General features: G+C 59.8%; 43 protein-coding genes and 1 pseudogene (1 of these 44 running past the window's edge). 22 read left to right on the forward strand and 22 right to left on the reverse strand.

The genetic code is table 11. From position 1 onward, the window contains the following. Positions 1–123 precede the first annotated feature (123 nt). The 3 genes from QRN33_RS22565 to QRN33_RS22575 all read right to left on the reverse strand — a co-directional run bounded on the left by QRN33_RS22565 (position 124) and on the right by QRN33_RS22575 (position 1,708). Positions 124–366: a hypothetical protein gene (locus QRN33_RS22565; protein WP_065617475.1), complete on the reverse strand. Its 243-nt coding sequence runs from the start codon at positions 364–366 to the stop codon at positions 124–126. Positions 367–481: 115 nt separating this feature from the next. Then, positions 482–706, reverse strand: coding sequence for a DUF2188 domain-containing protein (locus QRN33_RS22570; protein WP_285410180.1), 225 nt, complete (start codon positions 704–706; stop codon positions 482–484). 84 nt (positions 707–790) lie between these two features. Beyond that, a complete protein-coding gene (locus tag QRN33_RS22575; protein ID WP_285410181.1) occupies positions 791–1,708 on the reverse strand; it encodes a LysR substrate-binding domain-containing protein in 918 nt (305 codons plus the stop codon). A gap of 194 nt (positions 1,709–1,902) precedes the next feature. Here QRN33_RS22575 and QRN33_RS22580 point away from each other — a divergent pair, with 194 nt between their 5' ends. The 9 genes from QRN33_RS22580 (at position 1,903) to QRN33_RS22620 (ending at position 23,930) form a co-directional block, all read left to right on the forward strand. Beyond that, positions 1,903–2,652 carry an SDR family NAD(P)-dependent oxidoreductase gene (locus QRN33_RS22580; protein WP_064361838.1) on the forward strand — a complete coding sequence of 250 codons (750 nt, stop codon included), beginning with the start codon at positions 1,903–1,905 and terminating at the stop codon, positions 2,650–2,652. A gap of 100 nt (positions 2,653–2,752) precedes the next feature. Then, positions 2,753–4,051 (forward strand): MFS transporter, encoded by a 1,299-nt coding sequence (locus tag QRN33_RS22585; RefSeq protein ID WP_042610267.1) that lies wholly within the window; start codon positions 2,753–2,755, stop codon positions 4,049–4,051. A gap of 17 nt (positions 4,052–4,068) precedes the next feature. After that, on the forward strand, positions 4,069–4,917 hold the full coding sequence (locus QRN33_RS22590) for a transketolase (protein ID WP_285410182.1): 849 nt from the start codon (positions 4,069–4,071) through the stop codon (positions 4,915–4,917). Continuing rightward, a complete protein-coding gene (locus tag QRN33_RS22595) occupies positions 4,914–5,942 on the forward strand; it encodes a transketolase family protein (protein WP_285410184.1) in 1,029 nt (342 codons plus the stop codon). The genes QRN33_RS22590 and QRN33_RS22595 overlap by 4 nt, the downstream gene beginning before the upstream one ends. A 208-nt stretch (positions 5,943–6,150) precedes the next feature. Beyond that, positions 6,151–6,948 (forward strand): alpha/beta hydrolase, encoded by a 798-nt coding sequence (locus QRN33_RS22600; RefSeq protein WP_285410186.1) that lies wholly within the window; start codon positions 6,151–6,153, stop codon positions 6,946–6,948. 420 nt (positions 6,949–7,368) lie between these two features. After that, entirely contained in the window at positions 7,369–19,095 is an 11,727-nt protein-coding gene (locus tag QRN33_RS22605; protein WP_285410188.1) for a BapA/Bap/LapF family large adhesin, read from the forward strand. A gap of 46 nt (positions 19,096–19,141) precedes the next feature. Further along, entirely contained in the window at positions 19,142–20,578 is a 1,437-nt protein-coding gene (locus QRN33_RS22610; protein ID WP_285410190.1) for a TolC family outer membrane protein, read from the forward strand. Further along, the gene (locus QRN33_RS22615) at positions 20,575–22,737 is read left to right on the forward strand and encodes a type I secretion system permease/ATPase (RefSeq protein WP_285410192.1); all 2,163 of its coding nucleotides are present in this window, start codon (positions 20,575–20,577) and stop codon (positions 22,735–22,737) included. The genes QRN33_RS22610 and QRN33_RS22615 overlap by 4 nt, the downstream gene beginning before the upstream one ends. Before the next feature lie 5 nt (positions 22,738–22,742). Continuing rightward, on the forward strand, positions 22,743–23,930 hold the full coding sequence (locus tag QRN33_RS22620) for an HlyD family type I secretion periplasmic adaptor subunit (RefSeq protein WP_502945019.1): 1,188 nt from the start codon (positions 22,743–22,745) through the stop codon (positions 23,928–23,930). On the opposite strand, the gene QRN33_RS22625 is transcribed toward QRN33_RS22620, so the two are convergent. Both QRN33_RS22625 and QRN33_RS22630 read right to left on the reverse strand, forming a co-directional pair. Beyond that, positions 23,931–24,527, reverse strand: coding sequence for a trypsin-like peptidase domain-containing protein (locus tag QRN33_RS22625; protein WP_141681074.1), 597 nt, complete (start codon positions 24,525–24,527; stop codon positions 23,931–23,933). It lies immediately after the preceding gene. A 219-nt stretch (positions 24,528–24,746) separates the two neighbouring features. After that, positions 24,747–25,499 carry an SDR family NAD(P)-dependent oxidoreductase gene (locus QRN33_RS22630; protein ID WP_285410194.1) on the reverse strand — a complete coding sequence of 251 codons (753 nt, stop codon included), beginning with the start codon at positions 25,497–25,499 and terminating at the stop codon, positions 24,747–24,749. Positions 25,500–25,619: 120 nt separating this feature from the next. Here QRN33_RS22630 and QRN33_RS22635 point away from each other — a divergent pair, with 120 nt between their 5' ends. Together QRN33_RS22635 and QRN33_RS22640 are read left to right on the forward strand one after the other, a co-directional pair. Then, on the forward strand, positions 25,620–26,561 hold the full coding sequence (locus tag QRN33_RS22635; RefSeq protein WP_042610259.1) for a LysR family transcriptional regulator: 942 nt from the start codon (positions 25,620–25,622) through the stop codon (positions 26,559–26,561). A gap of 103 nt (positions 26,562–26,664) precedes the next feature. Next, positions 26,665–27,681, forward strand: a complete 1,017-nt coding sequence (locus QRN33_RS22640) for a Rossmann-fold NAD(P)-binding domain-containing protein (RefSeq protein ID WP_285410195.1) — start codon at positions 26,665–26,667, stop codon at positions 27,679–27,681. Positions 27,682–27,848: 167 nt separating this feature from the next. Here QRN33_RS22640 and QRN33_RS22645 read toward each other — a convergent pair whose 3' ends face one another. From QRN33_RS22645 to QRN33_RS22675, 7 genes and pseudogenes are all read right to left on the reverse strand, one after another. Beyond that, complete coding sequence (locus tag QRN33_RS22645) at positions 27,849–28,118, reverse strand: hypothetical protein (RefSeq protein WP_042610406.1); 270 nt, start codon at positions 28,116–28,118, stop codon at positions 27,849–27,851. A 261-nt stretch (positions 28,119–28,379) separates the two neighbouring features. Then, positions 28,380–28,952, reverse strand: coding sequence for a hypothetical protein (locus tag QRN33_RS22650; RefSeq protein ID WP_252876062.1), 573 nt, complete (start codon positions 28,950–28,952; stop codon positions 28,380–28,382). A 168-nt stretch (positions 28,953–29,120) separates the two neighbouring features. Further along, the gene (locus QRN33_RS22655; protein ID WP_285410198.1) at positions 29,121–32,210 is read right to left on the reverse strand and encodes an efflux RND transporter permease subunit; all 3,090 of its coding nucleotides are present in this window, start codon (positions 32,208–32,210) and stop codon (positions 29,121–29,123) included. Then, positions 32,207–33,316: an efflux RND transporter periplasmic adaptor subunit gene (locus QRN33_RS22660; RefSeq protein ID WP_285410200.1), complete on the reverse strand. Its 1,110-nt coding sequence runs from the start codon at positions 33,314–33,316 to the stop codon at positions 32,207–32,209. The genes QRN33_RS22655 and QRN33_RS22660 overlap by 4 nt, the downstream gene beginning before the upstream one ends. Positions 33,317–33,415: 99 nt before the next feature. Continuing rightward, a pseudogene (locus QRN33_RS22665) lies at positions 33,416–33,569 on the reverse strand (transporter); the annotation flags it as partial. Positions 33,570–33,694: 125 nt separating this feature from the next. Then, positions 33,695–34,321 carry a TetR/AcrR family transcriptional regulator gene (locus tag QRN33_RS22670; RefSeq protein ID WP_285410202.1) on the reverse strand — a complete coding sequence of 209 codons (627 nt, stop codon included), beginning with the start codon at positions 34,319–34,321 and terminating at the stop codon, positions 33,695–33,697. A gap of 134 nt (positions 34,322–34,455) precedes the next feature. Continuing rightward, a complete protein-coding gene (locus tag QRN33_RS22675; RefSeq protein ID WP_285410204.1) occupies positions 34,456–35,778 on the reverse strand; it encodes an APC family permease in 1,323 nt (440 codons plus the stop codon). 550 nt (positions 35,779–36,328) lie between these two features. Here QRN33_RS22675 and QRN33_RS22680 point away from each other — a divergent pair. Together QRN33_RS22680 and QRN33_RS22685 are read left to right on the forward strand one after the other, a co-directional pair. Next, entirely contained in the window at positions 36,329–36,688 is a 360-nt protein-coding gene (locus tag QRN33_RS22680) for a DUF6124 family protein (RefSeq protein WP_285410206.1), read from the forward strand. A gap of 70 nt (positions 36,689–36,758) precedes the next feature. Then, positions 36,759–37,445 carry a hypothetical protein gene (locus QRN33_RS22685; protein WP_285410207.1) on the forward strand — a complete coding sequence of 229 codons (687 nt, stop codon included), beginning with the start codon at positions 36,759–36,761 and terminating at the stop codon, positions 37,443–37,445. Between the two features lie 82 nt (positions 37,446–37,527). Here QRN33_RS22685 and QRN33_RS22690 read toward each other — a convergent pair whose 3' ends face one another. Then, positions 37,528–38,508, reverse strand: a complete 981-nt coding sequence (locus tag QRN33_RS22690; protein ID WP_285410209.1) for an AraC family transcriptional regulator — start codon at positions 38,506–38,508, stop codon at positions 37,528–37,530. A 187-nt stretch (positions 38,509–38,695) separates the two neighbouring features. On the opposite strand from QRN33_RS22690, the gene QRN33_RS22695 reads away from it, so the two are divergent. From QRN33_RS22695 to QRN33_RS22705, 3 genes are all read left to right on the forward strand, one after another. Beyond that, on the forward strand, positions 38,696–39,208 hold the full coding sequence (locus QRN33_RS22695; RefSeq protein ID WP_285410211.1) for a nuclear transport factor 2 family protein: 513 nt from the start codon (positions 38,696–38,698) through the stop codon (positions 39,206–39,208). A 281-nt stretch (positions 39,209–39,489) separates the two neighbouring features. Next, on the forward strand, positions 39,490–39,933 hold the full coding sequence (locus QRN33_RS22700) for an AAA family ATPase (protein WP_285410287.1): 444 nt from the start codon (positions 39,490–39,492) through the stop codon (positions 39,931–39,933). An 87-nt stretch (positions 39,934–40,020) separates the two neighbouring features. Then, positions 40,021–40,680 (forward strand): hypothetical protein, encoded by a 660-nt coding sequence (locus QRN33_RS22705; protein WP_285410213.1) that lies wholly within the window; start codon positions 40,021–40,023, stop codon positions 40,678–40,680. A 565-nt stretch (positions 40,681–41,245) separates the two neighbouring features. Here QRN33_RS22705 and QRN33_RS22710 read toward each other — a convergent pair. From QRN33_RS22710 to QRN33_RS22720, 3 genes are all read right to left on the reverse strand, one after another. After that, positions 41,246–43,507, reverse strand: coding sequence for an nSTAND3 domain-containing NTPase (locus QRN33_RS22710; protein WP_285410214.1), 2,262 nt, complete (start codon positions 43,505–43,507; stop codon positions 41,246–41,248). Between the two features lie 254 nt (positions 43,508–43,761). Beyond that, complete coding sequence (locus QRN33_RS22715) at positions 43,762–44,367, reverse strand: hypothetical protein (RefSeq protein WP_285410216.1); 606 nt, start codon at positions 44,365–44,367, stop codon at positions 43,762–43,764. 105 nt (positions 44,368–44,472) lie between these two features. After that, the gene (locus QRN33_RS22720; RefSeq protein WP_285410217.1) at positions 44,473–45,405 is read right to left on the reverse strand and encodes a LysR family transcriptional regulator; all 933 of its coding nucleotides are present in this window, start codon (positions 45,403–45,405) and stop codon (positions 44,473–44,475) included. A gap of 144 nt (positions 45,406–45,549) precedes the next feature. Here QRN33_RS22720 and QRN33_RS22725 point away from each other — a divergent pair, with 144 nt between their 5' ends. The 3 genes from QRN33_RS22725 (at position 45,550) to QRN33_RS22735 (ending at position 49,033) form a co-directional block, all read left to right on the forward strand. Then, the gene (locus tag QRN33_RS22725; protein ID WP_285410218.1) at positions 45,550–46,596 is read left to right on the forward strand and encodes an SDR family oxidoreductase; all 1,047 of its coding nucleotides are present in this window, start codon (positions 45,550–45,552) and stop codon (positions 46,594–46,596) included. Between the two features lie 58 nt (positions 46,597–46,654). Continuing rightward, positions 46,655–47,965 (forward strand): NTP/NDP exchange transporter, encoded by a 1,311-nt coding sequence (locus QRN33_RS22730; protein WP_285410219.1) that lies wholly within the window; start codon positions 46,655–46,657, stop codon positions 47,963–47,965. Between the two features lie 165 nt (positions 47,966–48,130). Next, positions 48,131–49,033: a bestrophin family protein gene (locus QRN33_RS22735; RefSeq protein ID WP_285410221.1), complete on the forward strand. Its 903-nt coding sequence runs from the start codon at positions 48,131–48,133 to the stop codon at positions 49,031–49,033. 43 nt (positions 49,034–49,076) lie between these two features. On the opposite strand, the gene QRN33_RS22740 is transcribed toward QRN33_RS22735, so the two are convergent. Next, a complete protein-coding gene (locus tag QRN33_RS22740; protein WP_042610244.1) occupies positions 49,077–49,376 on the reverse strand; it encodes a hypothetical protein in 300 nt (99 codons plus the stop codon). A 136-nt stretch (positions 49,377–49,512) separates the two neighbouring features. Between QRN33_RS22740 and QRN33_RS22745 the strand changes: the two genes are divergently transcribed. Further along, positions 49,513–50,124, forward strand: a complete 612-nt coding sequence (locus QRN33_RS22745) for an LbetaH domain-containing protein (RefSeq protein WP_285410223.1) — start codon at positions 49,513–49,515, stop codon at positions 50,122–50,124. Positions 50,125–50,314: 190 nt separating this feature from the next. Here the strand turns inward: QRN33_RS22745 and QRN33_RS22750 are convergent, their stop codons facing one another. Beyond that, positions 50,315–51,055 (reverse strand): class I SAM-dependent methyltransferase, encoded by a 741-nt coding sequence (locus QRN33_RS22750; protein WP_285410224.1) that lies wholly within the window; start codon positions 51,053–51,055, stop codon positions 50,315–50,317. Between the two features lie 46 nt (positions 51,056–51,101). Beyond that, a complete protein-coding gene (locus QRN33_RS22755; RefSeq protein WP_285410225.1) occupies positions 51,102–51,776 on the reverse strand; it encodes a glutathione S-transferase family protein in 675 nt (224 codons plus the stop codon). A 153-nt stretch (positions 51,777–51,929) separates the two neighbouring features. Between QRN33_RS22755 and QRN33_RS22760 the strand changes: the two genes are divergently transcribed. Beyond that, on the forward strand, positions 51,930–52,946 hold the full coding sequence (locus QRN33_RS22760; protein WP_281921429.1) for an AraC family transcriptional regulator: 1,017 nt from the start codon (positions 51,930–51,932) through the stop codon (positions 52,944–52,946). Positions 52,947–53,025: 79 nt separating this feature from the next. Here QRN33_RS22760 and QRN33_RS22765 read toward each other — a convergent pair whose 3' ends face one another. From QRN33_RS22765 to QRN33_RS22775, 3 genes are all read right to left on the reverse strand, one after another. Then, a complete protein-coding gene (locus tag QRN33_RS22765; RefSeq protein ID WP_285410226.1) occupies positions 53,026–55,416 on the reverse strand; it encodes a TonB-dependent siderophore receptor in 2,391 nt (796 codons plus the stop codon). Between the two features lie 119 nt (positions 55,417–55,535). Further along, positions 55,536–56,516, reverse strand: a complete 981-nt coding sequence (locus QRN33_RS22770; protein WP_285410228.1) for a FecR domain-containing protein — start codon at positions 56,514–56,516, stop codon at positions 55,536–55,538. After that, positions 56,503–57,018: a sigma-70 family RNA polymerase sigma factor gene (locus tag QRN33_RS22775; protein WP_064362049.1), complete on the reverse strand. Its 516-nt coding sequence runs from the start codon at positions 57,016–57,018 to the stop codon at positions 56,503–56,505. Before QRN33_RS22775 ends, QRN33_RS22770 begins: the two co-directional genes overlap by 14 nt. A gap of 179 nt (positions 57,019–57,197) precedes the next feature. On the opposite strand from QRN33_RS22775, the gene QRN33_RS22780 reads away from it, so the two are divergent. After that, positions 57,198–57,671, forward strand: partial view of an AraC family transcriptional regulator gene (locus QRN33_RS22780; protein WP_285410230.1) — the start only. 510 nt of this gene lie beyond the right edge of the window; only the first 474 of its 984 coding nucleotides appear in the window; the start codon lies at positions 57,198–57,200; its stop codon lies beyond the right edge, outside the window.

Raw genomic sequence — 57,671 nt, forward strand, 5'->3', positions numbered from 1 at the left:
TCCCACATTGGGTTCGTGGTGGGTCAGCAATCAGGCGGTGTATGAAAAACCCTGTGGAGTGAGCTTGCTCGCGAAGGCGTCAGATCAGGCACCTCGTCTTTGCATGGCAACCCCGCGAAACCCTCACAACTTCGACACATCGCCGGTAGCCTCGGCAATAGTCGCCAACGTTTCCTCCATGCTGGCGATGTCCTCATGCAGCTTTTGAAACACCAGATCCAGCGATTCGGGGGCATCCACGGTCTGATGGCCACGAAGCGACCCGACGCTACCGTTCTCCACATGCTGAAGAATGTCCACGCTTTCTCGCAGTGCCAACAACTGATCGAAGATCGCGACAATCTGCGCCTGGCGCCGAGCGTTCATCATTACCACCCCAACCTGGCGCTGCCATCAGCAAACCATTCGCTCGCCAGCGGCAAACCCTGCGGTTTCCAGATCAGCGACCCCCATCCCAGACATGCAATGACCATACGCAGACTCAGCCTTTGGTTCTTCGCGGATCGGCAGCGCGCGGAAAGGTGCGTTCTTCCTGGATCGTGCCGTCCTCTTTGTGGATTTTCAGAGAGGCAGTTTTACCCTGCAGATAGTCACTGGCGATCTGCGTGATCTCGGCTTTGGTCTCAGCCGTTTTGGACGCACGCTGCGCGCCCTCTTTGACCAGTTCCCAATGCTGCTGGTTTTTGTTGATGTGGTAGTTATCCATTCCTTCACCTCTGATGTGAATGATCAAGACCGGTAATGGATTGACCTTGGCCGCGTCAGAGAGTTTGAAAGAATTGACTCCGACTCAATAGGCGAATTCATGGCCCAATTCGCTCTCCATCCACGCCAGAAAACGCCGGACACGCGGAAAGCTCGAATGCGCCTTTGGAAACACCAGGTGGTGCGCTGCCACCGCAGCACTTAGTGACTCAGGCGCCACTTCAACCAACGTGCCCGCCGCCAGATACTTCTGCGCAAGCAATGTGCTTTCCAGCGCGAAACCCAAGCCATGACTCGCCGCTTCCAGCGACATGTACGAACGATCGAAGCTCAATGCGTAAGGGCGTTCCGGACGCGCCAAACCATGCTGGGCAAACCATTGCGGCCATTTGAGCAGGGTCGCTTCCGACAAAATCAGGTCACATTCGAGCAGGTCGGCCGCGCCGCGCACCGGTCGTTGCGCGAGCAGTTTCGGTGAGGTCAGCACCGCAAACGTTTCGTTCCTGACCGTACGCACCTCATAGCTTGGCCAGTTCGGCAGACCATGGCGGATATCGACGTCGATCTTGTCGCGACTGAAGTGCAGCGATTCATAGGAACACGACAGATTGATCTGAATGTCCGGATGACTGGCGCGGAACGCTTCCAGGCGCGGCATCAGCCAGAGCAGGCCAAAGCTTGGTGACGAATGCAGACGCAGGCAATCCAGGCTGACGTCGCTGGCCGCGCGTTCAGTGGCTACAGCGAGGCTGTGCAGAATGCCGGAGACTTCCTTGAGGTACTGCTCGCCCACCGGCGTCAGCGAGACACCCCGAGCAGCACGGACGAATAATTGCCGGCCGATCATCCCTTCAAGTTTCGCTAGTTGATGGCTCACCGCCGAGGGGGTCAGGTCCAATACTTCTGCCGCTCTGGCGACATTGCCGAAGCGCGCGGTTTGCTCGAAGGCCTGAATTGCTTTCAGCGGTGGCAGGACGATAGGTGCCGCAGTCTCAGGACGCATGGGGACTCCGTGGTGATTTCTTGTGATGTACGGACCGGTTTCATTCAACCATCTGCGAGCCGGCCTGACGAGTGCTGAATTTTTTTCAGCATTGAGTGACTTTCGCGTTATTGCTCACCCTCCCCTCGAAGGACAAGCTGAGTCATCGGTTTTTCACAGACCGACCCAATAAAAACAATTCGAGGGCCTCCTCCATGCTTCTTCAAGACAAAGTCGCAATCATTACCGGTGCCGCTTCTGCCCGTGGCATTGGCCGCGCCACCGCGACCACGTTTGCGCAACACGGCGCTCGCGTGGTGATTCTCGATCTCGATGCCGCCGCCGCGCGGGACGCCGCCGCATCACTGGGCGAAGGTCATCTCGGCCTGGCGGCCAACGTGGCCGACGAAGCGCAGGTTCAGCAAGCTGTCGCCGCCATCATCGAGCACTTCGGGCGCATTGATATTCTGGTCAACAACGCCGGCATCACCCAACCGCTGAAGACCCTTGATATCCGCCCTTCGGACTACGACAAGGTGCTGGACGTCAGCCTGCGCGGCACGCTGCTGATGTCGCAGGCGGTGATTCCGCTGATGCGGCAACAGTCTTGCGGCAGCATCGTCTGCATGTCGTCGGTGTCTGCCCAGCGCGGCGGCGGCATCTTCGGCGGCCCGCATTACAGCGCGGCCAAGGCCGGCGTGCTGGGTCTGGGCAAAGCCATGGCGCGGGAACTGGGGCCGGACAACATCCGGGTGAACTCCATCGCACCGGGGCTGATTCACACCGACATCACCGGCGGCCTGATGCAGGACGAACGCCGACACGCCATCATCGAAGGCATCCCGCTGGGTCGCCTGGGTCAAGCGCAGGATGTCGCCAACGCCGCGCTGTTTCTGGCCAGCGACCTGTCCGCTTATCTGACCGGCATCACCCTCGATGTGAACGGCGGCATGCTGATTCACTGAGTACCTCTGGGCGGGCCCGCGTGGCCCGTGCGGTTCTGGATCGATGACGCAGCCGGGCCTGATGGCCTGGCGGTCAATAAAAACAAGAGATCAGACCATCATGACTACCCTGTCGCTCGAAGCGGTTTCGACCGTGCGTTCTTCTGCCTATCGCAAAACGGCCTGGCGCCTGATGCCATTCCTGATGCTGTGCTACCTGTGCGCGTATCTGGACCGGGTCAACGTCGGTTTCGCCAAACTGCAAATGATGAATGATCTGGCCCTGAGCGAAACGGTCTACGGACTGGGCGCCGGCGTGTTCTTCATTGGCTATTTCCTCTGCGAAGTGCCCAGCAACATCATCCTGCACAAGGTCGGCGCGCGAGTCTGGATTGCGCGGATCATGATCACCTGGGGCATCGTTTCGGCGCTGTTCGCCTTCGTCGAAACCGCGTGGCAGTTCTATGCCCTGCGCTTTCTGCTGGGGATTGCCGAAGCCGGGCTAGCGCCGGGCCTGTTGCTCTACCTGACGTATTGGTTTCCGTCTTATCGGCGGGCGCGCATGACGGTGTTGTGGTTCATCGCCATTCCGCTGTCAGGCATGGTCGGTGGCCCGCTCTCGGGCTGGATCATGAACCATTTTGCCGGCGTGCATGGCTGGGCCGGCTGGCAATGGATGTTCGTCCTTGAGGCGGTGCCCACCGTGGTCGTCGGCCTGCTGGTGCTGAGCTATCTGAAGGACGGCGTGCATCAGGCGACCTGGCTCAATGACGAAGAAAAAGCCTTGATCACTCGCGAATTGGCCGAAGACGACCAGCAAAAAGTCACCCACGCCTCGGTCGGCGAGTTCATCCGCGACCGACGCTTGTGGCTGCTGGCGGCCATCTACTTCTGTGTGGTGATGGGCCAATACGCAATCACCTTCTGGCTGCCGACACTGGTGCGCAATGCGGGGGTTTCCGATCCGCTGCACATCGGTTTTCTGACCAGCCTGCCTTACCTGTGCGCCATCGCCGCCATGCTCCTGGTCGGGCGCAGTGGTGACAAACATCGCGAGCGCCGCTGGCACCTGATCGTGCCAATGATCGCCGGGGCCATCGGCTTGAGCCTGGCAGCGATGATGGGCGGCAATTCGACCTTGTCGATCCTCAGTCTGTGCTTGGCCGCCTCCGGCATTCTGTCCGCCACCTCGTTGTTCTGGATGCTGCCGACCACGCTCCTCGGCGGGGTGTCGGCGGCTGCCGGCATTGCGGCGGTCAACAGCTTCGCCAACCTCGCCGGCTTCTGTTCGCCATATCTGATCGGCTGGATCACCACCCTGACCGGCTCCAGTGCCATCGGCATGTACCTGATCACCGGTGTGCTGTTCCTCGGCGCCAGTCTGGTCCTGCGCATTCCCGCCGCTTTGGTCAATCGTTGAGTTAACGGAGTTTCATCATGACAACTAATCTTTCACACGCTGTATCGCCGAGCCTGACCGAACGCGCGCACAACATTCGCCGCCACGCGCTGCGCATGGGCCAGGTTCAGGGTCAAGGCTACGTCGGTCAGGCCCTCGGCGCGGCTGATCTGCTGGCGGTCTCTTACTTTCATGCGATGAACCATCGCCCGGCAGATCCGCAATGGGAGCAGCGCGATCGCTTCTATCTCTCCATCGGCCACTACGCCATCGCTCTCTACGCAGCGCTGATCGAGGCCGAAATCATCCCTCTCGATGAGCTGGAAACCTACGGCTCGGATGACAGCCGCCTGCCGATGTCGGGCATGGCCGCCTACACGCCCGGGATGGAAATCACCGGCGGCTCGCTGGGTCAGGGCCTGGGCATCGCGGTCGGCGCTTGCCTTGGACTCAAGCGCAAAGGTTCGCCCTCGTTCGTCTACAACTTGCTGTCCGATGGCGAACTGAATGAAGGCTCGACCTGGGAAGCAGTGATGTCGGCTTCGCACTGGAAGCTCGACAACCTGATCGCCATCGTCGACGTGAACAACCAGCAGGCCGACGGCTACTCCAGCGAGATTCTTTCGTTCGAACCCATCGTCGATCGCTGGCAAGCCTTCGGCTGGTTCACCCAGCGCGTCGATGGCAATGACCTTGACGCACTGGTGACTGCTTTCGATGCCGCACGCCAGCATTCGGGCAATCAACCGCGGGTGATCATCTGCGACACGAAAATGGGCAAAGGCGTGCCGTTTCTGGAGAACCGGGAAAAGACCCACTTCATTCGCGTTGAAGAACACGAATGGGACCTGGCACTGAGCAACCTTGCAGAAGGAAAAGACCAATGAGCAACGCCGCCAACACTTCGACTTCGACTTCTACTGGCGAGCCGGTGAAAAAGCGCCTGACCACCTCGGCGATGATTGCCTCGATTGCTTCCGAGGGTCAGGCGACCCGCTCGGCGCCGTTCGGCCACGCCCTCGCCGCACTGGCAGACCAGCGCGCGGACATCGTCGGGCTCTCTGCTGACCTGTCCAAGTACACCGACCTGCACATCTTCGCCAAGGCGCACCCGGAGCGTTTCTACCAGATGGGCATGGCTGAACAATTGCTGATGAGCGCTGCTGCCGGCATAGCGCGCGAAGGTTTCGTGCCCTTCGCCACCACCTACGCGGTATTCGCCTCGCGCCGCGCTTACGATTTCATCTGCATGGCCATCGCCGAGGAAAATCTCAACGTCAAAATCGTCTGCGGCCTGCCCGGCCTGACCACCGGCTACGGGCCGAGCCACCAGGCCACCGACGACCTGGCGATTTTCCGCGCCATGCCCAACCTGATGATTGTCGACCCGTGCGATGCGCTGGAAATCGAACAGGCCGTGCCGGCCATCGCTGCGCACCAAGGTCCGGTCTACATGCGCTTGCTGCGCGGCAATGTGCCGCTGGTGCTGGACGAGTACGGTTACCAATTCGAGATCGGCAAGGCCAAGACCCTGCGCACCGGTAATGATGTGCTGATCATCTCCACCGGCCTGATGACCATGCGCTCACTGGAAGCGGCCAAGCAATTGCAGGCCGATGGCATTGATGTGGCCGTGCTGCACGTGCCGACCATCAAGCCTTTGGATGAGCAAACCATTCTCGCCGAAGCACGCAAATCCGGGCGTCTGGTGGTCACCGCGGAAAACAGCTCGATCATCGGTGGTTTGGGCGAAGCGGTTGCCGGGTTGTTGTTGCGCAACGGCGTGACGCCTACCTTCAGACAGATCGCTTTGCCCGACGCCTTCCTCGACGCCGGCGCCCTGCCGACGCTGCATGATCGCTATGGCATTTCGACCCCGACGGTCTGCGCGCAGATCAAGGCCTGGCTGTAACTTCATCAGGAGCGGCGCTTCGATTCGGGGCGCCCGCTTATCCGTAAAAAGAGAGGCAGAACGTGAAAGCACATGAACTGCTTGATCCCGACTTCAACAGTTTTCTCACGCCCGGCGCAGAAGCCTGGACGCTGGACACGCTGCCGGCAATTCGAGAACGTGTTCACGGGACATTCAAATCCGAACAACAAGCGCGCTGTGAAAGCCTATGGACAACGGCCCACGACGGCGAGGGTTTGCGCGTGTGCCTCTACCGGCCCGCCAGCGCGGCACGGGAAAAAAACCGGCAGTCATCCTTTATCTGCATGGCGGAGGTTTCGTCCTCGGCAGGCCGGAAATGGCCGATGACTATCTGGCCGATCTCGCCGAAGAACTCGCGGCAATCATCGTCGCCGTCGATTATCGCCTTGCCCCGGAACACCCCTTCCCCATTCCCCTCGAAGATAGTTACACCGCGCTCGGCTGGGTTTTCGCCCATCAGCAAGCGCTCAATATCGAGGCCGACAAAGTGATTGTCATGGGGCACAGTGCCGGCGCAGGTCTGGCAGCAGCGCTGGCGATCCTGGCGCGCGATCGCGGCGAATATTGCATCGCCAGCCAGGTGCTGATTTATCCAATGCTCGATTACCGCTCGGGCAGCTCTGCTTCGCCTCACCAAAACGGTACGACCGGAGTGATTGGCTGGCCGCCACAAGCCAACCAGTTCTGCTGGCAGTGCCTGCGCGGCAACCACGCGCTGGATGACTCGCGAATCGGCTGGTTCTCACCGGCCCTGCAGGAGGACTTGAGTAACCTGCCCCCGACGTTTCTGGCCGTCGGGGCGCTGGATCTGTTTCTGGAAGAGGACGTGGCATTCGCCATGCGTCTGTCCCGCGCCGGTGTTGCCGTCGAGCTGCATGTCTATCCTGGTGCGCCGCATATGTTTGATCAACACCCCGGAAACGTTACCGATCAATCATCCCGGGACATCGTTCGATCACTTCAGCGATCGATAGCTAGCGCATGAAATGCTCGACAGTCTGAAAATCCGCTGAAACGAAAAAGCCCGATTTCTTATACAAAGCCTTTCGCACTTCCTGCGCTTATTGATTAATACCTTCGCAGATGGGTGACTGCGCAGGTCGTCATCGGAAGTCGGCACTCCGATATTGATTGGCCATTACCCGTCACTCCTCACGTCATCATTTTTCTGCGAGCCATTGTGGAAATGTAAAAGACGACACATTTTGTTGCATCCAAATATCGGTTGGATCCAACGTCCCGACAAACGGTAGCTTGCTGAATATTCATTGATTTCAAACAGATAAAAGTTGGCAAAATGCCAATCACCGCACTCGCCAAAAATCAGGCAGCCTTATTTCAAACTCCCTATCTATGGTTTTAAAACCATCCGTGGACGTCCGCCCACCATTTACAGGGAGTAGTAATGGACAACATCGTCATTGCCGACAAAGCCAATTCTCAGCTCACTGCCCAGAACTGGGGCAATGTTCAGCTCAGTCAGCCCTCAGTTATACAAATGCCGGTGCGTCCGGACCAACTGGCGTCGACCAGTCGCAGCGGTCAGGATTTGATCGTCAACCTGAAGTCTGGCGAGCAAATCAAAATCTCCAATTTCTTTGTCACCAGCCCTGACGGCGTGCCCAATGACATTGTTTTTCAAGGCGACGACGCGACGCTGTGGCAGGCGCGCTACAGCGCCGAACCGTTCAACGGATTCACCTTCGAGGAAATTGACTCGCTCGACGAACTGATCGCCGGCGTCGGCGTGGTCGACGGCGCAACGCCCGCGTGGGCGATTGCCGGGCTCGGTCTGTTGGGCGCGGGTGGTGCGGCGGCCGCTGCGGGTGGCGGCGGAGGTGGTGGTGGCGGCGGCGGCGGTGATAACGCTGGCGACGCGACGCCCCCTGCTGCTGCGACCGGACTGACCTTGTCCGCGGACGGGCGAGTGCTGAGTGGTTTTGGCGAAGCGGGCAGTGTCGTTCAGGTGCGCGACGCGGCGGGTAATCTTCTGGGCTCCGCAACCGTCGGCGCCGATGGCAGTTTTCAGGTCAACCTGGGGACGCCGCAGAACAATGGACAACCCTTGGACGTTACGCTCACCGACCCTGCGGGCAACGTGTCCACGCCGGGTACGATTACCGCACCCGATACGACAGCGCCCACGGCGCCAGCCAATCTGAGTGTGAGCGCCGATGGCACGCGGCTAGGGGGGACCGGTGAAGCCGGCGCGACCATTCAGGTGCGCGGCGCCGATGGCACCCTGCTCGGCAGCGCCGTCGTGGCAGCGGACGGCACCTTCAGCGTTGTGCTCAGCCCTGCGCAAACCGGCGGTCAGCCGTTAAGCGTGAGTGCCACCGATGCGGCCGGAAATGCGTCGCCGGCCACGACGGTCAGCGCACCTGAAATCGTCGAACCACAGACGCCGGCCAATCTGGGCCTGAGCAGCGACGGCAGCCAACTGACCGGCACCGCCCGAGCGGGAACCACTATCGAGGTCCGCGCCGCCAATGGCGAATTGCTCGGACGTGCGGCGGTGGGTGCTGACGGTACTTTCATACTCACGCTGATCCGCGCGCAAGCCAATGGCGAAGTCATCAGTATCGTGGCAATCAATAGCGTCGGTGCGCAATCGCCGACAGTCACCTTGAATGCGCCGGACATCACGGGTCCCGCCGCTGCAACCGAGGTGGCCGTCAGCAATGACGGGCTGTCAGTCACTGGCCGTGGCGAACCCGGCAGCACCGTCAGCGTCACCAATGCGCAAGGGGTGGTGCTCGGCACAGCGCTCGTCGCAGCCGACGGCTCGTTCAGCGTCCAGCTCAGCGCGGCGCAAATCGACGGTGAAGCACTGATCGTGCAGCTCACCGACGCCGCCGCCAATCCTTCGCCAGCCGTTACCATCATCGCCGTCGACCTTGATGGCCTGACCCAACCGAGCAATCTGGCATTGAGCGTGGACGGCACCCGACTGAGCGGGCGCGGCCAGGCCGGATCGACGGTGACTGTCCGCGATGCCAACGGCAATCTGCTCGGCTCGGCAGTGGTCGCAGCGGACGGCACGTTTACCGTGCAACTGAGCACGCCACAGAACAATGGCGATACGTTGCAGATCAGTGCAAGCGACAGCGCCGGCAATACCTCCCCGCCGTTGAATTATGAGACGCCGGACACCCAGGGCCCGGCGGCGGTGTCCGACCTCACTCTCGATGGTCAGGGACAGACGCTGACCGGCAAAGGTGAAATCGGTGCTTCGATCACCGTGCGCGATCCGGCGGGCAACATCATTGGCACCGGCACGGTCGGTACCGATGGCAATTTCACAGTCAACCTCTCGACCGCGCAGACCGACGCGCAACAACTGCAAGTGATTCAAACCGACGCCAGTGGCAATCCGTCTGTGCCGGTCAACGTGACCGCACCCGACCTGACGATCCCGGTTGCGGTGTCTGATGTGAGCATTTCGGCGAACGGCGCAGTGGTCTCCGGCGCAGGTCAGGCCGGCGCCACCGTTACCGTCACCGATGCGGGCGGGGTGGTATTGGGAACGGCGGTGGTCGGCAGCAACGGACGCTTCGAAGTCACGCTGTCCTCGCCACAAACCAATGGTCAGAACCTCAGCGTCGTGCAGACCGATGGCTCGCCCACAGGCTCCCCGGCGGTACCGGTTGAAGCGCCCGACATTCAGGCCCCCGCCGCGCCATCGGGTCTGGCGCTGGATGCCACCGGCACTCAGCTCAGCGGTACAGGCGAGCCCGGCGCCACCGTGACGGTGAAGGACGCGGCCGGCAACACGCTGGGCACGGCGATCGTCGACGGTACCGGCGCGTTTTCCGTGACACTGAACAGCCCACAGATCGATGGTCAGCAACTGCAAGTAAGCCAGTCCGACGGCGTGAACGTTTCTCCCAACACGCCGTTGACGGCAGCGGATATCACGGCGCCGCTCGCGCCTGACAATGTCGTGCTCAGCAGCAACGGCGTGACATTGAGCGGGACCGGACAGGCCGGCAGCACCGTCACGGTCAGCGCGCCGGATGGCTCGGTGCTTGGCACCACGGTAGTTGCCAGCGACGGCAGTTTTACCGTCAACCTGAGCCCAGCCCAGCTCGACGGGCAGGTATTGAGCGTCATCCAGACCGATGCGAGCGCCCTGCCCTCGCCGGTCACTCCGGTCACGGCACCCGACATCACCGCGCCGCCCGCACCGACCGGTCTGGTCATCGACCCGGCAGGCGCCACGGTCACTGGCACTACGCAGCCAAATAACACCGTGCAGGTGCTGGATGCCGACGGCAACGTCATCGGTACCGCGACCGCTGACGGCACGGGCGCATTCACGGTCAATCTGGATACCGCCCAGACCAATGGCGAAGCCTTGCAGGTGGTGGTGTCGGACGGCACCAACAGTTCACTGCCAGGCAGCGTCAGCGCACCGGACAGCACGCCGCCGGCGGCGGTGAGTGATCTGGCGATCAACCCCGCCGGCACACAGGTGTCCGGTCTCGCAGAGCCGGGCACCACCGTCACCGTGAGCATTGCCGGCGGTAGCGTCTTGGGCACCGCGACGGCAGGTGCCGATGGCCGCTTCGTCGTCACACTGGATCCAGCGGCAGGCACTGGCAGCGCTCTGGAAGTGATCAGCACTGACGGCGGCGGCAACGACTCGCCGGCGGTGCCGCTGGCAGGTCCCGATGGCACTCAAGTCGCCACGCCGAGCGATCTGGCGTTGAGTGCCGACGGTTTCACCCTGACCGGCGCGGGCACGCCTGGCAGCACAGTGACCGTGACCAACAGCAATGGCGATGTCCTGGGCACCGGCCTGATCAACAGCTTCGGGCGCTTCACCCTGCTGCTCAGCGTCAAGCAGATCAATGCGCAAGTCCTGCAAGTCACCGCCACCAGCCCCGACGGTGATGTGTCGGTGCCTGGCACCGTCACCGCTGCCGATGGCACACCGCCGGACGCGGTGACCAATCTGGTGCTGAATGCCAACGGCACGGCGCTGACCGGTCGCGGCGAGGCCGGCGCAACGGTCACCGTCACCGACCCGGCAGGCACCGTGCTCGGTACTGCACTGGTCGCCAGCAATGGCACCTTCAGCCTGACGCTGACCCCGGCGCAGCTCAATGGCCAGGCGCTCACGGCAGTCCAGAGCGATGCCGCCGGCAACCTGTCGCAACCGGCCAGCATCATCGCTACGGACCTGCAACCGCCCGCCGCCGCTACCGGTGTCAGCATCAATGACGTCGGCACCGTGGTCAAAGGCCAGGGCGAAGCCGGCAGCACCGTGACCGTGCGCGATGCCGCCGGCAATGTCCTGGCGACTGGTCTGGTCGATCAGAGCGGCAATTTCCAGGTCACCCTGCCCAATGCGCAGAACACGGGCGAAACCCTGCAGGTCACCCTGACCGACGCCAACGGCAACACCTCGCCGTCCACCGGCGTGATTACCGTCGACGGCACCCCACCGGCCGCCGTGCAGAACCCGTTGATCAGCGCCGATGGCAGTACCCTCAGCGGCACTGGTGAAGCCGGTGCGACGGTGAATGTCACCACCGCCGACGGCACCCTGCTGGGCAGCGCCGTGGTCGGCCCGGATGGCTCGTTCAGCGTGACCCTGGCGCCAGCACCGACCAATGGCGAGGCGTTGGCGATCAGCCAGACCGACCCTGCCGGCAATGTCTCGCCGTCGACCAGCGTCAATGCGCCGGACATCAGTCCACCGGCGGCACTGACCCAAGTCGCCGTGAATGCCGATGGCGTCACCGTCACCGGCCACGGCGAACCCGGCGCCACCGTGTCTGTGCGCAGCGCTGACGGTACCTTGCTCGGTACCGCACAAGTCGGCAGTGGCGGCGCGTTTACCGTCACCCTCAACGCGCCACAACTTAATGCCGAAGTGCTGACCGTCACCCAAGAGGATCCGCCGGGCAACGTGTCCACGGCGGTTGAAGTCATCTCGGTGGATTTGACTGCGCCGGCGATTCCGAGCGCGCTGACCCTGAACGCGGCTGGCGTGCAACTGGCCGGGAATGCCGAGGCCGGCAGCACGGTGACCGTGCGCGACAGCCAAGGCAATCTTCTCGGCACCACCACGGCCGCTGCAAACGGCACCTTTCAAATAACGCTGAACAGCCCGCAGACCAATGGCCAGGCGCTGAACGTGACGGCCACCGACGCGGCGGGAAATCCGTCGGCGCCGGCTATTGTCAACGCTGCCGACAGCAGCGCCCCGTTGGCGGCCAGCGATCTGGCAGTCAGCGCCAACGGTGCAACGCTCACCGGCATCGGCGAAATCGGCGCCAGCGTAGAAGTGCGTGACGCCGGCGGTGCGTTGTTGGGCACCGCCACCGTTGGCAGCAACGGCAATTTCAGCGTCACCCTGTCTCCAGCAGCCGTGGCCGGTTCGACTCTATCCGTGGTGCAGATCGACGCCGCTGGCAACACCGGGCCGGCCAGCCCGGTCACCGCGCCGGGTAATCTGGCGGAAAGCGCACCGACCAATCTGGCCCTCAGCGCTGACGGCCTGACTCTGACCGGCTCGGCCACCGCCGGCAGCACCGTAAGCATCCGCAATGCCTCGGGCGTGTTGCTCGGCACCGCGCTGGTGGCGGCGAATGGCACCTTCAGCGTCACGCTGAATGCCGCACAACTGAACGGCGAACAGCTGTCTGCCGTAGCGACGTCGAGCACCGGCATCAATTCGTCCCCGACCGACTACACCGCTGCCGATATTGCTGCGCCAGCCCCGCTGAGCGAACTGAGTCTGGCACCGAACGGCACTGCGTTGACCGGTCGCGGTGAAGCTGGTGCAACCGTGACGGTGCTCGGCACCGGCGGGGTTGTTCTCGGCAGCGCCGTGGTGGCGGCCAATGGCACGTTCAGCGTCACCCTCAGCCCGGCGCAAACCGCAGGCCAGACCTTGAGCCTGAGCCAGGCCGACGCCGCCGGCAACGAGTCCAACAGCGTAAATCTGATCGCCCCGGACCTGATCGCGCCCAATCCGCCAGCGGCGCTGGTGGCAAGCGCTGACGGCGCGCTGCTGTCAGGTACCGGCGAGGCCGGCACCACGGTCAATGTGTACAACGCCGCCGGTACGCTGGTCGGCACCGGCACCGTGAGCATCGATGGCACGTTTGCGATCACCCTGACCACACCGCAAGCCAACGGTCAGGCACTGACCGTATCGCTGACGGATGCGGCGGGCAACACTTCGGCGGCCACACCGTTCACCTCAGTCGACAGCACAGCGCCAGCGGCTGTCACGCAACTGACCATCGGCGGCGACGGTGCAAGCCTGACCGGGCGCGGCGAACCGGGCGCGCAGGTTCGAGTCATCGACAGTGACGGCAACGTGCTCGGCACCGCCGTGGTCAGCCCGACCGGCACCTTCACTCTGACCCTGACCCCGGCGCTGACCAACGCCGAAGTGATCACCGTGGTCCAGGCCGATGCGGCCGGCAACGACTCGCCTGCCGTGAACCTGACCACACCGGACTTCACTCCGCCCGATCCGCTCGCCAACGTCGACATCAACTCGTCGGGTGCGCTGGTCATCGGCACTGGCGAACCGGGCGCGACCGTGACCGTGCGCGATGCCAACGGCACCTTGCTCGGCACCAGCGTGGTACTCGGCGACGGCACCTTCAGCGTCACCCTCAATCCGCCGCAGATCAACGAACAGATTCTCAGCGTGCAGCAGGCCGATCCACCCGGTAACGTCAGCGCGCCGGTGACCGTCGTCGCGCCGGATCTGACCCCGCCGGCGACCCCGGCCGAGCTGCAGCTGAATGCCGATGGCGACACGCTCACCGGTACCGGCGAAGTCGGCGCCACTGTGCGGGTGACAGCGGCGGACGGCACCGAACTGGGTACCGGCACCGTCGGCAGCGATGGACGCTTCCAGATCAACGTGACCCCGGCGCAAACCAATGGCCAGGCGCTGTTCGTGGTGTTGGCGGATGCGGTCGGCAATGCCTCGCCTGCCGGCACTCTGACGGCACCTGACAGCACGCCTCCTGCCGCATTGACCGACGTCGATATCGACGCCAGCGGCAGCCTGATCACCGGTTCCGGTGCGGCGGGCTCGCAAGTGGTCGTCACCAACGCGCTGGGCACGATCGTCGGCACTGGCACCGTGCAGGCCGACGGCAGCTTCAGCGTCACCCTCGATCAACCGCTGCTCAACGGTGAAGCCCTGTCGGTGATCCAGCGCGATGCGGCGGGCAATCCCTCGCCAATCGTCCCCGTCACTGCACCGGACGTCACCGTGCCGGCCGCGCCCACCGGCCTGGTGCTCACTGCCGACGGCGTGACGCTGACCGGCACCGGTGAAGCCGGCGCTACCGTGCGCGTGCTCAGCGCGACTGGCACCGTGCTGGGCTCGGCAACCGTGGCCGGCAATGGCTCGTTCAGCGTGACCCTCAATCCGCCGCAGGTGAACGGTGAGCTGCTGAGCGTCAACCAGACCGATCTGGCGTCGAACACTTCGCCATCAGCGCCCGTGCAGGCAGGCGACACCACCGATCCGCTGGAAGTCGCCGACCTCAACGTCAGTCCGGATGGCTTGACCGTAACCGGTACCGGCGAGCCTGGGGCAACCGTCACCGTGCGCGACGGCACCGTGGTGCTCGGCACCGCGACGGTGGCCGCAGACGGCAGTTTCAGCGTCACCCTGTCCGCCGCGCAGATCGATGGCCGCGCACTGTCCGTCGTGCAGGCCGACGCGCAAAACAACCTGTCCGAGCCGGTATTGGTCGACTCGCCGGACAGCACCGCACCGATCGCGCCAACAGTCACCTCGCTGACCGGCGCCGGCACCTTGCTCGCCGGGACCGCCGAAGCCGGCAGCACCGTCACCGTGTTGTCTGCCAACGGCACCGTGCTCGGCACAGCGGTGGCGCTGGGCAACGGCACCTACACAATCACCCTGAATCCGCCCCAGGCCAACGGTCAGTTGTTGTCGGTGATCGCAACGGATGAGGCGCAAAACGTATCGCCGGTGCTGCTCTACCCGGCGGCTGACACCACCGCTCCGGACGCCGTCACCGGTCTGACCATCAGCGGCGATCTGACCCAACTCGCCGGTCGTGGTGAAGCCGGCGCGACGGTCGAAGTGACCGACGCGCTGGGTAATGTGGTCGGCACTGGCACAGTGGCGGCCAACGGTACATTCCTGATCGATCTGGATCCGGGCATCACCGCCGGCCAGGTGCTGACGGTGAATCAGACCGACGTCGCAACCAACGTCTCGGCAGACGCCATCCTGACCGTTCCGGCGGTTCCAGCACCCGATGCGCCGGACAATCTTGTGCTGACAGCCGACGGCGTGACGCTGACCGGTACGGCGGCGATCGGCACCACCATCAATGTCTACGGGCCTGACAACAGTCTGATCGGCACTGGCGTCACTGGCGCGGATGGCACCTTCAGCGTAGTGCTCACGCCGGCGCAAACCAACGGCCAGAGCCTGGAAGTCACCGCCAACACCGCACTGGGCGGCGCGTCGCTGCCGACTGAAATCACCGCGGGGGACACCTCGGCGCCGGCGCCACTCAGCGATCTGGCGGTCAACGCCAGCGGCACACTGGTCACCGGTCGCGGCGAAGTTGGCGCAACTGTGACCATCACCGGCGCTGGCGGCGTAGTGCTGGGCAATGCGACGGTGGGCGCCAACGGCACCTTCAGCGCGCAGCTCAACGCGCCGCAGGTCAACGGTCAGGCGCTCAATGCGACTCAGACCGATGCGTCCAGCAACACTTCGCCCGGCCTTACCGTCACTGCGCCCGACATCACCCCTCCGGCGGCTCCGACAGCGCTAGTACTCAGCGACGCCGGTCTGCTGCTCGGCGGGCTCGGTGAAGCCGGCGCCACCGTCACCGTGCGCGGTGTCGGCGGCGCGGTGCTGGGCACTGCGACAGTAGCGGGCAATGGCACTTTCTCGGTGACCTTGTCCTCCGCACAACTCAATGGCCAACAACTGAGCGTCACGCAGAGTGATGCGGCGGGCAACGTCTCGCCAGCGACCAACCTCAGCGTCGCCGATACGACAGCGCCGGCACCGCTGAGCAATGTCACCCTGAACGGTACCGGCCTGGCCGTCAGCGGCACCGGTGAAGCCGGCGCCACGGTCAGCGTGACCAACGCGGCGGGTACCGTGCTCGGCACCGCCGTGGTCAATGCCGGCGGCACGTTCACCGTGCAACTGTCCAGTGCGCAGCTCAACGGCCAGCAGCTGAATGTTCAGCAGGCAGACCCGGCCGGCAACCTGTCGCCGGTATTCAACCTCACGGCAGCGGATGTGCAGGCGCCAGTCGCGGCCAGCGGTCTGACGCTCGCTGCCAACGGTCTGACCTTGAGCGGTACCGGTGAAGCCGGTGCAACGGTCAACGTCTACGGCCCGGGCGGCGCGCTGCTCGGTACCACCACCGTGGGCAGTGGCGGCACGTTCAGCTTCAACCTGAACACCGCGCAACTGGACGGGCAATTGTTGACCGTGCGCCTGGTCGACCCGGCCGGCAATCTGTCGCCCAACGCAAGCGTGACAGCACCGGACGTCACCGCCCCCGGCGCACCGACCGGCGTCAGCGTCAACGGCAGCGGCACCTTGCTTACCGGTGTCGGCGTGCCCGGCTCGACGATCAGCGTGCGTGGCGCCGGCGGTGTGGTACTCGGCACCGCGACCGTCGCCGCCAATGGCAGCTTCTCGGTGGTGCTGGCGTCGGCGCAGATCAATAGTCAGGTGCTCAGCGTCACTCAGGCGGATCCGAGCGGCAACGTCTCGGCAGCGGCAACCGCAACGGCACCGGACCTCACGCCTCCGGCGGCGGCCACGGCGCTGCTGGTCGGTGCCGACGGCCTGACCGTCACCGGTACCGGTGAGGCCGGCGCCACGGTGACCATCAAGTCGGCCACCGGCACCGTTCTGGGCACCGGCACGGTCAACAACCTCGGGGTGTTCACCGTCACCCTGAACAGTGCGCAGATCAACGGCGAAAAACTCACCGTCAATCTCAGCGACGCACGTGGCAACGTTTCGGTGGCCGCCAACGTCACCGCGCCGGATGTCGACGTCAACGCGCCAGTGGTCGCCAGCGATAACCTCGCCGTCGGCACTGTCACGCTGGCCCCGGTCACCGCGTCGCAGACCTTCAACGATTCGTTCACCACCCTGCTGGCCGGGTTCTCGAAAACCTTCACCTTCACCGTCGCCGGCGGTACGCGTCTTGATCCGACCCTGACGCTGACTACCAGCAGCCTGATTTCGCTGATCGATGGCGTGGTCTATACCCTGCAAGTGAAGGATGCCAGCGGCAACTGGGTCACCCTGGATGTCAACGGCAGCAGTGGCCTGCTCGATCTGATTGCCCTGGCCGGCCAGGGTGTGCGGGTCGACATCGGTAATCTGCTGTCAGGCGATTATCGACTGACCGTGTCGAGCACCGGCATCGGCGTGTTGACCACGGTCAATACCCAGCTGCAACTGGACGTCAGCAGTCTGACCCAGTTCAACGGCATTGCCGGGCCGGCGGTGACCGGCAACGTCATCACCAACGTCGGCGTCGATGGCACGGTCGATCAGACCGGTCCGGACAACGGCGCGCAATTGCAGATCTTCAAGAACGGCGCCTGGGTCAGCGCCGGTGCCGGCACCACCGTGCAAGGGCTGTACGGCACGCTGACGATCGACGCCAACGGCAACTACAGCTACAAACCGAACGGCAGTGTGGCCAGCGTCGGCAAGGTTGACGTGTTCAACTATCAACTGGTGCACCCGAACGGCTTGAGCGACACCGCCAATCTGTATGTGCGCATCGACAGCCCGCAAGCCACCGAAGTGTGGAATGACGCCAACCTTGGCAGCCCGGCACTGGTGGTGGATGCGACGCCGGACATCGCCTCGACCGACGTCACTCTGGTCAACCGCGAAGTCACCACCAACTCCGCGCTCGGCACGTTCAATGTGCTGCTGGGCGGCGGCAGCGGCAACTACAACACCGTGGTCGCGGCCGATACCGTCAGTGACCTGACTGTGGTGGTCAACTCGAGCAACCTGCTGGCACTGCTCGGTTCGATGACGGTGGGCCTGTACAAACTCAACACCGCGACCAACCAATATGTGCTGGTCAAGAGCTACGGCGGCAACGCCCTGCTCAACCTCGGCGGTGGTAACTACGGGATCAAGTTCGACGACCAGACCGCCGGCAGCTATCAGGTGCGGGTGGCGGTCGGCGGTCTCGGTCTGCTGACCAGCGTCAACACCAGCCTGATCAACGTGGCGACCTACAACAACCAGTTCGTGGTCGGCAGCTACTCGCCGGTGTCAGGCAATCTGCTCACCGACACCGCAGGCGGCGGCGCCGATGTGCTGGGCTCGGTGTACACCTTGCTCAGCGTACTGGTCGCCGGCAATTACGTGGCGCCGGGTTACAACGGCGTCTCGCTGGTCGGCAACTACGGCACCCTGCTGGTGCAGGCCAACGGCAACTACACCTACACGCTCAAGGCTGGGCTGACCGATGCGGTGATCGGTCAGGAAGACACCTTCACCTATCAGCTCACCCACCCGAACGGCACGGTCGATACCGCGACGCTGACCATCGACCTGAACAAGGCCGGCGCTTTCGCCAGTACCGCGTTCTCGGCGCTGGCCAGCGATGACCTGGGTCTGGCCCACGCCGCTGGCAGCGAGCTGATCCAGGGCACCGAGGGCAACGACACTCTCGACGGCTCCCACGGTGGCGCCGTCACCCTGCAAGGTGGAGGTGGCGACGACACGCTGATCATCGCCGACCAGCAGTTCGCTTCGGTCGATGGCGGCAGCGGCACCGACACCCTGCTCTGGGCCGGTGGCGATGTGTCGATCAACCTCGGCGATCTGCAGAGCAAGATCCACAACGTCGAAATCCTCGACCTCAACCATTCCAGTGCGGTTGCCCTGACGCTGAACCTCAGCGACCTGCTGGCGATCACGTCCTCGGATAACAACACCCTGCTGATCAAGGGTGACGAAAAGGACAGCGTGCACATGACCGATGGCTGGGTCGCCGATGGCACGCAGCAAGCCGACGGCATCGACTATGTTCAATACACGGCGCAGGAGGATCCGAGCCACCACTTGTGGGTGCAGAACGGCATTCAAGTGGTTTGAAACAAAGGCATCAGCAACGTCCGTCTCTCAACAGTAAGGGAAGTCTGTGGAGTCAGTTTTTCGCCAGAAATGGCCGGTGGTCCTGTTGACCATCGGCCTCTACCCCGCTTTCACCGTCGGTGTTCGCGCCGACGACAATTTCGACAGCAGCTTGCGCAGCATCAGCCCGTCGCAACTGCAACAACCGGCAGGCAATGACAGTCGTCAGCGCCCTGCCCCTGCTTCCAAGGCCTCCGCCGATGCGGACGCTCTGGGGCTGGAACAAGCGGTCAGGCTGGCCGTGGACTGGCACCCACGGATCGGCGAGGCCATCGGCACGCTGTTCCAGCAAGGCGAAGGGGTCAACGTCGCCGAATCCGGCTATTACCCGCAGGTCACCGGCGGCATCAAGGGTGGCTACACCAGCGGTTACGGCAGCGATGCGGGCAGCCAGTCGGTGAACATTTCCCTCAAGCAGATGCTGTATGACTTCGGCAAGGTATCCAGTTCGGTCGACGCCGCCCGCGCTCGGGTGGCACGCAGTCAGGCCGGGATTCTGCTGGCGATCGACGACATTGCCCGCGACACCGCCAAGGCCTACATCGAAGTGCAGCGCTACCAGCATCTGCTCGAGGTTGCGCGCGAACAGATTCAAGGTATTGGCGGCATCGTCGACCTGGCCAAACAGCGCAGCGACATGGGCGCCAGCACCCGCTCCGATATGGTCCAGGCGCAGTCCCGGGCCGAAGGTGCGACGGCGACGTTGCAGGAATTCAAGGCGCAATACGCACGCTGGCAAGCCACCCTGACCAGCCTGCTCGGACGGCGCACGCCGCCAGCGGTGAGTGACGCTGCTGCGCCGACGCTGAGTCAGGCCTGTGACGTTTCGCAAATCTCCGACACCCTGCCCGCCGTCCTCCAGGCCGCTGCGCAACGCACTCAGGCCCAGGCCGAACTGGCCCAGGCCAAGGCCGAAGCCTACCCGACCCTGTCGCTGCAACCGTCGGTCAATCAATACCTGGACGACCACTACGACGATCAGAACTCCCGCGCTGATCGCACCCAGGTCGGGATCTTTCTCAACCTCGAAGTGCCGATCTACCAGGGCGGTGCGATCAGCGCCCGCAGTCGCGCCGCCGGCCATGCGCTGACCGCAGCGGACTCGGCCGAAGACTTCGCGCGCCTGCAAGCGCGTCAGGGCCTGGCTGAAGCCCAAGCGCAGACCTCGGGCCTGAACCGGCGGCTGCGCTCGCTGGAATTTCGCCAGTCCAGCATCACCGAAGCGCGCATGTTGTACGGCCGCCAATACCTCGAGCTGGGCACCCGCCCGCTGCTGGACTTGCTCAACGCCGAGCAGGAAATCCACCAGTCGCGCTTTGATCTGGTCAACACCCAGGCCGATCTGCAACGTCTGCAGATCGACTGCTTCTACAACAGCGGTGCGATTCGCCGGGTCTTCGGCATCGACCACAGCGCCATCCAGAATGTCGAGATCCTGCCATGACCGATGCCAGCATCACTATTGCTGAACCCGCCGCTGCCGAGACTCGCGAGGATTATTCACCGTGGCTGGAAGCGGTGCTCAAGGTCGCGCGCCACTATCGCCTCGACGTCTCCCCGGAAAGCGTGCGCCTGGCTTCTGTGCACAGCGAAGGCCGCGTCGAAGAAGTGGTTCGGCACATGGCGCGTCAGGCCGGACTCAGCGTCAAGTTCGCGGTGTTCGACAACAAGAGCCTGAGCCGCTGGCGCACGCCGCTGGTGGTGCAACTGCGCGATGGTCAGGTCGGCGTGCTTGAAAGCATTGGCGAGACCGGCGAGCTGGGCATCTGCTTCAGCAGCGATCAGGGTTTGCAGAGCCGCATGGACGCCGCCGCTCTCGCCGAGCAGGCCCTGCGCACGGTGATTTTGCGCCCGACGCAACCAGTGGCGGACGTGCGCACCAACGACTACATCAAGCCGTACGACGAACACTGGTTCCGGCGCATCGTCCTCACCGACCTGCGCCCCTACAGCCAAGTGATGATCGCCTCGCTGGTCGCCAATCTGCTGGGGATGGCCGGAGTGCTGTTTTCCATGCAGGTGTACGACCGGGTGATTCCGGCCGAATCGCTGCCGACCCTGTACGTGCTGTTCGGTGGGGTAATGCTGGCGCTGCTGTTCGATTTCGTCATGCGCATCCTGCGTCTGCGCATCACCGATGTACTGGGCAAGCGCGCCGATTTGCGCGTCTCCGATCTGGTGTTCGGCCATGCCTTGCGCCTGCGCAATTCCGCGCGGCCGAAATCCACTGGCTCGTTCATCTCGCAACTGCGCGAGCTGGAACAGATTCGCGATCTGATCACCTCCAGTACCGCCACGGCGCTGGCGGACATGCCGTTTTTCCTGCTGTTCCTGCTGGTGTTCTATTTGATCGGCGGGCCGCTAGTCTTGATTCCACTGGTGGCGCTGGTGTTCATGTTGCTGCCCGGGATCATCGCGCAACCGCGTCTGGCCCGACTGGCCAATGCGTCGATGCGCGAAGCCGCGCTGCGCAACGCCATGCTGGTGGAAAGCATTCAAGGCCTCGACGACATCAAGGCACTGCAGGCCGAGCAACGTTTCCAGCAACAGTGGAATCAATACAACGCTGCCTCGGCGGACAGCAGTCTGCGTTTGCGCACCCTGACCAACAGCCTGGTGGCCTGGACGCAGAATGTGCAGGGCGGGGTGTTTGCGGTAGTCATTGTGTTCGGCGCGCCGATGGTGATTGCCGGTGACCTGACCACCGGCAGTCTGGTCGCGGCGTCGATCCTGTCGTCGCGGATGATGGGGCCGATGGCGCAACTCACCCATGTGCTCACCCGCTGGCAGCAGGCCAAGGTCGCGCTCGAAGGCCTGAACCGGATCATGCAGATGCCGGTGGATCATCCCGAAGGCAGCCAGCGCGTGCACCTGCCGGCGATTCGCGGCGACTACCGCCTGCGTCAGGCCAGTTTCCGCTACAGCGAAGAATCCGCGCCCGCGCTCAACAGCATCGACCTGAGCATTCGCCCCGGCGAGCGCATCGCCCTGCTCGGCCGCAACGGCGCCGGCAAGTCGACGTTGCTCCAGGCACTGGGCGGCGCCATGGATCTGAGCAGCGGCGAAACCACCCTGGACGGCATCGCCCTGGCGCATCTCGACCCGGCTGACCTGCGCCGCGATGTCGGCCTGTTGTCGCAACAGGCGCGGCTGTTTCACGGCACCCTGCGCGACAACATCACCCTCGGCGCCGGTCAGGCCAGCGATCAGGAAATCATCGCCGCGCTGACCGTCACCGGTGCGCTGGATTTCGTTCGCCAGTTGCCCAAAGGCATGGATCACCTGGTACTTGAAGGCGGGCTGGGTTTGTCGGGCGGCCAGCGTCAGAGCTTGCTGCTGTCGCGCTTGTTGATCCGTCAGCCACAAGTGCTGTTGCTCGACGAACCGACCGCGGCGCTGGATGACGTCACCGAGCGACTGCTGCTGGAAAAACTCGCGACCTGGACTCAGGGCCGAACGCTGGTGGTCGCCACGCACCGGGTCAGCGTGTTGCAACTGGTCGAGCGGATCATCGTTCTCGACAACGGGCGCATCGTCATTGACGACCATCGCGACGCGGCACTCGCGCGGCTGCGCGCACCGGGCAAAGGAGTGGCGGTATGAAACCGATGATGACCGACGTACCGGACCCGATGTCCTATCTCGACGGCCGCGATGAGCGTGCCCTGGCCGGTGGCGCAAAAGTGATCTGGGGCTGCGCGCTGATGCTCGCCTGCTTCGTCGCGTGGGCGGCGTGGTTTGAGATCGTCGAGGTCTCGACCGGCACCGGCAAAGTGGTGCCGAGCTCGCGCGAGCAAGTGATTCAGTCGATGGAGGGCGGCATTCTCGAGCAGCTCAACGTTACTGAAGGCGCGTTGGTCGAGCGCGGCCAGATTCTCGCGCAACTGGACCCGGTGAAGAACCAGTCCAACGTCGGCGAGAGCGCGGCCAAGTACCGCGCGGCGCTGGCGAGCGTCAACCGCTTGCAGGCCGAGGTCAGCGAAAAGCCATTAACCTTTGACGCCTCGCTGCAGGAGTTTCCCGATCTGATCCGCGCCGAAACCGAGCTCTACCAGACCCGTCGCAAAGGTCTGGCGGAAACCCTCGATGGTATTCAGAGCTCGCTGAAACTGGTGCGCAGCGAACTGGCGATCACCGAGAATCTGGCGAAGATCGGCGCCTCGAGCCGGGTCGAAGTGCTGCGCCTGACCCGTCAGCGCTCGGAGCTGGAATTGAAGGCCACCGAAGCCCGTTCCGATTACATGGTCCGCGCCCGCGAAGACCTGGCCAAAGCCAACGCCGAAGCGCAGATGCTCGAGGCGGTGATCCGTGGTCGTACCGATTCGCTGTCGCGCCTGACCCTGCGTTCGCCGGTGCGCGGTATCGTCAAGGACATCGAAGTCAGCACCATTGGCGGGGTGATCGCGCCCAACGGCCAGGTCATGCAGATCGTGCCGCTGGATGAGCAACTGCTGATCGAGACGCGCATCTCGCCGCGCGACATCGCCTTCATTCATCCGGGTCAGGCGGCGAAAGTCAAAATCACCGCCTACGACTATTCGATCTACGGCAGCCTCGACGGCGAAGTGGTGACGATCTCGCCGGACACGATTCAGGACGAAGCCAAGCCGGAGATTTTTTACTACCGCGTGTTCATCCGCACGTCGTCGGATGAACTGCGTAACAAGGCCGGCAAACGCTTCGCCATCGTGCCCGGAATGATCGCTACGGTCGACATTCGTACCGGCGAAAAAACCGTGCTGGACTACTTGATCAAACCGCTCAACCGCGCCCGCGAAGCGTTGCGCGAACGTTGATCAGCGACTCGCCAGTTTGGTCGCCGGCGGCGCCGTCGGGGTAATACTCGCCTGATAGCGCGCCCACTCGCGATTGATCTCCGCGTACGGCAGGAAAATGCTCACGCGCGGTTGATCAAGCAGGTCCGGGCGCTTGAGGCGGCTGACGTCATCGCGGGTCAAAAACGCCACGTTGATGCCGACTACCTTGCCATCGGCGGAAAATACCGGCCCGCCGGACATGCCTTTGGCCAGTGCGCCATTGTGAGTGCCATAGAGCACGTTGCCCTCTTTGACGTCGAGGCGAACCATCGCCGGCAATGCCTGACCGGTGCCCTTGACCGACATGTACAGCGAATTGAACCCCACCGAGGTCAGCTCTTCGCCCGGCTTGTAGCCGCGCCATCCCGGCACGCTATTGGCCTTGTGGCGGAAGAACTGCACGTCTGCCTGCCCCTGGAAAACCGTGCCCGACAAGTAGGGAATGTGCTTCACCGTCACGGCGTAATCTTCATTCCATTGCACAGCCGAACCCATCAGCACGTAAGGCAAAGGCGCGCCGGAGTGAACGACAAAGGCTTGGTCTAAAACAGGATCCTGAACAAAAGCGACTGGCATTCCATTGCACCCGCTGAGCAGCATCGACGCTGCAACAAGTGACTTGAGGGGGCGCATTTTCGGTACATCTTGAAGTGAGGGAAGGTGCTGCAATATGTCATTGCGCCATCACTTCAGCAATAGTCTGAGCCTACCGCTTGTCGGCGAGCGATATAGTCAGTCAATGATTGGATCCAAGTAGCGAGGCTGGGACGATGATTGCCATCGTCCCCTTGCGCGTCAGATTTGTGCTTGACCACCGTCGACAAACAGCTCGATACCGTTGACGAAGCTAGCGTCGTCCGAGGCGAGGAACACCGCGGCAGCAGCGATTTCTGCCGGCTCGCCAACACGCCCCATTGGGATCTGCGACGCCATGTAATCGAGCAGACCTTGCTGCTGTTCGGCGTCCGGACCGGCCAGCTCCACCAGACCCGGAGTTTTGGTAGCGCCCGGGCTGAGCGTGTTGATGCGCACGTTGCGGTCTTTCAGATCCAGAATCCAGCTGCGCACGAACGCCCTGACAGCCGCCTTCGACGCGGAATACACGCTGAACGCCGCCGTGCCGGAACTGCCCGCCGTGGAACCGGTGAGAATCACCGAAGCGCCTTTGGCCAACAGCGGCAAGGCTTTCTGCACAGTGAACAGCACGCCCTTGACGTTGCGATCGAAGGTGTCGTCGTAGTGAGCCTCAGTGATTTCGCCCAGCGGCAGCATCGAGCCACCGCCGGCGTTGGCGAAAAGCACGTCGAGATGGCCCTTTTCGGCACGAATCTGCTGATACAGCGCATCAAGCTGTTCGAGGTTCGTCGAGTCAACCTGCACGCCTTTGGCGTTGCCGACCAGCGCAACGGCGGCGTCGAGTTCGGCCTGGCGACGGCCAGTGATGTAAACGTAAGCGCCTTCCTCAGCGAAGCGCTTGGCCGTGGCCAGGCCAATGCCGGAGGTGCCGCCGGTAACGAGAGCAATTTTGCCTTGAAGTTTGCCAGTCATGAGTCTTCTCCAGAACGTGGTTAAAGCTGATCGGGGTTTGGTTTCGAGCTGGGAAAAGCTTATCGACGCTACCGACCTTTCAAAATAGAATTGTCTGAAACTCATCGTTGCAGAATTGAAATGAGCAAACTGCCTGATTTTGAAGGTCTGGCGATGTTCGCCAAAGTTGCAGAGGAAGGTTCGTTCGCCTCCGCCGCGCGGGTCATGGGCGTCTCGGTACCCACGGTGTCGCGTGCGGTGGCGCGGCTCGAAGAACGCTTGGGCGGTCGCCTGTTCAACCGCACCTCGCGGCAATTGGCGTTGACTGAATTCGGTTCGAGCATGGCAGCTAAAGCCGGGGACATTTACCGCCAGGCCGAAGAGGTCGAGAGTGAAGCACAAGACCTCTCGGTGCAGCCGCGTGGACAAGTCCGCCTCGCCGTGCCCATGTCATTCGGTTTGCGTTGGGTCGCGCCGTTGTTGCCTGAGCTGCTGCGCCGCTACCCGGAGCTGTTCGTCGATCTGCATTTGCACGACGCCTCGGTCGACCTGATCGCCGAGGGCTTCGACGCCGCATTGCGTATCGCCGCCCTGCCCGACTCATCGCTGGTCGCGCGTCGGCTATGCGCCGTGAGTCAGTTGCTGGTGGCGTCTCCCGGCTACCTGGAAGCTCACGGACGCCCCATGCACCCGCGTGATCTGGCGACGCGTTCATGCCTGAGTTATGCATACCGCGCGCGCACGCAAGTCTGGCGCTTCACCCATCACAGCGGCATCGAGGAAGATGTCGTGCCGAAAGGCCCGTTGCGCGTGACCAATTCCGATGCGCTGCTGCCGGTGTTGCTCGAGGGATTGGCGATTGCCGAATTGCCGGAATTCATCGCCAGCGAATACCTGGCCGATGGGCGGCTGGAAGTGTTGCTGCCGGAGTGGCACATGACTCGCGGCGGGCTGTATTTCGTGACGCCGTCTGCACGCAGTCGCCCAGCGAAGATCCGCGCGCTGTCCGACTTCTTTGCCGAGCATCTGTCGGAGCCAGTGTGGCGCTGTGATCCGGCACACCCTTCGTACTTGCTCAAATGAACGTTCGTCGGTGCGCCTGACGACCGCACGGGCAATCCGGAAAGTGCGTGCTAGGGTGTCTAGCCAAAGCACGTTTCAATCCAGGAAAAAATGAGGAGGATTCATGCCACTTCATCCCATTCTGTTCATGGGCGGTTCCGGCGCCATCGGCCACCAGACGGCCCGCGCATTGCGCGCGGCGCATCCCGACGTACCCTTGCTGATCGGCGGGCGCGACCTCGCCAGGGCTGAGCAAACCGCCGAGCAAATCGGCAATGCCCAGGGTGTGGTCATCGATGCTCGCGCAGAAGATCTGGGACTGGGTGATCGCCCGGTCAGCGCCCTCGCCCTTTTCTACATGGACCACGCCCTCGCCGGGCTGCGTTTTGCGCAAAAGCGCAAGGTGCCGCACCTGAGCATTTCTTCCGGCGTATTCGAAATCGCTCCGCAAATCGCCAGTTTCATTCACACGCCCGACGCGGCGCCGATCGTTCTCGGCTACGAATGGATGGTCGGCGCGACCACGGTAGCGACCCTGCACCTCGCCAAGGCCTTCGCCCGTGTGCACGACATCCGCATCCACGCACTGGTCGACGAACAGGATGGCGGCGGTCCGACTGTGGCGGTCGATTTCGAACACCTGAACAAAATGCTGCCGGCCGCGCTGACCCGCCGTGACGGCGAGTTCATCTGGCGCGAAGGCGACGACGCCAAGGTCAGCTTCCGCGCCGTCGACGGTACCACTCTGGAAGGCGCCGGTTTTTCCTCCATCGACGTCACCGGCCTGGCCGCCGCCACCGACGCCCCGAACGTCGAGTTCAACCTCGCCAGCGGCGTCAGCTCGACCCGGCGTCAGGGCCAGCCGATGTCGACAGAGATATTGATCGAAATAGAAGGCACGGATCACAAGGGATCTGCGTTGCGCACACGGCACGCCGTGGTTCACCGCGCAGGTGCGGCGGCATTGACCGGGCTCAGCGTGGCCATGCTGCTGGAGCGACTGGTTGGGCTGGATGGGCAAGCGCCTGTGAGGCCGGGGTTGTATTTTCCGTATCAGTTGCTGGACGCGCAGGTGTTTTTGCAGCGGCTGGAAAAGGACGGTGGTGGGCTGATAGAGCTGGACGGAGAAGTGACTGGATAAAAAATCGTAGCGACCAGGCTGGTCGCTACTCAAACACACAGACGACAGGGTCGCAGGTGAGTATCAGTTTTACTTCCTTCTCCTGTTTGCACAGGGTTAGAGCTTGCGACCAACCTGAGCGTAGCCCTGCCTTATGCTCAAGGCAGGACGCAGAGCCCTGGCAAATGTCACTTCTTCTTTTTCGCTGGCTTGTCGGCCTTCTCTGATTTCTTTGCCTTCTCCGGTTTGCTGTCAGCTTTCTTGGCGGAATCCTTGGGTTTGGCGTCTTTTTTCTTTTCTTTCTTGTCAGAGGGCTTTTCTTTCTTGTCGGAAGACTTCGATAGGGTCGAAGCCGCATCCGATTTCTTCGCCGATGACGACTTTTTGTCTTTCAATTCTTTACTGGCTTTCGAAGTCTCACCTTTGCTCTTCTTGTCATCTTTAGCCACGTTAACCACCTCTCGGAGTAGTGCTGACATTAGCGCACTGCCTGCGGAATTGCCCCCAGGCTCAGTATTAGGCGTGGCTGGTGGAATGCCGTTCAATTTTTCTCAAACGTCGACAATCGCAGGTTGAAAGTTCAAAAGGTGTTGGCGATGTGGAAGCGCCTTGCACTAAAAGGCGCATCCTGTTCTTCGTCCTGGTTTAGGCGAAAGAAATCGCGCATCAGCTCGACAGTAGCTTCACGCTGCCACAAACCCTACACGCGGGTCTGCCCGTCATTCCTTCACCTGTTGAGCCAGTGCGGTGGGATAAATGACTTGCTGGGTGTCCAGGTTGCGAATCTCGGATTCGATGCTGATGGTTGACACCTCGCGTCCGCGAGGTCCGCTGATAGCGGTGCTGGTGGAGAAGTCCACCACGTAACGCTGGCCGGCGCGCAATTCGACATCGCGTGCACCGAAGCCGCATTTTGCGCCGCCGGTACCTAGCCCGTTCATCGATACCCAGCACCAGCCCAAGGAGTGCTTTCCGGGCGTAAGGCGTAGCGCCTGTTTACCGGAAACGTCGAGAATTGACGCACGCCCGGCGCCCGGCAACGGTTGGTCATCCACTTGCGTTGCTAGCAGCAGTCGGTGAAAGGGCACGCCGATAGCGCGAAATTGAGTGGTCGCGAAGTAGACAAGCGCGGCGTCGGGAGCGTTATTGGAAAGATCATAAGGCGTCATCGATTCCGGCGCCCATTCACCTTGGTAATCCTTGTAGTGATAGTTGGAGCAGGCGGTGGTGAAAATGGCTGCCAGCAGAACAGCGGATAGCTTGAGTTGTGAATTGAAAAACGACGAACGCATTGTTCTTCCTTGTTGAGATACCTACGGCCGCTTCGTCAACAGCGGCCGTCTCCGGCGAAAAGTGATATCGGGATGATATCACTCAAACCGTCACAGAGCCTCTCGGCGCTGTTCTTTTGCCAGAAAAAAGACCCGGCGCATGACAAGCCTCTTATGCCTGTACTCGCTTCAGGCTGATCTCACCGTTGCAGCCTGCTGGTTGTTCTCAGCCCGAATCCTGAACCAGATCGCATACATCGCCGGCAGAAACACCAGCGTGATGATGGTGCCAACAAACGTGCCGCCGATCAGCGTGTACGCCAGCGTGCCCCAGAACACCGAGTGGGTCAGCGGAATGAATGCGAGAATCGCTGCCAGCGCGGTCAACAACACTGGCCGCGCCCGTTGCACTGTCGCTTCGACCACGGCATGAAACGGCGCCAGGCCTTCCTGCTCGTTGTGATGAATCTGCCCGATCAGGATCAGCGTGTTGCGCATCAGGATTCCCGACAGCGCGATCAACCCGACCAGCGCGTTGATGCCGAACGGCTGATTGAAGATCAGCAGCGTCGGGACGACACCGATCAAGCCTAACGGCGAGGTGAGGAAGACCATGATCATCGCCGAGATCGAACGCACCTGCACGATGATGATCAGCAGCGTCATGGCAATCATAATCGGCAACAACGGCAGAATCGCCTTGCCAGCCTTGCCGGATTCTTCGATGGCGCCCGCCTGTTCAATCCGGTAACCGGATGGCAGGTTTTCGATGATCGGCTGCAACTGCTGGATGATCGCGCCGGAAACGTCCGGTGGCTGCAAACCTTCGGCGATGTCGCCACGCACGGTGATGGTCGGCGTGCGATCACGGCGGCGCAGGATCGGATCTTCCATGCGCACTTCGACCTGGCCGATCTGCGACAACGGGATGCGCTGCCCCGCCGCGCCGACCAGGGTGAAGCCTTCGATCTGCGCCGGGTCGAGGCGGATATTGCCCGCCGCACGGCCGACGACCTGCACTGATCGGATGTCCTCGCGAACCGCCGTGATCGGCACGCCGCTCAGAAGAAATTGCAACTGCTGGGCCACCGCGCTGGACGTCAGCCCCACCGCCTGCAAGCGATCCTGATTCAGGTTGAAGTGCAGCGTCGGCGTCAGTGGCCCCCAGTCCGTGTTGACGGTTCTCATCATCGGGCTGTCCTGCATCACCGCCCTGACCTGCTCGGCGATGTCGCGCAGCTTCGCCGGTTCAGGCCCCATCACGCGATAGGCCACCGGGAATGGCGAGTACGGGCCGAAGACGATTTGCGTGGCCCGAACGCGTGCCTCTGGAGCAAGCCCTTCAGCGACGGCTTCGCGCAAACGCAACTTGAGAGTTTCGCGAGCGTCCTGGCTGTCGGTCAGCACGACGATTTTGGCGAACGATGGATCCGGCAACTCCGGCGCCATCGCCAGGAAAAACCGTGGCGCGCCCTGGCCGATATAGGCCGTGACGATTTTGGCCTTTTCCTGCTTCTGCAGCCAGGCCTCGACCTTGGCCGTAGCGGCACTCGTCTGCTCGATGGACGTGCCGTAGGGCATCTGCACTTCGATCATCACTTCGGGGCGGTCAGAGGTCGGAAAGAACTGCTTCTTCACCAGCCCCATGCCTGGGATCGCAACGGCAAACAGCGCGACAACCATGCCCGCCACCAGCCATTTGCGCGTAATCACCCACGTCAGAATCCGCCGGAAGCGGTTGTAGCGCGGCGTGTCGTAGATTGCCGCATGCCCGCCTTCGACTTTCTTGATGTCCGGCAACAGCTTCACGCCCAAGTACGGCGTGAAAGCCACGGCGACGACCCACGACGCAATGAGCGCGATGCCGACAATCCAGAACATGTTGCTGGTGTACTCGCCCGCCGTGGACTGGGCGAACCCGTTTGGCAAAAAGCCAATCGCCGTGACCAGTGTGCCAGCGAGCATCGGCGCTGCGGTATGGCTCCAGGCATAAGCCGAGGCCTTGATGCGGTCGTAGCCCTCCTCCATCTTCACCACCATCATTTCAATGGCGATGATCGCGTCATCGACCAGCAAGCCGAGCGCCAGAATCAGCGAACCCAGGGTGATCCGGTCAAAGTTCTTGCCGGTCGCCGCCATCACCACGAACACGATTGCCAGGGTCAACGGCACCGCCGCTGCGACTACCACGCCGACACGCCAGCCCATGCTGAGAAAACACACGAGCACGACCACCAGCAGCGCGACAAAGAACTTGACCATGAACTCGCCGACGGCCGAGTCGATATTCACCGCCTGATCGGTGACTTTGGACAGGGTCATGCCCAAGGGCATTTCCTCGTTGATCCTGATCGTTTCGGCATCCAGCGCCTTGCCCAGATCGAGCCCGTTCCAGCCCTCGCGCATGATCACGCCGAGCAATAACGCTTCCTCGCCATTGTTGCGCACCAGAAAGGTCGCCGGGTCTTCGTAGCCGCGCTCGACCGTCGCGACATCAGATAGCTTGAGGGTTCGCCCCTGCGCCACCATCGGCGTGTCACGGATTTTCTGCAACGTATCGAACGCGCCATCTACGCGCAGAAAAACCTCCGGCCCTTTGGTTTCGACCGATCCGGCGGGGGTCAGGACGTTCTGATTGTTCAGCGCGGCGAAGATGTCCTGCGGCGACAAACCCAGCGTCGCCAACCGATCATGGGAAAACGAAACGAATATCCGCTCGGCCTGCTCGCCGATGATGTTGACCTTTTTCACCCCCGGCACATGCAACAGGCGCTGGCGTAATGTCTCTGCGTCGCGCACCAGCAAGCGCTGCGGCTCGCCCTTGGCTTTCAAGGCGAACAGCGCGAAGGTCACGTCGGAAAACTCGTCGTTGACCATCGGCCCGATGACACCCGCCGGCAGCCTGATTGCTTCGTCGTCGAGCTTTTTGCGTGCCTGATAAAACTCTTCCTGCACCTGCCCCGGCGGTGTGCTGTCGAGCAACGACACCACGGTGAATGCAAGCCCTGGCCGGGTGTAGGTTTCCGTGCGGTCGTACCACTTCAATTCCTGCAAACGCTTTTCCAGGGGTTCGGCGACCTGGTCCTGCATCTCCTGCGCGGTCGCCCCCGGCCACGCGGTAATCACCGTTAGCTGCTTGACCGTGAACGGCGGGTCTTCCGCCCGGCCCAACTTGAAGAACGACAGGACGCCGGCAACGGCGATCAGAAAAATCAGAAACACCGTGATCGCCCGTTGGCGAACGGCGATGGCGGAAAGGTTGAACCGGCCCTCGCTCATGGACGGCTCCCGGCAACCTGGCCATCGTCGCGGGCAAGCAATCGCACTTCTTCGCCATCGCGCAGCAGATGCGCACCCAGCGCGACAATCGGCTCACCGACGTTGAGTTCGCCAGCAATGCGCGCCGAATCGTCACTCAACCCGAGCACCTCGACCGGTCGCCAGGAGACTTTCGCCGGTGTGCCTGCGATCACCCAAACGCCGGGGCCTTTGCCCGGGTTGTAGATTGCGGCCATGGGCACCTTCAGCGCCTGTTTTGGCGCAGAACTTTGCGGGATTTCAATGGTGACCGTCGAGCCGATCGGCGCATCGGCCAGTTTGCCTTCAAGCACATAGCGCGCTTCAAAGGTGCGAGTGGCGCGGTCGGCGGAGTCGGAAAGCAGACGCAGTTTTGCACTGACGGCAGCCGACGTATCGCCATACAGTTTTGCCTGGGCGGTTGAGCCTGCTGCGGGGCGTAAGGTTTCGGGCAGATGAACGATGGCTTCACGCTGACCGGCGCGCGCCAGTCGCACCACCGGTTCGCCGGGGCTGACGACTTGCCCCGGTTCGACAAGGGTTTCCACCACCACGCCATCAGCGTCCGCCACCAGCACCGCGTAACCGGAAGCGTTGCGCGCAACGTCCGCCTGCGCGACAGCGGCATTGAGTTGCGCCCTGGCGGTGTCGGCGGCGGCTTTGAACTGATCGTAGGCCGATGCCGAAATAGCGCCGGCGGCGACGAGCCGGCGATTGCGCGCTTCGTCACCGGCTGTCTGATTTGCCCGGGCGCGAGCGGCGCTCACCGCTTCTTGCTGCGCTCGCGCCTGCAGGCCGAGGTCGATCGGGTCAAGACGCATCAGTGGCTGCCCGCGCTTGACCGTCTGGCCGGTATCGACCAGACGCTCAAGTACCTTGCCCGAGACGCGAAAACCCAAGTCGCCCTGCACTCGCGCCGCCACGACACCGGTGAATGATCGTGACCCGTCCTCTGCAAGTTGCACCGCAGCCGACCTCACCAAGGGCGCCAGGGTACGCGGGTCTTTTGCGCTGGAAGAATCACCACACGCCGTCAGGGCCAAGGGCAACAAACATACCGCGAGGGGGAAAGGTCGGAGCCGGCGCATGGAATTCCTTTACTGAAAATAGGATGACCATCATATTCTCAGTCTTGTGACCAATATCGTCAACAGTCACAACGTTTCCGGCCCGATTTCAGCGCTGAATCAAAAGCGGTAGCTGACAGAAGTGCCGAGTCCGCTGGCGCTGTTCACGTATTTGGCCTTGTACGAACCTTTGCCTACCGAGGTGTCCTCGAATACGCGGTCCGCGATTGGTGTTGTTGGTCGGAGACTGATCAACCGAAAACCCGGTACGCAGCACTGAAATAACCAAGCTGCGGCGGCCATGTAGTCCGAGTGACCATACCAGTCAATAGTTACACCCAGAACAGCTGAAATGTCGTTGCGTCAGGAACTGATCCGACTCCTCGGATCAGCAGACGGTCAAGGCATCAAGCTGCGCAAGATGAGGTTCGAAGTCAGCGTGGGCGCCACTTCGATGAAATCCAGGTTGTGTTGCAGCATGAGTGGATTGACGAAGGGCCGCAGGGCCAAGTGGATCGATTCGACGGTTTCATCCAGCGGCGTCCTGCGCTCGAACTCACCGGCCTCGCGCCCTTCACGGACAATGTCGGTGATAAAGCGCTTGATCTGCGCATCGTAACGCTGCGCACTGGGCCAGTTTTCGCCAGCGGCGAATGCGGCAATGTCGTAGAGCTTGCGGTCGTTGAAGAACAGGTTCACACCCGTGGCGATCACGGTTTTCACCAAGCGGCGGAAGCGCTCGGTGGGCGTCAGGTCTTCCTCGTTTATCGCCTGCTCCACCGCCGCAACGATCTGGCCCAGACAGTTAGCGCAGATGGCCTCGCCAATCGCCTGCTTGGAATCGAAGAATTTGTAGATGTACGCCTTGGAGAAACCGATGGCCTTGGCCAGATCGGATACCGTGGTTTTGGCATAGCCGTACTGGCTGAAATGCTCGTTGGCCGCCGCGACAATCTGATCACGAATGTCGTGATCGACGGGACCACGCGGGCCGGGGAAGGATGGGGAAACTGAAGTCTGATTCATGTCGGCAGCTTACTCACCCGCCCGCCGACTGACAACGTGCGACTCATTCTGAAAACCACCACCCACCCCCTGTAGGAGTGAGCCTGCTCGCGATAACGCCCTCCCAAACGACACCAACTCCCCAAGCTGCTGCACTACCCGGCCTTACTGATCGCGGAAAAATTGATACGAGAAAAGCCATGCAGCAACATCCCGACAATGATCAACGCCCCCGCCCGCAACCACGTCTCCCAGCCCTGCTGACTGAGCAACACCAGACACGACACGATCGCAAGCACCGGAACGAAGGTCGGTACGCGAAAGTGATCCTCCTCGACCCTGTCGCGACGAAGCACGAGCACCGCCACATTGGTACTCAGAAAAACGAACAGCAACAGTAAAACCACCGTCTCGGCCAGCGTTGCCAAAGTACCCGTGAGCGTCAGCGCAATCGCCACCAGGGTGGTTGCGACAATGGCCGCCCAAGGAGTTTTTCGTTCAGGCAGCACCGCCCCCAAAACCCCCGGCAACAGACCCAGGTTCGCCATGCCATACGTCAATCGACTGGCCATGATCATGGTTAACAGCGCACCGTTGGCCACAGCGATCAGCGCAATGAAAGAGAACAGCGCCGGCGGGATTGCGAGGGTCGATGCGCGGACAACTTCGAGCAAAGGCGCCGACGTGGCGACCAGTTTCTCGGTAGGCAACACCGAAGAAGCCGCCACCCCCACCGCCATGTAAACCACGCCAGCCGTGATCAACGCCGCGAACAAGGCGCGCGGGTAGACCTTGCGCACGTCCTTGATTTCCTCCGCCAGATTGGCCGAAGTTTCGAAACCCACGAAGGAGTAGAACGCGAGCAATGCCGCACCCAACACCGCCAGCATGGGACTGACGCCAGGCTTGAACGTAAGCGTCCGTCCCAGATCCGCCTCGCCTGTGCGGAAATACCAGACCGCAGCCACGATCACCAGAATCAACCCGGACAGCTCAATCACGGTCATTACCAGGTTCGCCCCGAGCGATTCCTTGATCCCCCGTGCGTTGAGCAGGCCGATAGCCAGAAGAAACACCAGCGCGGCAATCTGCGGCGATACGTCGACGAAGGCGTTCAAGTAATCACCGGCAAACGCCAGCGACAAACCCGCAGCGCTGGTGACCGCCGCCGCCAGCATGCAAAAACCGACCAGGAAGGAAATGAGCGGCGACTTGAACGCCTTTTCAGCGAACACCGAAGCCGCGCCTGCGTGGGGATATTTGGTCACCAGCTCCGCGTAGGAACCCGCCGTCAACATGGCGAAGAACAGCGCAATCAGCAGCGGCACCCAAATCGCGCCGCCCACCTCCCCTGCGATCGTTCCGGCGAGAGCATAAACCCCCGCCCCCAGAACATCGCCGAGAATAAACAGAAACAGCATCGGGAAAGTGATAGCCCGGCGCAGAGAAGTTTTATCAGTGGGAGCCGTCACGGTCATTCCTTGGTTCAGGTGTGGAGGAGCTGGTGGTTGTCACCTCAAACAATGGAAATGTCGCCGAAAGCAAAGTTCAAAATGTGTGACGGCCCGATTGGCACGGCGCTATAAACATTGCCAACTCGACACCTGTGGGAGCGAGCCTGCTCGCGAAGACTCCAGCCCGTTCAACACCAAACCTCAGCCAAAACCATTTCCCTAAACACCTCGTTTAAAACCGATATCCAGACCATGCCAGCAAGCTACAACGCCTTGCGCCATTGCCTACGACTACGCCAGAATCCGCCGGCTTGTGCGCCTCGGGCCGGGGTTCTATTGTTGGCCGGTCACTGAAAAGCAGTGATCGGGTTTGGTAGCCCGGGTATACGAGGTGCGCAATGACACCATTTGGCCAAGTCTTCGCCTGGCTTCTATGGTGGCTATGCGCAGGGCGCTTTCGAGCGCGCCGGTTTTGCCTCGTGTCCCGGTCTACCAACCTGTGCATGGCCGCCACCCTTCGTTTGGTAGCGAACGGGTGATGGCTCCTTTCTAAAGCGGCATGAGGAGAAACATCATGTTCAAGGTCACACCTAATCCCCCGAACACCGACACCTCCCCCTACGAATCCCTCGACTCAAAAAAACTCCACGAAGCCGCCGACCGCGCCCTCGACCATTACCTCAAACCCACCGACACCATCAAAACCACGCCCTACCAAACCAGCAGCATGTTCCTCGCCAACCCGAAAACCGCGACGGAGGAATTGCTGGTCAACGCCAGCGAATCGCTGGGCTCGGCCTCGGTGATGTTGAGTGATGTGATCGGGATGGTTGAAGGATCTGCGCGCAAGACACTGCAAGGTATCGCGCAGGTCGTCATGCTCGGCGAGCTGGCGGTTAATCAGGCGTTGGATAACGTCGTGCCGGTGGAGTAACCGAAAACGCCCTGTGACGACTTACCAAGCTCTCACAGGGTTTCCAATCTTCAGATCTGAAGGACAAGAGATGAGCGACCAGAACAACCCATCGGCAGACCAGCGCGGACTGAAAAAATATCTCCGCATCGACGCAGCTCTTTTTATAGCCAGCATGCTGGGCGCTTTTACGCTGAGCGGTTTCGCTCACCTTGAGAAGTTTTATCTAACGCTCGATGTGCCCATCGAACGATTGAACATCAGCGCCCAGCAATACCTTTCCTATGGTGCTTCCGGGTTCGGATCTTTTCTCTCTGCTCTCTTCTTCGCCATGGCTCTGGTCGGGATTGTTTCCCTGCTGATACTGCTTTTCGAAAAAAGAAAACTGGACGCGCCCCAACCTGCCCCACCGGCAAAATGGGTCGCCGATGTGCGTGAACGAGCCGCAGAAAACCGCGGCATGTTTATCATCGTGGGTTCTATTTTCCTGCTCGCGTTTTTGTTGATGACCGCCTGGTATCTGTTGGTCCGAGTGCCGTCAAATGCGGGACGGGCAGCAGCGCTGGAACTGGCAACAACGTGCGAGGTGCGGCAGTTTACCTACAAAAATCTCGACCAGTTCAGCGGGTGCAAGATTTCAGAATCTGACGACATGCTTTATCTACTGAAACGAGTCAAGGTTGACGCAGCAGGCATTGAATTTCAGACATTCGAACTACCCAAGACAGGGCTAAAAAGCATCACTGGTGAGGTGCAGAGTTTCAAATACAAGCGGTGAAGGTTTGTACTTTATGCCCCTTCGTATGGACCCTTATCCCTGGACGCTCGGCGCCTTAGTCCGCAGGGCAACCGTGGCCCAATCATCCGCTCGACACCTCGACCGCCCTGCGTAGCCGCCAGGCGTCCTTCGCCGGCGGCATACCGAACAGGCGGGCGTAGTCTCGACTGAACTGCGAGGGACTTTCATAACCGACTGTATATCCCGCCTCTGCGGCATCTACTGCTTCGGTGACCATCAGTCGGCGTGCTTCCTGTAGCCGCAACTGGTTACGAAATTCCAGCGGGCTCATCGAGGTGATCGCCTTGAAATGCGCATGAAACGAGGAACGGCTCATCCCGGCGATACCGACGAGGTCATCTATCCGGCACGCTTCGTTGTAATGGCTGCGCAGCCAGGCAATGGCCTTGGCGATCTGGTTCAAGCGGCTGCCTGCCTGCGCCATCTGCCTGATGATGCTGTTGCCGTTCTCGGTGAGAAGGCGATAAAGCATTTCGCGAATCACCAGCGGAGCGAGCGCTTCGATATCCCGTGGCCTGTCGAGCAGCCCGGCCAGCCGAACCGCGGCATCCAGCAGCTCCGGAGTCGTATCGTGGAGCACGATGCCTGCGCAAGGCACCTTGCCGCTCTCTTCAGGCAGAGGATGGCGCAGCGCAAGTTCACTCAACACAGTGGTATCGAGATCCAGCGCCAGGCACAGATAAGGAACAGCCTCACTCGCCTCGATGACCGAGCCCATGACCGGAAGGTCTACCGATGCAATCAGGTACTTGGCCGGATCGTAAACATAAGCGGTAGTACCCAGCATCGCCTGTTTTCGTCCCTGAGCCACAAGGCAAAGCGTTGGCTCGTAAACCACCGGCATAGGCATCGTGGGCGTAGCCGAGCGAATCAGGCTGACACCCGGAATCGCGGTGCTGTGGATGCCGTCATTCCGGGCGTGACGACCAACCATATCGACAAGCTTGGAAAGGGAACTCAAACGCAACTCCATAACGAGGGCATGCGGCGGTTTAACAACTGGTATCGGATGATCAAGCAAGAAATCAGGACGATCCTGCAACAGCCCTCCTCCGCTCGTAAGTCACACTTCAGATGAGGCCCGGAGGTTAGCGTCCCGCGCCGACGACTCTTTGCCAAAGACCCATATAGAACAACGGCGTCGGGGAACGCAACTAGCGGCTTACAGATGACAACAACGGCCCATCGAACTCGGCGGGGCTCATCGGACAGATTAAGGAGCACAGCAAATGACGTTTGTTCAACGCTTCTCTACAGCGGTAGCACTAGTCCTCTCCACTTTCATTGCAGGGCTGGCGCCCGCCGTGGCCAGCGAACCGACTACGGAACGCAATCGCCAATTCATCGCGCAAGCGTTCAACCAGTGGGGTCAAGGCGGCCGGACGTTCTTCACAGATGTCCTGGCTCCCGATGTGATCTGGACAATCAAGGGAACGAGTCCCTCGGCGGGTACTTATCGGGGTCGGGATGACTTCTTGAAACGGGCAGTCCAACCCTTCGCAAAACGGCTTGCCTCGCCCGTACGCCCGACGGTGGCGGATATCTGGGCTGAAGGCGATGACGTCGTCGTGCACTGGGACGGCACCGCCACCGCAGCCGACGGCGCGCCTTATCGCAATAGCTACGTATGGATCATGCGCATGCGAAACTTGCAGGCAGTCGAGGTCGTAGCCTTTCTCGACCTGGTGCCTTATGACGACGTTATCAGGCGAATTCCGCTTAAAACGGGCGATGTTGAATAGATAAGCCTGCCAAGATCGGCTGGAGGATCTGCCTGCAGGAAGCTGCGAGATATTACGTACGTGGACATGTCACCGAATGTCGGCTTTCGGCCATTAGCGGACGCTCACCTTGGTCTGCTACCGGCAAAAAAGACCGCTCGTACCATCCTAGAATTATGCTGTTTCAAGCCACGATCAGGTAGACTTCAAAATGCCACTACACTGCCAATATAGGAAGTTTGATGAGCAGGAAAGCGATTAGTGAGGTGTTTACCCCTCGAAGCAGAGAACTCAATCCCGAAATGTACGTGCCTCGACCTAGGCTGGAAAAGGATCTAGCTCGTTCATTTTCGCGGCACACTCACACCTTGTTATTTGGGGAAAGTGGTAATGGCAAGACGTGGCTATTCAAGAGAGCTTTGACTGAGAGCAATTTTCCATATATAGCGGTTAACTGCGCTAACGCATCACGCTTGAAGTCACTGACCGCAGAAATATGTGGCTGCATAATTGAGCCAGGCACTGCGATCAAGATGAAATTCAACGAAGAAAAAATGGCTGAATTGAGTGCATATATCGCAAAAGGCGGCTTGAAACATACTGGCATGTATGATGTGACTCAAGAAGAACCATTACTTCGAGCATTCAAGCTTTTTGCTGATAGCGGCGCAAGTGGCCGAGCACAGAAAAAAATAATTGTCTTGGATAACTTAGAATCAATATTTAATAATGATGAGTTAATGTAAGAGCTGGCGGATCTGATCATTCTATTGGATGATAGCAGGTATGCCGAATGCAATATCAATTTCCTTATAGTAGGAGTACCTAATGGTGTGCTCCAATATTTCCGTGAGACAAAAAACTCAGAGTCTGTTGCTAATCGTATTTCTGAGATAAGGAAAGTTGACGGACTGGATTCTGGGCAGGTTCAGCAGATACTGAGAAAAGGGTTCGCACAGCTCGAAATCTTTATGACAGGTCCAGAGTTCGTAGAGGTCTCAAATCATATCTGGTCTATCACTCTCGGAATTGCGCAACGTGTTCATGAGTATTGTGAGGCCCTTGCACACGCCATCGAAGATAATCAATGGCGTTATTCTCCAAATCTTCTTGATATTGCCGACGAGGATTGGTTGGTTACCGGGTTGCGTCAATGCTACTCCGTGATCGAAGGGCATCTCAATAGCCGAGATACGACTGTCGCCAGAAGAAACCAAGTCATTTACTGCATTGCTCAGGCGAGTGGACACCAATTTGATTTAAATGATATTGATAGAATCGTCAGGGCGGAATTCCCCAGCACAGTTGCAAACAATATGGGAATTGGCAACATTCTTTCAGAACTCGCGTCAGGGGGAAGCCCGCTTATATCAAAAAATGACCGATCTGGCTCATACAGCATTCGAGACCCTAGATACCTTATGTGTATAAAAGTCATGCTTCGGAAAGACAGCACCAGCTCGAAAGTTACAAAGAGAAAATTTACAAGGTAATGCTTGAGACAGCTCTGAATTTAAGAGGCTGCCGTTCAACGGCAACGGCAGTCCTAATAAATAAATTTCTTTTTTTACAATACGCCTCGAATTTTTCTGTCTTTCAACTTGACAGTTAAGTGAGGTGCTGCGACTACGCTGCGCTAGAGTTCAAAAATTCCACTTTCATAGTCGACATGGCCCTTTCCGTCGAGAGTGTAGCTAATCAACGTGGAAAATTCCATTTGTCATGATGAAGCCGCTCCAATTTAGAATTTTGGAACATAGTCCAGGTTGGCGAGTAGCAGTTGGCGTTTAATCACCCCCGCTTTAGTAGCCGCCCTGACTGCCCGCTTTGGGTCGCTTGTTGGCTGCCACCTCTTGCTAATTACAGACCTTGAATGTATCTGGGTGAGCGAGGAAAAATAAATTCGAATACTAAGTCATCATGAGCGTATAAGGCGCCATTGGAAATGGCAATTTTTCAAATCCAACCAAAAATCTCGTCTAGGTGGCCCCGGAAATTCTTTCGGACATATTAGTTCAGCAGGCGCTTCATCCGCGACATGCATCCAAGTGAAGTCGTTTAATCGCGCGAAAATAGATCGTCAATTGGATCGATCGCAATAAACGATCGCTCGGACCAGTTCATGCGCTCTCTGTAAGGTTGATAGCTTGGTTCATGGTCCGTCTCATAAAAATACTTATCGTAAAATCTGTCCACATCGACAATGCTAGCAACACTATCAGCCACGCCAGATGAATCATTAGCTCCCAACTCAGAAGCCTTGTCATCCATTAGTTCTATAAACTTCGCGCGCGCTGTTGTTTGCGAGCCACCGTCAGAAAACACTTCTGCCTGTGGAAACTCATCTTCAACCGAAGCGATTAAGTATTCAGTGATAGCTTGATCATATGCACCATAAAGATTTTGATTCACTTCAATATCGAAGCATTTGACTAGCTGACCTAAAATCAGTAATTCGTCATAATTCGGGTCATTGGAGAATGCTCCTAGCAAGAACGCCTCAGCAATCCTTTTATCAATTCCACCATTGCGCAGCGCCCATAAAAGCACTTGTGCTGACGCCATAAAAGATGTACCACATTTCTCGCCTCCGATAAAATCAATAGCTTTTGAGAGAGATCGACTTGACAAATTAATTTTTTTGCCAAGCTCAGATTGAGCGATACATAATTGAGCTACAAACTCTGCGCTAGTCCCAAGAAAGTTTATGTCTACAGCGGATGCGAAAACATGTTCTATCACCTCGGTAGCCACTTTGGTATTGATTATCTTATTGTCCGTCATATCTTTCAGGGTCTTCAATGAAGATAGTGTTTTTAGGCTACCAAAGCACTGTCGCAAAATAGCTGTGTTATTGGCATATCTGTTGAGTACGAAGTCACCTAGGGACGGGTTAAATAGCCGAACGAAAGGATGATTTTCGCCTATTACGAATCTAGTGAGCATTGAGCCCGACAGATGGCGGAAGTTTAGTAGAAAATCTTTTCTTCCAGTTAGACCAGCTGCACCTGGATACTCTAGATATCGCGAAAATGCCTCTGACAAATCAGGTTCTGTTATCAATCGCCCGTTCATAGCGACCAGCAAAACCAAGGCACGGCCACAGTCATCCAGTTGCGCTTCGAATGGATGCCCCCAAACAAGCGATGGATCATTTAGCAAGTCAGTTATATGGGACCAGTACGTCTCTGATGTAACATTCTCCAATCGCTGCGCATCGGTAATAAATCGGATTAGCCGCGGGTTAAAATTTTTATGTTCAATAATGGTTCTATAACGCCTATGCGAATACAACTGCTCGACGTATTCGCCATCCATTTCAGAATGCCAGATATGATTATAAAGTATTTGGGCCTTATCAATCTGCGCCAAAGACTCAAGTGTAATTTCAAACTCATTCCGACTTACATTTGAGTTATGGAAAACATCGTCTAAAATCTTTCCTTGATTGAGAATGGTCGTTCGAGATGTCAACACAAACCGCTTTTTGGGAGTTTTGACTATGCGCTTAATAAACCCCACAATCTTGGCACACTCATGCCCCGAAAGCGCTTCCAGATAGTTGCGGCCCAAAAAATCATCAAAATAGAAAATTTGCTTTGAGTCAGGGTCGTAGACCCCTTCAGCCTCCCTGACATCATCAGAAATCACCGAAAGCTCAAAGCCGTCTGCCACATAATGCAATATTAGCTGCCCAGCTAATGTAGTCTTACCTATACCAGCTGGACCAGTGATTATCACAACACTAGTAGATTCGAGTTTTTCAATGGCTTGAAGGTGATTTGCTGTGGCCACGTATCGCTTAGAGTCTTCAATAATCTCGCCAAGCTCAAAATGGCTCCGGTCATAAATTGGCTTATTAAGCATATACGCAAGGACGTTAGAGCTAGCAATCCAGAGCTTATAATGCCGTCTTTCAACGTCTGGATGTTTCGCTAATATGTCACTCAAGTCCTCCCGCCCCAGAATGTCTGCTGAAGACAAAACAAACGGTGAAAGTTTCTGCATCAAAATGTTTTTATCATTACGCGACAGCGGGTGAGACAAGGCTAAAATATATCTACTTGGAGATAATTTCTGAACTTTTAAGCTTTCAGAATCAGCAATTGACTTAACAAGTTTTTCTAATGGGGTCGAAATCCAATGCTTACATTGGAGTATCCATTCCTCCCCCCCAGGTTTAAAAAAGCGCCCATCTACTCCGGCGTCACGACCGGGCTTGAATCTCTCGAATTTGACCCCTTCCCTCGCGCTCAACAAGTCAGTGCAAAAGATTTCGAATTCTTTGTCGTTTAACCGCGAAAAATCGTAATCGCTCACAAAAGCCTCGCTCAGAAGTGGACCGCATGTCAGTAAACTGCTCAGTATGAGAGTATAGATGCTGAAAGCCGCACACGAGTCAACGCAGGGAAAGCCGCAATGATGCGTGCTTTCTTGGGCTGGCCGGCCATCTGGCTTGGTAATTTGCTCCAATACAGCAACGCCATGTCGAAGAACGGATGATCTGAGTGTCCGCTTCTGGCCGAAAGCAGCGATCCAACTGTGCCCCACTTTCGGCCGAAGCAGGGCTATCGCTATTCAAGATCCAGAGTCAACTCTAGGCTCCTGATCCACTCCTCAGATGCGGAATATCTTGCGTAATAAGCGGTTCTTTCTGCTGGACTTAGCGATGAAAAAAACAGAAAGAAATAGTTGTCGTTGTAAAAACCTTGTGCCCCCTGCATGTCACCTCCCCACCAAGACGCCTCGTATCCATCGAAGACCAACCACGGAGGAGGAGCCGCAATTTTTGTTTCGCTTAACATGCTTAATAGCTCGGAGCTGTTGGTGATCAGCCGCATCGTAGCGCTATTGAATTCCTTATATGAAATAGAAAATATAAGTTGTTCATCACTCAGTCGATGTTGAAAGCGGCTTACGACCAATCCATTGACCACTCTTTCATTGACGGGTGAGAACCGTTCGTTAATAAGGTTTTCAACACCAGCCACCTCAGCTTTGTCGATGACAAAACTTGAGTAATAGGCTTGTATTCCTGCAGGAGTCAACACTGAGTAAACAGGGTAATTTCGATGTCCTGCTACAGCCTCAGTGATCGTGATTCCAAATATAGATTTTAACTCTGCAAGCGAATAACCAACGATTTGCTCCTCAGGGGTAGTCTTGAACACCTTCTTCATACGACCTAACCAGTTCATATAATTTCTCACTTTGCTTCAACGGTTGCATCTGGCCGATTGCTCCCCGTCGCCATGCGCGCCCTGCTGGCAGACCATGCATTAGCCTCACGAAACAGCGCCGAATACACCTGAACCCTCCGCAATCTCCCCTTCCCCCCGCAAAAAATCCACAAACGCCCTCAGCGGCGAAGGCATGTGACGGCGTCCGTGGTAGTAAAGAAACGGACCGTCGAAGGCCTGCCACCAGTCCTCGAGGATCGGCACCAGTCGACCATCGGAGAGCGGCTCGCGCAGAAAATCCTCGAAGGTATAGACGATGCCCAGCCCGTTGATGGCCGAGCGAACTGTCAAATCGTGGGACGACGTCAGCAGTGGCCCTTGAGGCGGGATACGCACAATGCGGCCGTCTCGATGGAATTCGAACACGCCCACTTTGCCACTCTCGAATCGATGACCAAGCAGGTCATGGCCTGGCAGTTCTTCGGGGTGAGTGGGTGTCCCACGTTCAGCCAGATAGCGCGGTGCGGCCGCTGCAACGAAGCGTTGGCGACGCGGGCCGATGGGTACGGCGATCATGTCTTTGGCCAGGCTCTCTTCATAGCGCACGCCGGCGTCATACCCGCCAGCGTTGACGTCGACGAAGGAGTTGTCCATGACGACTTCGACACTGACCCCTGGATAAAGGCGCAGAAAACGCGCCAGCAGGTCGGGCAACAGAAAGCGTGCCACCGGCACTGGCACGTTGAGCTTCAGCGTGCCGACCGGGCGCTGAGCGTCGTCGTCCAGATCGTTGAAAGCGGCGTCGATTTCTTGCAAGGCCGGGCGCAGGCGCTCGAGCAATCGCTCGCCGGCCGCCGTCGGCGTGACGCTGCGGGTGGTTCGATTGAGCAGGCGCACGCCCAGGTCGCTTTCCAGCCGGCGCATGCAGTCGCTCAACGACGAGGCGGACAGCCCGCGCTTTTGCGCGGCAGCACGAAATCCCCCCGCCTCGACCACCGCAGCAAATATCGACACATCGGTAAGGTTTGGTTTACGCATGGATGCTCCCTCCGCAGGCGCCTGACTGTACGCCATACCGTACGGGCCATCCACCAATGCCCGGCTTATCCTCACGCATTCGTACACCGATACTGCTCACTCGCCCGCCAACCGGGAACCTATGACGCGAATGAGAACCCCCTGATGATTCATTCACCCGCTACGCCGAGCAATACCGCGACCCAACGCATCCTCAAGGCCGCCCGAACGCTGTTCGCCATTTCCGCGCTGACCGGCACACTGGCTGCGGAGGCCACTCCCCGAACGGAGCCGAAGCCGGACTGGTCCACCCAGGACATGCCCAGCCAGAAAGGCCGCATCGTACTGGTCACCGGAGGGACCAGCGGCATGGGCTATGAAGACGCGCTGGCCCTGACGCGAGCCGGTGCCGAGGTAATCATCGCCGCACGCAACGCCGAGCGCGGCCGCGAAGCGATCGCAAACATCAAGCAAGCCGTGCCCGAGGCGCGCGTGCAATTCGAAACCCTGGATCTTGCCAATCTGCATTCGGTGCGGGACCTCGCCAACCGTTTGCAAGGGCGCCTGCCAAGGCTCGACGTGCTGATCAACAACGCCGCGATCATGTCGCCGCCGGTTCGCGGCGTTTCGGCCGACGGCTACGAGATGCAGCTGGCGACCAATTACCTGGGGCATTTCGCCTTGACCGGCCTGCTGATGCCTCTGCTACGCAAAAGCGACGATGCTCGGGTGGTCAGCCTGTCGAGCATCGCCGCAGGCCGCGCAACCCTGAACTTCGACGATTTGCAGGCTGAGCACGCTTACGACCCTTTCGCCACCTACAGCCAATCGAAACTGGCGATACTAAAGTGGAGTATTGAGCTGCAGCAGCGCAGCGACGCTGCCGGTTGGGGCATACGCAGCATCGCCGCGCACCCCGGCGTTGCCGTGACCGAGCTGATCGCCCGTGGGCCTGGCCTGGACAGTCAATTCGGCAAACAATGGGCGGTAGAGCGGGACCTGTATCATTCCGCAGCGCAGGGCGCGCTGCCGACGTTGTATGCGGCGACGGCGCTGGAGGCCGTCGGCGGCGCCTACTATGGGCCCACCGGAGACAACGAGAAGCGCGGGCCGCTGGGCTTTGCCAGGATGCCACCGGCCGCTGCCGATCGCTCGAATTCGGACACACTGTGGCAACTCTCCGAGCGACTGACCGGCATCACTTACCGCTGACCGCGCCAGCACGGGCAGGCCCCGTGCCATTGCCCCGCCACTCCTACAGGAGCGCAACATGGATACGTCTCTTCTCGCCCACCGCGCGGGCGCCATCATCAATGCCGAGGCGCACGAGCTGCGCCCTGCGCTCAATGGCTTTCTGCTGTTCGTTTGCCTGTTCGCCGGCTATTTCATGCTGCGTCCGATCCGCGAATCGATGGGCATCACTGCCGGCGTCGAGAACTTGCAGTGGCTGTTCACCGCGACCTTCCTGGTCATGCTGGCGGCCGTTCCGCTGTTCGCCTGGCTCAGCGCACGCGTTCCGCGCCTGCATTTCGTGGACTGGGTGTACGGATTTTTCTGCGCCAACCTGCTGTTGTTCGCCGCCTTGTTTGTGGGTGAGGACAGCCCGTGGCTGGCGCGCGTGTTTTACGTCTGGATATCGGTCTACAACCTGTTTGTCGTATCGGTCGCCTGGAGCCTGATGGCCGACGTGTTCGACAGTGCCCAGGCGAAACGCCTGTTCGCTTTCATCGCAGCGGGCGCCAGCGTCGGCGGCCTGAGTGGCCCTGCGCTGAGCGCCTTGCTGATCGGTCCGCTGGGTGAGTCCGGCCTGATGCTGCTGGCCGCTGTTTTGCTCGGCGCTGCGATGTTGTTCAAGCGCAGGCTGATGCACTGGCGTGAACGGGGTGGCGCAGGACGCCCCGATGCCGCGCCGAGCGAAAGCCCCCGCAGGCCGTTGCCGGGCAATCCGTTCAGCGGTATGACGGCCGTTTTGAAATCACCCTATCTGCTCGGCATTTGCGGCTTTGTGGTGCTGTTGGCGACAGTCTCCACCTTCCTTTACTTCGAGCAGGCACGTGTCGTCGCCGAACACTTCCCGGACCGCGAGGCGCAGGTGCGGGTGTTCGGCATCATCGACTTCGTCGTGCAGGCGGGCGCCCTGCTCTGCCAGCTGTTCATCACTGGACGCCTCGCGCAAAAGCTCGGCGTCGGCGTGCTGTTGGCCATGGTGCCGCTGGTCATGTGCGCGGGGTTCATCGGCCTGATTTTCGCGCCCAGCTTCGGCCTGATCGCCGCGCTGATGATCGTGCGTCGCATCGGAGAGTACGCCTTCGTGCGCCCAGGCCGGGAGATGCTGTTTGCCCCGCTCGATGCCGAAAGCAAATACAAGGCGAAGAACGTTATCGACACCGTGGTCTACCGCGCCGGCGACGCCATCAGTGCCTGGGCGAAAAGCGCGCTGGACGCCCTCGGCCAAGGTGCAGGCATGGCAGCGCTGGTCGGCGCGCTGTGTGCACTGCTATGGGGTCTGCTGGGTTGGCGGCTCGGCGACCGGGCGGACCGCCGATCCAGTGTGGCGGCAGCGCGGCAAACCCACGCGTAACGCAGTCAAGTCGACAGATAAGGATTTTTCTCGAAAATATCAGCCGTTCAGCTAGCCCGGCTCCGCAGATTGACTGACGGTTGACCGCTTCACCAGGGAACTGCCGGTGCCAGGCATCGTCCGAGCTTAAGCGTTTAAGCAAACTGCTCGCCACGAGGTTTCCGTTTGAAAGCTGCCATCGTCAAAAAATACCGTCTGATCATCAAGACCCTCGGCTACGTGGGCTGGTCCTTGTTCTGGTTGCTGCTCTGGGACATCGCCGTCACCGTGGATTTCATGCTGTTTCTCAACGCCAAGCTGAATCTGCCGCTGATGCCGCTGACCTTGCTCGGTTCGGCGCTGATCGTGTTGATCAGTTTTCGCAACAGCAGCGCCTACAACCGCTGGTGGGAAGCCCGAACGCTGTGGGGGTCGATGATCAACAATTCCCGCAGCTTCGCCCGGCAGGTGCTGACGCTGCTGGACGATGCGGGTGGCGAGGTGAATCCGGTCAAATCCACACTGTTGCGCCGCCACGTCGCTTACGTCAATTGCCTTGCCGCGCATCTGCAAGGGCAGGCTTGTCCTGACGAGGTGCGGGCGTTTATTCCCGCCGAAGAGTTTGCCCGCAGTGGCACAACCAATAACTTTGCCAACGATATCCTCACCGGCTCGGCGACCCTGCTTGCAAAGGAATACAAGGCCGGGCATCTGGACAGTATTCGCCTGGCGCGGCTTGAGTCGACGCTGGTGGACCTGTCCAACAGCCAGGGCGGCATGGAGCGGATCGCGAACACGCCGCTGCCCTACCCTTACGTGTATTTTCCACGGCTGTTCATTTCGCTGTTCTGCCTGATCGTACCGGTGGGACTGGTTGAATCTTTGGGCTGGTTCACGCCGCTGGCGTCGACCGTGGTCGGGTTCATGCTGCTGGCCATCGAACGCATCGGCACCGATCTGCAAAGCCCGTTCCGCCACAGCGAACACCAGATTCAAATGGAAGCGCTGTGCGAAACCATTGAAAAGAACCTGCAGTCGATGCAGCGTGATTCCTTGGGTGATGTGCGCAGGCTTGAAGAGCCCGCTTGAGGCGCTGCTTTAGCAGCAGCGCTTTTCATCGGATACAGAGCAATTATTGATAAGTGTCCGCCTCCTCGGCGGGATAAAACTCCCCCTGCTTGCCCAGCTCTTCCAGTCGTTCACGCGCGATCACTTCAACGCGAGCCACTGCGGCCTGATCGTCAGGATCCACCAGTTGCAAACACAGGCGTTGGACATTCTGATCATGGGTTCCCTCGCTGAGCATTTCGTGGGTGAAGACCTGTTCAGCACGCCATAGGCATAACTGGGTATGAGTTCCGCCGAGCCATATCTCGTTGATTGATCCCAGATCAGTGGTAGCCAGTTGATCCACGGTAATTGTCTTATCCATTGCGCTGTACCTGAAGAATGCTCGTAAACAGGTACGACTGGCAGGCACAGCGTGTCGTTCCAACCGTCGACAGTTTGACCGCGCCGATGATGTTGCAGCAGATCGCATACCAATCTCACTTGTTCGGAAGATGCTTATGAAATCAGCAAAAATCGACGACTACATCGCCAGTTGGCCTTTACTGGGCGTCGGCTCGACTGCCCCTTGGGCGGTGACTCAGGACTGCGAGAGCCGAATCCTCGCTTTGCTTGAAACTCTCGGCGCCGGCTACCGGCGTCAAGGCAATTGTGCCGTTCATGAAACCGCCATCGTTGAGCAAGGCGCTGTTCTGAAAGGCGCAATCATCATCGGCGAAGGCTGTTTCGTAGCGGCTGGGGCTTATCTACGGGGAGGTGTATACCTCGGCAAAAACTGCATCGTTGGCCCCAGCTGCGAGCTGAAAAGTACCTTCATGCTCGATGGCAGCAAACTTGCCCACTTCAACTTCGTCGGCGACTCAGTGATTGGCGAAGCGGTGAATATTGAAGCCGGCGCGATCATTGCCAACTACCGGAACGAACTGGATGGGGCTGATATCAAGATTCGCCACGAAGATCAGGTGATCGACACAGGCGTCAGCAAATTCGGAGCGCTGGTGGGTGACGGCTGCAAGATTGGCGCAAATGCCGTGATCGCTCCTGGAGCTTTGTTGCGGCCCCACACACATGTGCCTCGTCTAGGGTTGATTGATCAGTTTGCTTACGAGTAACACCAGATAGTGGCGAGCGTCAGTTTTCGACCAGAAGCAAAAGTGCTTACTTTTGCCGTGTAAATTGTCTTGGCAGCATTCTCAAAAACTCGCCTTCGACATTCGCTTCGGATTGATGACTGACCTTCGCCACAGACAGCCAAAGGCGCACATTCCCACCGCACGCCCGCTATATCCGCCTATCGATACGTCAAATCTTCCGAGCCCAACTCCCAAACATCACATCCCCAACATAGACGCCTGAAGAGCCTGAACGCTCCTGATCCAGACGCGCCTGCAACGTTTCAATTTCGACCTCTTCTGCACTGGCCACCCCTAACCCAATGATTCGCGGCAAGCACGCTCGAACGATGGCGCCAAGGCTGTAGGGCGCATCAGGCGTTTGTACCAGGCACTCGGCGCGTACGCTTTCGACGGTCAAGCCTGCCTGGGTGAAAATGCCGTGCAGGTTAAAACCGATGTGCAAATCCGCTCCTTCGCGAGCGAGCATTTGCTGTAACCAGCGTTGCGCTCTTTCATGCAAAGGGAACGGCTCGACACTGGCAGGCGCCAGCGTCGTATCGTGTTCCTGGAAGACCATGATTCCGCCGGGGCGCAGACACTTCGACAGTGCTCGGATCGTCCCCACCGCATCCTGTTGATACATCAGGACGCGCCTGCCGACGATGGCGTCGAAAGTGCCGACAGAGTCGGGCAATTCCTGGAGGTCTGCCTCGAGAAAAGTCAGCGCATGTCCTGCGCTGCGCTGGCGAGCAATGGCAATCGCAGCGGCGTCGTGATCAACGCCGATGACCTCCCCGTTTTCCACTAGATCACACAGCAGCAAAGAAACATCACCCGAACCGCAGCCTACGTCGAGGATCCGCATTCCTTTGCCGATGCCCGCGTCGATCAGCAAGCGTGTGGTGAAGTCGAGTCGGTTGAGCGGCATTATCAAATTCCCTGAGTTTTGCGAAAAATCATGGCAGGCACGTCAGTCATCTGGCACCCAGCAGCGCTTCATCCTTCGCCACCGCACGTTGATAGGCGTCGCGGCTGATCAACCTCTCGGCATAGGCGAGAAACGCAGCTCTGGGCGGCAAGGTTTGCAAGCCTAACCCCCAGCCAATGTGCGAGCCAACATAAACGTCTGCAGCGGTGAAGCGTTCGCCGGCAATAAACGGATGCGCCAGCACCGCGCGTTCGAGCTGATCGACCGTGCGCTCGTAGCTGCCGTAGCCAAAGAAGAACTCCTGATCCGGCGTCGGGTTGAAACCGGCGCGGTGGTTGGTGACCGCCTGCTCCAGCGGCCCGGCAGCGAAAAATATCCACCGGTAATAAGCGGCGCGCTCCGCTGCCACCGGGGCCAGCCCGGCTTCGGGAAATGCCTCCGCCAGGTACGCACAGATGGCGGCAGTTTCTGTTATGGTTTGCCCGTTATGCACCAGGGCCGGGATCTTTCCCATCGGGTTCACGTCGCGAAAAAAACTGACGCGCCGATCATCAGCGTCGGCCATCGTTGGCACTGCCAGCGCGGCACCACCCCATCGGTCAGCCTGACTGGTCGACTGGTAATCCATGACCACCGTCTCATACGCGCAGCCGATTTCTTCGAGCATCCAGCGCACCATGCGCCCGCGAGAATTGGGGTTGGTATAGAACGTCATCGTCATCGTGAGCTCCTTTTGGCTCGGTGTGTTGACGACAATGGTAAGAGCGCAGCGGTATCAGCCTGTGGGCGCCTTGCGCCAGAATACTTGCAGAACGCGCCATTGGCGGCGCGTTGCATCACGCATCACCGCTATCCTGCGGTTCGGAGCCTGGAAATGCCGCACCATCACACCAGCACCGAGCGGTGTAAATTGCCCAGGGTCTTCTGGGAATCGATAGCGCAGCTGGGACTGGATCCCTCGTCGATTGAGCAACACGCTCAATTGCCCCGCGACCTGCACCTGAACGAATCGACCTTTGTCAGCACACAGCAGTTATTCGCTGTCTGGAACGCCATTGAGGTGCTTTCGGCAGACCCCGCTTTTGCGATAAAAATGGTTCGCGACACGCCCAGTGCGAAGCACAAAATGGCGTTCATCACGGCGTTATATGCGGCTGATTTTCGCGACGGACTTGCGCGGTTGGCGCGCTTGCAGCGCCTGTGCAGTCCCGACAAATTATCCATGGTCGAGCGCCAGGAGAGTGTGTCATTCACGATTCAGTGGCCTTCCGGCACGGGGCCGGCGCCCTGTCTTTCTGTGGAAGCGTGTTTTGCCTTGGTACTGGAGCTCGGTCGTCGAGGCAGCGGTGAACACATTGCGCCTCTGTCATTACGCTTGAGACGGCCAAAGCCACCGCTGGAAACTCACTCGGATTATTTCGCATGTCCCATCCGCTACGGCGCCAGCCATGACGAGATGATCGTAAGCGCCTCTGATCTTGATCGGCCGTTTCTGCAACACAATCCGCAGGTGCTGCACATGATGAGTCCCGGCCTCGATGCCGCACTACGCGCGATCGAAGCGCCGCCAGGCTTCTGTGAGCAGGTCATCGAAATACTGAAACGCGCACTGGCGAACGGACGGCCCAGCCTGCAACATCTCGCCCGAGAACTGCTGCAGAGCGAGCGCACACTGCAACGCCGCTTGGCATCCGAGGGTACGACCTTCAATGCACTGCTCAACGAGGCGAGGCGTCAAGTGGGATTTCAGCTACTGGCTGATACAAGCCTGGAGCTTAAAGAGGTGGCCTATCTTCTCGGTTATGAAGACGTCAACTCGTACTATCGGGCCTTCCGGCAGCGAGAAAATGTTTCACCCGGTCAGTGGCGACGCTCAGCGACTCACCCATGACGCTGGCAGGAAGTGCGCTTCGGGCCGAAAGCAGATGCCAGATGCCCGCAGTAAAGCGGGCACCGCATCCTGTACCTGCTTACCAGTTGTAACTCAGTTTGGCGGTAATCTCGCGACCCGGGTTGTAGAAGTTCGCTGTGCCGGAACCGACCACGTGCTGCTCATCCAGCAGGTTGCTGACGTTCACTGCGAGGTCGGTGCCCTTGGCGATCTTGTAGTTGAAAGCGGCGTCGAACAGCGTGGTGCCGTCGCTTTTGCCGGAGTTGGCTGCATCGAAGTAATACGAGCCGACGTAGCGTGCACCCAAGCCCACGCTGACATCAGTGGCGGGCACATCGTAGTAACTCCAGAGCGAAGCGGAATGCTTGGGCGCGGTGGAGAACTCGTTCCCCTTGAGGGAACTGCCGTCGTACAACGAACCGCGCAGTACCTCGGACTCCATATAGGAATAGCCACCGATCAGGCTGAGGTTTTGCGTCACCTGCGCCTTGGCCTCCAGGTCGAGGCCACGCGCCCGCGACTCGCCTACTGTCTGCTGCTCAATGATGCCGCTCGGCAGCACCACGGCGATGGTGACGTTTTCCTGGGTCAGGTCATACACGGCTGCGGAGAACAGTGCGTCCATCCCCATCGGCGCATACTTCACGCCCACTTCGTACTGCCTGCCCGTCTGCGGTGTTACGCCAACCTGCGGCGGCGATACCGACTCCACCATGCTCACGTAGGTGGACACTTCATCGTTGACGATATAGGTCAACGCACCTCGGTAGGAGGTTTCGGAAAAGGTGTCTTTCTCAGTGGATTGCAAGCCTTTGCTGGTCAGGTCCATCGAGTCGTTGCGCACCCCCCCGGTGACGATGAACCGCTCGTAGAACGACAGGTTCTGCTGCAGGAATACGGCCTTGGTGGTCGCGTCTCGCTTGTTCACGGCGTACGGCGTGATCGAGCGTGAAACGCCGGTAAACACGGGATTGGCGATGTCGATCGGCGTCGTCAGGGCGTAGACCGAGCTCTCCTTGGTGGTCGAATCGAGATACTCCACGCCCACCAGGCTGCTGCTGTCGATGTTCTCGAAGCGGGCATCGTATTGCAGCATCAGATTGCCGTTGAACTGGTCGGCATCAGTGTCCGTGCCAAACAGGTATCGATCGACAGTAGTACCGACACGGGCGGCGCTGTCGCTGAGGTACACGTAGCCAAAATCATCGGTCAGCTTGCTGTAACGCAGATTGCTGCGCAATACGAAGCCGTTGTCGAAGTCATGGGTGACGTTACCGCTGAGGCTGGTGCGCTCGACATCGTGGAAATTGTAGCTGGGCTCACCGTAAAATTTGCTGCGGTCGTATTCCTTGTCCAGCGGATAGCCGCCACTGTTGGGCGAGCTTTCGGTTTTCAGGTAGTCGAGGATCACCGTGGCCGACGTGTAATCGGTCGGGGCCCAGGTGAGACCACCCATAAACAACTGGTTGTCGTCCTGTGAGTGATCGTACTCGCGGTCGCTGTTCTGGCCTTTGGCCGTAAAGCGGCCAGCCAGGGTTTTCTCGTCGTTCAGCGCATCCCCCACATCGATGCCTGTCTCGACATGGTCAAACGAACCGTAGGTCACATAGCCCTGGCCAAATTTTTCGAAGCGCGGCTGTTTGGTCACGAAGTTCACCGAACCGCCCGGGTCCGCTGGGCCAAACAGCGTGGAGTTGGCGCCACGCAGAATCTCGATGCGCTCATAGGCGAATGGATCTTCGCGTACGCCACGCATCGAACTCAGGGTCAAGCCGTCACGGTAGGTGGTGGCCTGGAAGCCGCGGATCTGGAAGTAGTCGTTGCGGTCATCCGTCCCGTAGAAATCACTGACCACGCCGGGCGTGTATTGCAGCGCCTCTTCCGTGGTGCTGACGCTGCGCTGTTGCATTTCCTTGTTGGTAACGACTGATACCGATGCCGGTGTGTTGAGAATGCTGGTCGCCACTTTGCCGCCGACCCAAAGCTCCTTGGCAACCACCGAGTTGGTGTCGTCGTCGGCACTGACCCTGACCTTGGCATTGATGATGAGGGGTGCGAGGCGGTAATCCTCGACATCTGTTGCATCGAGTTCCAGCGGGCCGGCGGTCTTCGCTTGAGGGACCAGCAGATAAGCATTCGGGCCTTGCTGTTCGATCTGCAATTCGCTCCCCTGCAGCAACGATGACAGCGCTGTCGAAGTCTCGAGCGTGCCATTCACGCCAGCAGTGTTGCGGTTCGCAACACTCGACGCGTCGAAGGAAAGACTGATCCCGGCCTCACGCGCAAAGCGGTCGAGCGCCGGCGCCAATGGGCCGGCAGCAATGTTCCACTGCTTGACCTGATTGCTGTGGTCAGCGCTCGAGGTTTGCGCCAGCGATGGCAACGCGTAGCTGCTCACGATCAAACCGAAAATCGCAGCGTGCATGGCACGATTCAATGGATGGCGCTGTGAAACCGGGGACGAACTCATTTTCTCGCTCCAAGAAAGGACATCGGCAGACTGGCCTGTATTCCGGCCTTCCTTAGAGGTCGAACGAGAATGAGAAACCACCTCATTATTTTTCACGACACGCGAAAATCCTGATGGCCTCAGGTCGCAGCGGTCACGGTCACCCAATATCGGGTTCGGTAGTCAACGTGCAAGCGCAGTGATTGCGCGATCAATGCGAGGACCTGATCGTTGTCAGCCAGCTGGAAGGTGCCGGAAACGCGGCGATCAGCGACCTCTTCGGCGCAGCGCAATACCCCGGGGCGATAACGCGACAACTCCACGATGAAATCATCGAGGCGCATGTTGCGCGCACTGAGCACCCCGTCCCCCCAGCTCCAAAGATCAAGACCGTTGTCCCTGTACGTTCGGGCGCCACTTGAGGTGAACAGCAGAGGATTGCCCGCCTGGGCGCTGGCGCTCGCAGGGGTTTGACTGGAGCCGGGGAAAACCGTGACTGATCCCTGCTGAGCCGCGACCAGCGTGCCATCGTCACGCTCGCGTACCAGAAAGCGCGAACCATGGGCGCGCATGAGCCCGTCACGGGATTGCACCCACAACGGTCGCGTTTGAGGCGAGTGTTGATCCGCTCCGACATTCACGATGATTTCACCACGGCGCAGGATGATCAGGCGTCGCTGGGCGTCGAATTCGCTGTCGACGGCGCTATCGCTATTGAGCTGGACAAGGCTGCCATCGTCGAGCTGGAAGCGTCGTTGCTCGCCGGTGCTGCTGCGTTGCTGGGCAAGCATGGCCGGTACGGGCGTGTAGTCCCGGCCAAGCCAGGCGGCCGCGCCGACAGTCGCCAATACGCCCAGGAGCTTCAGGCTTTCCCGCCGGCGTATTCCAAGGTTGCTGCCTTCAAGGGTTTGTCGGGCCAGTTGAGTGGGTACGCCTGCGAATTCATCCCCTAGCGATTCCACACGCTGCCACGCCAACACATGCTCTGGGCGCTGCTGGAGCCAGTGCTCAAAAGTGCGCTGCGTCTGCTCATCGGCTTCATTGAAGCGAAGGCGCACTTGCCATCGGATCGCTTCGTCGACAATGGCCGGATCCAGCGCCTGCGGCTCACGACTCGACATAACGCAAGCGATAGCAGTGTTGCAGGGCCGTGGCCAGGTCGCGTTCCACCGTCGCGCGGGAAACACTCAGTTTTTCGGCGATTTGCGCGCACGTCAGACCGTCGAGGCGGGCAAATAAAAACGCTTGGCGAACTCTCGGTTTGAGCATACCGAGCATGCGGTCTATGCGCTCGAGCGCATCCAGAATCATCAGCCGGCTTTCTTCCGAGGGAACCTCGTGTTGCGGCAGCGACATGACGCTTTCCAGGTAGGCACGTTCGAGTTCACGACGCCGATACTGATCAATCATCAGTCCACGGGCGATGCTGCTCAAATAGGCGCGTGGTTCGCGCAAGGGGCTGGATTGACGCGCCTTGAGCACCCGTACGAAGGTGTCCTGGGCCAGATCTGCTGCATTATCGCGACATCCAGTGCGTCGCATCAGCCAGCCCTGTAACCAGGAGTGGTGGGTGCGATAGAGCAGCCCTGGATCTGCAGTACCTAGTGTTTCGTCGCTACGCATCGGCATCCCGGGACATACATGATTGATAATGAATCGCATTCTACTCATGCGACAGGTCTCAGGTAAATACGTGGCTTCGTCGAAAGCCCACCATGCTCCCGGCCTTGTCACTCAACCGTCACGGCTGCCCCATAGGCTCTACCGATCTCTACCGTTGACCCACGAGCCCGCACTCCAACATGCCGCCAATCGCCATCGCATCCCCAACCCGGAAAAACATCATCCTGCGCTCCGACAATCTCACCTCCTCCGACTTCGGCGCGCTCTTCTCCAGGCTTTTCGGCAATCGTTACGCCGACACTCCACCACCGCCCTCCAACATCATTATCGGCGGGGTCTACGGGCGGCACGACGGCGTGAGTTTCCGGCGTATGCATTACCACGGCGACTTCAGCGTCACCCTCCCCGATCCGCACAACGAAATCACCTTCGTCATTCCCACCGCCGGCAAGATCGTTTTCAACCACGCCACCGAGTCCATCGGCATGGCGCACGTCGGTCTGGCGATCGACAAGGCGGATATCCGTTCGATGCGGTTTGTCGATGATCACGCGCATCACGGCATTTCGATCAATCGTCAGCAGCTCACCGAGCGATTGTCGGTGTTGCTGGAGAAACCGATTGTGCAGAAGATCGTGTTTGAGCCGAGCGTG

The sequence above is a fragment of the Pseudomonas sp. FR229a genome, from assembly GCF_030209115.1.
Lineage (GTDB): Bacteria > Pseudomonadota > Gammaproteobacteria > Pseudomonadales > Pseudomonadaceae > Aquipseudomonas > Aquipseudomonas moraviensis_A.

Coding starts and splice junctions, on each gene's coding strand:
- QRN33_RS22565 (WP_065617475.1), bottom strand. CDS start 366: ATGAACGCTCGGCGCCAGGCGCAGATTGTCGCGATCTTCGATCAGTTG.
- QRN33_RS22570 (WP_285410180.1), bottom strand. CDS start 706: ATGGATAACTACCACATCAACAAAAACCAGCAGCATTGGGAACTGGTC.
- QRN33_RS22575 (WP_285410181.1), bottom strand. CDS start 1,708: ATGCGTCCTGAGACTGCGGCACCTATCGTCCTGCCACCGCTGAAAGCA.
- QRN33_RS22580 (WP_064361838.1), top strand. CDS start 1,903: ATGCTTCTTCAAGACAAAGTCGCAATCATTACCGGTGCCGCTTCTGCC.
- QRN33_RS22585 (WP_042610267.1), top strand. CDS start 2,753: ATGACTACCCTGTCGCTCGAAGCGGTTTCGACCGTGCGTTCTTCTGCC.
- QRN33_RS22590 (WP_285410182.1), top strand. CDS start 4,069: ATGACAACTAATCTTTCACACGCTGTATCGCCGAGCCTGACCGAACGC.
- QRN33_RS22595 (WP_285410184.1), top strand. CDS start 4,914: ATGAGCAACGCCGCCAACACTTCGACTTCGACTTCTACTGGCGAGCCG.
- QRN33_RS22600 (WP_285410186.1), top strand. CDS start 6,151: ATGGACAACGGCCCACGACGGCGAGGGTTTGCGCGTGTGCCTCTACCG.
- QRN33_RS22605 (WP_285410188.1), top strand. CDS start 7,369: ATGGACAACATCGTCATTGCCGACAAAGCCAATTCTCAGCTCACTGCC.
- QRN33_RS22615 (WP_285410192.1), top strand. CDS start 20,575: ATGACCGATGCCAGCATCACTATTGCTGAACCCGCCGCTGCCGAGACT.
- QRN33_RS22620 (WP_502945019.1), top strand. CDS start 22,743: ATGATGACCGACGTACCGGACCCGATGTCCTATCTCGACGGCCGCGAT.
- QRN33_RS22625 (WP_141681074.1), bottom strand. CDS start 24,527: ATGCCAGTCGCTTTTGTTCAGGATCCTGTTTTAGACCAAGCCTTTGTC.
- QRN33_RS22630 (WP_285410194.1), bottom strand. CDS start 25,499: ATGACTGGCAAACTTCAAGGCAAAATTGCTCTCGTTACCGGCGGCACC.
- QRN33_RS22635 (WP_042610259.1), top strand. CDS start 25,620: ATGAGCAAACTGCCTGATTTTGAAGGTCTGGCGATGTTCGCCAAAGTT.
- QRN33_RS22640 (WP_285410195.1), top strand. CDS start 26,665: ATGCCACTTCATCCCATTCTGTTCATGGGCGGTTCCGGCGCCATCGGC.
- QRN33_RS22650 (WP_252876062.1), bottom strand. CDS start 28,952: ATGCGTTCGTCGTTTTTCAATTCACAACTCAAGCTATCCGCTGTTCTG.
- QRN33_RS22655 (WP_285410198.1), bottom strand. CDS start 32,210: ATGAGCGAGGGCCGGTTCAACCTTTCCGCCATCGCCGTTCGCCAACGG.
- QRN33_RS22660 (WP_285410200.1), bottom strand. CDS start 33,316: ATGCGCCGGCTCCGACCTTTCCCCCTCGCGGTATGTTTGTTGCCCTTG.
- QRN33_RS22670 (WP_285410202.1), bottom strand. CDS start 34,321: ATGAATCAGACTTCAGTTTCCCCATCCTTCCCCGGCCCGCGTGGTCCC.
- QRN33_RS22675 (WP_285410204.1), bottom strand. CDS start 35,778: ATGACCGTGACGGCTCCCACTGATAAAACTTCTCTGCGCCGGGCTATC.
- QRN33_RS22680 (WP_285410206.1), top strand. CDS start 36,329: ATGTTCAAGGTCACACCTAATCCCCCGAACACCGACACCTCCCCCTAC.
- QRN33_RS22685 (WP_285410207.1), top strand. CDS start 36,759: ATGAGCGACCAGAACAACCCATCGGCAGACCAGCGCGGACTGAAAAAA.
- QRN33_RS22695 (WP_285410211.1), top strand. CDS start 38,696: ATGACGTTTGTTCAACGCTTCTCTACAGCGGTAGCACTAGTCCTCTCC.
- QRN33_RS22700 (WP_285410287.1), top strand. CDS start 39,490: ATGTACGTGCCTCGACCTAGGCTGGAAAAGGATCTAGCTCGTTCATTT.
- QRN33_RS22715 (WP_285410216.1), bottom strand. CDS start 44,367: ATGAAGAAGGTGTTCAAGACTACCCCTGAGGAGCAAATCGTTGGTTAT.
- QRN33_RS22720 (WP_285410217.1), bottom strand. CDS start 45,405: ATGCGTAAACCAAACCTTACCGATGTGTCGATATTTGCTGCGGTGGTC.
- QRN33_RS22725 (WP_285410218.1), top strand. CDS start 45,550: ATGATTCATTCACCCGCTACGCCGAGCAATACCGCGACCCAACGCATC.
- QRN33_RS22730 (WP_285410219.1), top strand. CDS start 46,655: ATGGATACGTCTCTTCTCGCCCACCGCGCGGGCGCCATCATCAATGCC.
- QRN33_RS22740 (WP_042610244.1), bottom strand. CDS start 49,376: ATGGATAAGACAATTACCGTGGATCAACTGGCTACCACTGATCTGGGA.
- QRN33_RS22745 (WP_285410223.1), top strand. CDS start 49,513: ATGAAATCAGCAAAAATCGACGACTACATCGCCAGTTGGCCTTTACTG.
- QRN33_RS22750 (WP_285410224.1), bottom strand. CDS start 51,055: ATGCCGCTCAACCGACTCGACTTCACCACACGCTTGCTGATCGACGCG.
- QRN33_RS22755 (WP_285410225.1), bottom strand. CDS start 51,776: ATGACGATGACGTTCTATACCAACCCCAATTCTCGCGGGCGCATGGTG.
- QRN33_RS22760 (WP_281921429.1), top strand. CDS start 51,930: ATGCCGCACCATCACACCAGCACCGAGCGGTGTAAATTGCCCAGGGTC.
- QRN33_RS22765 (WP_285410226.1), bottom strand. CDS start 55,416: ATGAGTTCGTCCCCGGTTTCACAGCGCCATCCATTGAATCGTGCCATG.
- QRN33_RS22770 (WP_285410228.1), bottom strand. CDS start 56,516: ATGTCGAGTCGTGAGCCGCAGGCGCTGGATCCGGCCATTGTCGACGAA.
- QRN33_RS22775 (WP_064362049.1), bottom strand. CDS start 57,018: ATGCGTAGCGACGAAACACTAGGTACTGCAGATCCAGGGCTGCTCTAT.